Genomic DNA, 57671 nt, shown 5'->3' with positions numbered 1-57671 from the left:
TGACAGTGCCGCCGCGCTGATCGAGGATGGCCGCATCATTGCCGCCGCCCAGGAAGAACGCTTCACCCGCAAGAAACACGACGCGGGTTTTCCCCGGCTGGCCATCGAGTATTGCCTGGCCGAGGCCGGCTGCGGCTTGAACGACATCGACTTCGTCGTCTTCTACGACAAGCCGTTCCTGAAGTTCGAGCGCCTGCTCGAAACCTATATGTCGTTCGCGCCCCGGGGCTTTACCTCGTTCAAGACCGCCATTCCGGTGTGGCTGAAGGAAAAGCTGTTCCAGAAGGATCTGCTGGCCAAGGAATTCAAGAAATTCGCCAAGGATTTCGACTGGATGGGCAAGATGCTGTTCGCCGAACATCATTTGTCCCATGCCGCCTCGGCTTTTTTCCCGTCGCCGTTCCAAGATGCCGCCGTGCTCACCATGGACGGGGTGGGCGAGTGGACCACCACCTCCCTGGCCATGGGATCGGGCAATTCCCTGGAAATCCACAAGGAACTGCATTTCCCCCATTCCCTCGGCCTGCTTTATTCCGCCGTCACCTATTACACCGGTTTCAAGGTCAATTCCGGCGAATACAAGGTCATGGGACTGGCGCCCTATGGCGAGCCCAAATATGCCGAAACCATCCTCGAAAATGTCGTTGACGTGAAGGAAGACGGCTCGTTCCACCTGGACCAGAGCTACTTCGATTATTGTACCGGCCTGACCATGACCAACGACAAGTTCGCCGGCCTGTTCGGGCAGCCCGTGCGTCAGGCCGACAAGGACCCGCTGACCCAGTTCCACATGGACATGGCCGCCTCGATCCAGGCCGTGACCGAACACATCGTGCTGAAGCTGGCGCGCAGCATCCGCCGGGAAACCGGTGCTCGCAATCTGTGTCTGGCCGGCGGCGTGGCGCTCAATTGCGTCGCCAACGGCAAGATTTTGCGTGAAGGTATCTTCGACAACATCTGGATTCAGCCGGCGGCAGGCGATGCCGGCGGCGCCCTGGGGGCCGCCCTGGCCGGCTATCACATCCACAAGGGCCAGCCCCGCACCATTACCGGTCATGGCAAGGATGCCATGAAGGGCTCGTATTTGGGGCCGGTGTGGCAGCAAGACGACATCGAAACCCGGCTAAGGGCTGCTGGTGCCGTGTTCAGTGTGTTATCCGATGACGAATTGATCGAACAAACCGCCCAAGCCCTGGCCGACGAAAAGGCGGTGGGCTGGATGCAGGGCCGCATGGAATTCGGCCCGCGCGCCTTGGGGGGACGCTCCATCCTGGGCGACCCGCGCTCGCCGACCATGCAGAAGGTACTGAATCTGAAGGTCAAATACCGCGAAAGCTTCCGTCCGTTCGCTCCCTCGGTGCTGCGCGAGGACGTGGCCGAGTGGTTCGAGATCGACGGCGATTCCCCTTATATGCTGCTGGTCGCCCCGGTGGCGGAACAGCATCGCCGCCAGATGACGGCGGAAGAGAACGCCCTGTTCGGCATCGACAAGCTGAACGTGCCGCGTTCGACCCTGCCGGCCATCACCCATGTGGATTATTCCGCCCGCATCCAGACCGTGCACGCCGACACCAACCCGCGCTATCACGCGCTGATTTCGGCGTTCAAGGGCAAGACCGGCTGCCCGGTGGTGGTCAACACCAGCTTCAACGTGCGCGGCGAGCCCATCGTCTGCACCCCGGAAGATGCCTTCCGCTGCTTCATGGGCAGCGAGATCGAGGTGCTGACCGTGGGCAATTGCTTCCTCAAGAAGGAAGATCAGGATCCCAGCCTGAAGCTGGATTACAAGAACGCCTTCGAGCTGGATTGAAGCTATCCTCGTCGCAGAGCAACCGTCCCTATCCATGCCAGCGGCAATAATAGACTGAGGAATGGCAAAGCTTGACGCCCCATATCTGAGCCAAGGCCACTTTTAAACATAGCTAAGAACAGCGTCATCATGAATCCTGCCGCTGGAAAAGCAAGAGCCCGAACCAGCTGATCATTCGGGACGCTTGATCCTTTGGCTGGGATCAATCCAAAGATTACTCCCGCCACGATTGGCCAAAAGCACAGTGAAATAAAATTTGCAATTGTAACATTTAGCCAAAGAAAATTATACTTCCCCATTGTCTCCCAATAATAGCCAAGCCAAGCCTGAGCTCCAGAAATAATTCCCGTCTGCTCGGCAGCCAAGGCCATCCCCGCATGTTCCATTTGCATGCGCCCAAAAAAGGCGAACATCAGCATGATGGCTGCCGACGCGCCACCACACAGGGCTAATTGAATAAATGCCCCCCGGTAAGATCGGCGGTAAAGCCATGCCAGAAAAAAACAAATTCCGGCAACCATACCCAAATTGTCCATCATGACTTGGCCGAAAGCCGCGTATAGCGGACCAGCCCACCATTTGGAATCGTGCTTCGACAATAATGCTATCACCAGAAGGTGGACAAAGCCGACAGAAGCCCAATCGAAATTAAATATTTGATGAGGAAAAAGGTAATATGAAGGGGGCCAGTTAACAACATATCCGCCAATTTGGAAGACTATGTTTACTAAAACAGCTGGCCAGCCGCCCAATAGGGCAAGCATTGCTATAATATAAACTATTCTGTGTATGTAGCTCTTGAAGAGTAGACAACAAAGAAAATACACAGGTAGAATCAATAGAACTCTTGATCCGAAGTGAGCCATAAGGAAAATAGCAGTTTTATTATGTGACGCTGAGTCGACATAGGCCCATGGTGTTGGCACGGCAAACGGACCGGCATCGGCACCCAGGAAAAACAGCTGGGACAAGGCTACCAAGAGCAGATGAAGGCTGTGATGGAGCCAAGCCGTATTCCGATGACAGTCCAGGCAGGTATCGTCAAAATCTGAAACCCCTTGGGCCATCTGGACGACCACGTTGCTGGCATTGCCACGCGTCATGACCACCAGCAAGGCGCCGACCAAAAAGATCGTTAGGGGAATTGGTTTGATCCAGGATTGATTAGACACTTTCTCGCCCTAAAGTGGAAATACGGATCACATCCGCCAAAACACCAAGACCCACCAAAACACAAGCTAATGCCCCCGAAAAAAGCCATAATACAGAAAGCCATGGCATGGAAAGCGCGAGTGCAAATAATGACGGAATAAAAAAAGCGATGAAAAATCCGAGCGTCATTATCAAATAAAACTTAATTGGATTAAAAAATGTTATTCCCTGCAGGACAAGTTGCATCATACGTAAAGAATCTCTGAAGTGTCTTACTTTGCTTTTTCCTGTACGGATAGAATAATCAAGCGGAATATAGGATACAAAAAAGCGTTCTCCCAGAGCAAATACTGTCAAAGATGTCGTAAATGAGAACGTATTGCACAAGAATGGAAAGAAAGTCAGCGCCAGCTTTTTGGTAAACAAACGAAAGCCGCTGTTCGGATCCTCGATCCTAGCCCCAACCAGTAAATTAAGTGAGAAAATAAGAATACGGCGAAACATACGTTTGATCGGCTTGTCCAGACGCAAGACATTCCGCCGGGCAGCAACGACCATGTCGAAGCCCTGGTTCATCCGCTCAACCAAAAGGGGCAGAGCTTCAATGGCATAAGTCCCATCGGCATCGACAATGCCGATCCACTCATACTTGGCAATCTTGATCCCGCTCTTCAGGGCGCTACCATAACCGATATTGGTCGGATGGCTGATAAGGCGCAGATCGTCACCGCCGATGGCCTCGACTTTGTCCCGACTTTGATCGCGGGAACCATCATTAACAATGATGATTTCATATGGAATGCCCAACTGGATCAAAGCAGCACGCAACCTTTCGATGGTCGCCGCAATGCCGTTTTCTTCATTGTAGACTGGAACTATATAACTAAGGCCTTCATTCATGATCCGCCTGCACTGCATCAAGCGTCTTATCCATTATCGGGACCAGCGACGCATCCATTGGGAAAGAATGACCAAAGCGAAGGACTTATAGGTGATGTCCTCGTGCCGACCATCAAGCTGGAAACCTTGACGAAAAAGGTGCGGAAAGTCCAGCGTCGGCAATATCTCACACCCCAGCCCGGCTGTAGGGGCCCCAAATCCTTCTTTACGCCGTGACAATATATCCGCCGGCAGGCGGTCGGCCATGACATCCTTCAAAATCACTTTCTGCCGCGCTCCTTGCATTTTTGCGCAAGGGTCCAGACGGGCGCAGAACTCCACCAACCGGTGATCAAGGAAGGGTGAACGCACCTCCAGGCCATGGGCCATACTCATCCGGTCGGCCTTGACCAGGATGTCATCGGCCAGCCATGTCTTGATATCCACGTATAAGCACTGGTCGAGAAAATCCGCACCATCGACCGATTTAAAGTGTTGCTCGAACGTGGCCATGGGATCGTAATCGCCCAAGCTTTCCAATACCGGATCGGCAAGGATCAACGGCAAGGCGTCCGGTTCAAAGACTACCCGCCACCACGCATGCGCCCGTTGCCGGTTTTGTCCCCGTCCTGAAAGAAAGCGACGTAGTTTGTAGTCGAATGAAACCTTGCCATAACTGGGCCGCAACAGACGATCGGCAAGGCGGTGCAATCCCGCCTGGATCGGTGCCGGAATTCGCGCATACCAACGATACAAACGGTCCGCAGCATAGGTGGAATAGCCGGCGAGGATTTCATCGGCACCGTCGCCGGAAAGCGCCACCTTGACCTGACGCGATGCCGACTGGTTCAACAGCCAGGTGGGCATCAGCGAGGTGTCGGCGAAAAACTCATCGGTGGCATCCAGTCCGCGACCCACCGCTTCGGCATCAATCATGCCGCCGTCCAGGCACTGAAGCTCCAACCCCAGATGGTCGGCCACTTTCTGGGCATAGACACTTTCGTTGAAGCTTTGCTGGGGAAAGGAAACGCTGAAGGTTCGCGGCTTTTGTCCCCCCATCCGGGCAGCAGTGGCAGCGATGGCCGAAGAATCGACCCCGCCTGACAGAAAGCAACCTACCGACACATCCGCTTGCAGCCTGATGGCGACGGCATCGTCCAACAACTCGGCAAAACGCTGCCGTGCCGCCTGATCATAGGGAATACGCTCTGCCAGGATGTGGCGGTCGAGATGCCAATAGCAGCTCTGTTGGAACTCGCCGCTTCGCAGGTCGAATGCCGCCCAGTGGGCGGGTGGCAGGCGGGAAATTCCCGCCCAGGCACTCTTTTCCCCAAGGACATAACCGAAGCAAAGAAAATCGGCCATGGCGCGAACATCGAGGCACGCCCGGGTGTGGATATCCGGCAGGTGGAGCAAAGCCTTGGCTTCGGAAGCGAAGGCCAGGAACCGACCTTGCCGCCACAAATACAGCGGTTTCTTGCCTAAACGGTCGCGGGCCAGAAACAAGCGACCGCTGTCGGGTTCCCATAGGGCAAAGGCGAACATACCGACCAGCCGCTCCAGGCAGGATGGCCCCCAATGGTCCCAGGCAGCCAGTAACGTTTCGGTGTCGGATCGTGTTTTGAAGGTGAAGCCGGTCAGTTGCTGCCGCAGATCCAGGTGGTTGTAAATTTCACCATTGAAGACCACCACCCGCCCGGAAGGCGACACCATGGGCTGACGCCCACCATCGCCCAGATCAAGGATGGCCAAGCGCCGGTGCCCCAGGTTCATGGCTCCATCGGTCCAGGTTCCCTGGCCATCGGGCCCCCGGTGGGCGAGGCTGGCGGTCATTGTCTCCAGCCACTCGCCTGACCTGTCATCGTTCGGCCCGGTGAAACCGGCAATACCGCACATGGGTCAGCCGCCGCTGCCCGAGCGTGACAGCAAACGGGTCAACAGACGGTATCCCGTATACTCGACCAAGGCGAAGGTGATTCCATAACGAAGTCGGAACAAAGCGATCGGTCGATACAGAAAGTTTAGAATACGGGCAAACTTGAAAAAAGCGGTCTTCCCGCGGCTGACCTTCATCACCTTGTTGTCGATGAAATAGGACGAGATCAGCATCAAATTGAAAAACCGCTCCATTCCCGGCGGATACCAGTTGCTGTTGGCTTTAGCCTCGACCTCGATATTGGCCCATTCCGCCAAGCTTTCCGGCATACGATAGCCCCACTCCCGCGCCGCCACGTCATAAAGCTCGGTGCCCGGCAGCGGACGGAACTTGTTGGGTGGGAAGATGATGCAATTGGGATGATCCCTGACCAGTTGCAACATCAGGTCGCGAGTCAGCTTCAACTCATCCAAGGTTTCGGTCGGCACACCCATAAGGAAATTGTAGGCGGCGGTGATTTCCGGATGCCGGGCCAGCTTTTGATTGATTTCGACGATGTCTTCGGCGGTACAATCCTTGCGGATCAGTTTTAGAATCCGATCTGACCCACTTTCGGCCCCAATGTGTAGGATATCCGTGCCCGCTTCCGCCAGCATGGTCAGGAAATCATCGCTCATGCGTTTGATTTCGTTAATGCGCGCCCCGCGGAACCCTAGCCTTACAGGCAACTCACGCCGGCGGATTTCCTCGATGACCAACCGGACATGGTCAAGCTTGGGGAAGCTGTCATCATCGATGAAGTAGATGTAATTGGCCTGATAACGTTCGACCACGAACTGGATATGATCGACGACATCTTTCGCGTCGAGCGGCACCCACTTCTTACCCTCAATGGGAGCATATTGCGCCGGCGACGAGCAGAACGAGCATTTATACGGACAGCCCAAGGCCGAATACATGGAAAAAATTCGCCGATCCTGATCGACCTGACCATAAACGGAATAATCCTCGATCAGGTGATAGGGGACATCCTGCCAGGGAATGGACTCGAACTTCTTGTCCTCGGCCTGAGTTTGCCGGACTTCACCATCCTGGCGCCAGGACAGGCCGGGGACCAGATCCACGGGGAGATGACCATTCAGGGCTTGGGCTAATTTATGGAAACTGGACGAGGCGTAACCCGACACGACGTAATCACAACTGGGCTCTTCCAGGATACTGGCCGGATAAAAAGTGGCATGCGGCCCGCCCCACACCACCGGCACATTCGGCGCCAACGCCTTAACCTTGCGTCCGATGGCGATGGCGTTGGCGATGGGCCGTCCCGACATGACGCTGATTCCCACGCACAAAGTCGGCTGCTCACGCAGCAGGCGTGCCAGACGGATCGCCCAATCCTGGACCACGCGGGTATCGAGGATTTGAACGTCAAACCCAGCCTTGACCACCTCCGCGGCGGCATAAAGCAGGCTCAGCGGCATATGCCGGACATAGTTACCAGAAAAACCCTGTTCCGGATAAATCAGAATGATTCGCTGCCGATCCATCTTAACCTTATGAAAAATAAGATAATTAAAGCTCTTCCCAACTGTTGAATATGCTATCGGGGCCACCTGGGTCAAACTTAATCAGCATTCAGATAATACGCCCATAATCATCATCGATGCGGACGATATCGTCTTCCCCCACATATTCACCCGACTGCACCTCGATCATCCTGAGCGGCAGCTTGCCGGGATTTTCCAGACGGTGCACCGTCCCGGCGGGAATGAAGGTCGATTCGTTTTCCCGCAAGGTAAAAGTGCTGTCGCCACAGGTGACCAGGGCGGTGCCAGTGACCACCACCCAATGTTCCGAACGATGCCAGTGCTTTTGCAGGGATAATTTCGCCCCCGGATTGACCTGGATGTGCTTGACCCGATAGCGATGGCCGTCGTCGATGGTCTGAAACCAGCCCCAGGGCCGCCAAGTGCGGCTGCCTTGGCTGGCCTCGGACCGGCCCACCGCCTTCAGCCGCTCCACCACCTTCTTCACGTCCTGGTCATGGGCTTTGTCGGCCACCAACACGGCATCATCGGTGGCCACCACGATCAGGTCGCGCACGCCGATGGCGGCAACCAGTCGATCGTCGGCGCGCACATAGCAATTATCCACACCTTCGGCGATGACGTCGCCCAACAGCACGTTGCCATTGCCGTCGTGCGGGCTTTCCTGCCACAGCGCCGACCACGAGCCGATATCAGACCATCCCATGTCCACCGGCACCACGGCGGCACGGCTGGTGTTTTCCATCACCGCATAGTCGATGCTTTGGCCGCTGATGGCGGCAAAAGGTTCTTCCGCCAGACGGAAAAAGAACAGATCCGAGCCTCCCTGATCCAGGGCTGCGCGGCATTGCTCGACCATGGCCGGATGCTGGGCGACCAATTCCTCCAGATAGGTCTTGGCCTGAAACAGGAAGATGCCAGCATTCCACAGATAACTGCCCGAGGCGAGATAGGCTTCCGCCGTCGCCCGGTCGGGCTTTTCGACAAACTTTTCGACTGCGAAACCATCTCCGCACTTGATATAGCCATAGCCGGTATTGGCCTCGGTCGGCTGGATGCCGAAGGTCACCAACTGGCCGGCTTGGGCCAAGGGGATCGCCTGATCCACTGCCTGGTGGAAAGCGGCGACGTCACGCACCTGATGGTCGGACGGCATCACCAGCAGCAATGCCTCGGGCGCGGCCAGCAAGGCGGTGACCGCCACCGCCGGCGCCGTGTTGCGTCCCACCGGCTCGATGACGATGGCGCGTGGCTCCATCTCCAGCTCGCGTAATTGCTCGGCGACGATGAAACGATGTTCCTGGTTACACACCACCATGGGCCGCCCGCCCAGGCGTCCCGCCGTTTCCTGCAACAGGCTCTGGTCAGAGTTCAGCTTCAGCAATTGCTTGGGCCGCAGTTCCCGCGACAGCGGCCATAGCCGGGTACCGGCACCACCGGACAGAATGACGGGAATCAGGGTCTCTGGATATTGCTTCATCGGTCGTCCCGGATCATGCGGGCCAAGCCCGCCGGCAAGGAAAGTGGCGGCGTCCAGCCTAAGGCGCGCAAGGGGGTGTCGTCCACCAGCAACGAGCCCAACACCCGCTCAGCCAGAGCCCGGCGGCCCAGCACGCGGGCGGCTAAGGTCAGCAGAATCGGCGGCACCGGCAGCAGAAGCGGCGACCGCCCCATGGCCGCGGCCAGGGTCCGAATCAGTTGAGCGGTGGACAAATCGCCATCGTCTCGGACCAGAAACGTTCCCGCCGGACGATGATCGACCAAGAAAGCCACCGCATCGGCCAGATTATCGACGCCGACCATGGAACGCCGGTTGCGCATCAGCGCCAACGGCAAGGGTATTCCCTTGGCGATGGCCTTGATCAACACCGCCAGATTGCCCTTGGCCCCCGGCCCATGCACCAAGGGCGGGCGCAGGATGGTCAGGACCATGCCGTCCAGGGCGCGCAGACCCGCTTCCGCCTCGGCCTTGGCCATGCCGTAAGCATCTTGCGGATTGACCGCGTCTTCGGCCCGAAACGGGCGATCGGGCGGCGTGCTTTCGCCGTTGACCTTGATGGTGCTGATGAACAGGAAATGCCTGACCCCGGCCTGACGCGCCTGTTGGGCCAGATGCAGGGTGCCGTCACGGTTGACCCGACGGAACAAAGCCAACGGATCGGCGGATTTATCATCAAGAACATGGGCGCGGGCGGCGCTGTGGACCACCGCGTCGCAGCCGGACAAAACCACCGACCAATCGGTATCCGGTCCCAGATCGCCGATGGCCGGGGTGTCCACCCCGGCCCAGGGCCGAGGCGACCGCATGGGTGCCACCACCTGATGGCCCCGGCGCAACAATTCCGCCACCAGCCGCGCTCCGACGAAGCCGCTGGCCCCGGTGACCAGAATTTTCATGCCCCAGCCCCCCGCGACCACCATTGCAACAGCATCAGTAAAACCCCCACCGTCAAAACCGCCAGCCCGCCGCCGAGTGCGACCTGATTGCCGGTGGCCAGCACGGCGCAGCCGACCAAAGCGGCGTTGCCGAGGGCGATGGCCAGGGCCACCTGATCGTGGCGCTTACCGCCTTGCACCGCCCGTTGATAAAAATGCCGACGGTGCGGCTGCCAGATTTTCTCACCGGCCAGGGCGCGGCGGGTGATGGTGATGGTGGAATCGGCCAGATAATAAGCCGGCAGGATCAGGGCTGCGGCCAATTGGCCGTGAACCGCCAGCAGAATCAGCAACCCGCCCAGCACATACCCGAACGGCACCGAGCCGGAATCGCCCAAAAACAATTTGGCCGGATGCCAGTTGAACAGCAAGAAACCGGCGGCGACAGCGGCGACGGTCAAGCCGGGCGCCGCCACCGCCACCCCGCCGACCAGGGCGATACCGAGTCCCAGCGAAACCGTTTCGATCCCGGTAATGCCGTCGATGCCGTCCATAAAATTGTACAGATTGACGAACCACAGCCAACACAGCCCGGCCAGCAGGTGATCGGCCCAAGCCGGCAGCACGCCCTGGAACACCAGACTTTCCGCCGGCAACAGCAGCAAAAAGACGGCAACCACCACCGCCTGGGCGGCGAAGCGCGGCAAGGGCGGCAAACCCTTGCGATCGTCGACCCAGGATATGATCAGCAGCCCCACCGCGCCGACCGCGAGCAAGCGGAAATCGGGCAAGGCCAGCAAAGCCAGCACCATCACCGGCGTCGTCGCCAAACCGCCGCCGCGCGGCGTCGGCAAGCTGTGGCTGGAGCGCTCGTTGGGCAAATCCAGGATTTGCCGTTGGCGCAAATAGGTCAGCACCCGACGGGTGGCCAGCACCGTCAGGGCAAAGGCGGCCAGGGCCAAGCCACCCCCCATCTGCACCAAGAGGTCCATCAATCCCCCAAAACGATCCGCCGTCCTTCGCGCAAGGACTCGAGCACGGCAATGGTGGCCCGCGCCGTTTCTACCAACTCGGCCTCGTCCACCGGGGCTGGACCGCCGGCGGCGACGGCGGCGGCAAAGGCGGCCAGTTCGGCCCGATGGCCCTTATCCTGCCCCATCTTGGCCTTGCGCACGCTGGTGCGCCCATTCTCAGTGATCGATAGGGTGAGGAAATTGTCGATAGCGATGACTGTTCCACCTGCGAAACACTCGAAGCGTTCCTTGGAGAAGGCTGAGTCGCCTTGGGCGGTGTAGATAATGGTGGCCAGCGAACCATCCCGGAACGCCAGGGTCACGGTCAGATCGTCGCAGCCGCCCTGGCTGACCTGGGCGGCATCGGCCTGGACGCTGAGAATGGGCGATGCCGCCAGGGCGCGGGCCAGATCGATGAAATGGCAGACCTCACCCAGAATACGGCCACCGCCTTCTTCCGCCGCGTTGACCCAGCTTTCCGCCGGCAGCGCCCCGGCATTGACGCGCAGCACCAGCATTTTCGCCCCCTGGTGGCGGGCCAGCAGCGAGGCGGCCTCGACGATCATGGGGGCGAAACGACGGTTGAAGCCGACGGTGAAGAAGCCGGACGAGACCTCGCGCGCGGCGATCACCTGATTGACCTGGGCATGATCCAGCGCCAACGGTTTTTCCACGATCACCGACTTGCCCGCCGCCAGACAACGGGCGGTCAGCTCGGCGTGATTGGAGTGCCGCGTGGCCACCAGCACGGCGTTGATGGCCGGATCCTTGAGCACGTCGTCGATTTCGGTGGTGGCGCGGCCAAAGCCGAAAGCCTGGGCGGCATGGTCGGCGGTCTGACCGCGGGTGGTGCAGATGGTCTGGAAGGTGATGCCGGGCAGGCGCTTCAGTTCCGGCAGCAGCACCGTGCGGGCAAAGGCGCCGGCACCGATGACCCCCAGCACGCACGCCCCGGCGGCGGGACGCGCCTGATTGAATACCGGCGCCACGGCGGGTTTTGTTTCGTTATCGTATTTAAGCACCACGCCCATGCTGGGCTCGCGCCGGGTGGTGACCAGATCATAGGCGTCTTCCGCCTTGTCGAAGGCGAAGCGATGGGTGACGAGCGAGCCCACGTCCAAACGCCGGCGCAAGCTGGGGCTCATCAGCCGCACGCATTCACGCAAATTGTCGGATTCGGTCCAGCGCACCCAGCCCACCGGATATTTGACACCACGCCCCTCGAAATCCTCGTCATAGCGGCCCGGCCCATAGGACCGTGACACCATGATGCGCAATTCCTTCTTCATGAAGGCGGCATAGGGGAATTCGGTCCCGGTCTTGCCGACCATGACCAGGGCCGCGCGGTCCCGCGCCAATTCAGCCGCCAGTTCCAATGGTTCGGACGAATCGGTGGCGGCGGCGATCAGCACGCCATCACAGCCCACCCCGCCGGTCAGGGCCGCCACCGCTTCCGGCAGGCCAGCTTGACCCAAGACCCAGGTCAGCTCGGCGCCGTTGGCCTTGGCCAGGGCCAGACGCTGGGCATCAACGTCGATGGCGATGACCCGGGCACCGGACAAAGCCAGCAATTGCGCCGCCAACTGTCCGACCAGGCCGACGCCGAGGACCGCCACCACGTCGCCCAATTGCGGCGCCAGATTGCGTACACCGGCCATGGCGATGGCAGCCAGGGTGCCGAAACAGGCCTCGTCGTCGCTGACATCGTCGGGAATGGCGGCGACCAGATTGCGCGGCACCACGTTCAGCTCGGCATGGTTGGCCAGACCGGCCCCGGCCATGGCCACGCGCTGGCCGATGTGAAAGGCGCCTTCCAGACCGGCGCCGATGGCCACCACCCGACCGGCGGCGGAATAGCCCAGGGGCAGCGGCTCGTCGAGCCGGGCCATCACCGCCTTGAAGGTGGCCATCAACCCGTCGCGGCGGGCCTTGTCGAGCACCTTCTTGACCAGATCCGGGCGTTCCTTGGCCTTGCCGGCCAGCGACTTCTTGGCGAAGTCGATGACCATGCGCTCGGTCCCCGCCGAAATCAGCGAGGCCTCGGTGCGCACCAGCAATGTGCCGCCGCGCACCTTGGGCTCGGGCACCGGCTTCAGCGACAGCTTGCCCGTGCGGGCGCTTTGGATAACCTGTTTCATGACCGCCTTCGGAAAATCATCGGCTATATACTGTCAAGTGTCGGCAAACGGCAAAAGGAAAACCGGCGCGGCGAAGAGCCTTTTACCCAACCGGCCGGTCCTGTATGGTCGCACGAAAATTCAGTCGCAGAGCCGTTCAAGCATGCCTAAATCACTGAAAAACGTTCTATGCATCGTCGGTGCCCGACCAAATTACATGAAGATGGCGCCCATACACGCCGCCTTGGCCGCCAGTGGTCGTTTTCACCCGGCCCTGATTCACACCGGGCAACATTACGATACAGAAATGAACGACGCTTTTTTCCGCGAGCTCTGCATGCCCGCCCCCGACGTGAACCTGGAAGTGGGATCCGGCAGCCATGCGGTCCAGACCGCCGAAGTGATGCGCCGTTTCGAACCCATCGTCGATCAGACCGCCAATCCGGTGGTTCTGGTGGTTGGGGATGTCAACTCAACCCTGGCCTGCGCCCTGGTGGCGGTGAAAAAGGGCGTTCCCGTGCTGCATGTGGAAGCGGGGCTGCGCTCGGGCGACCGCACCATGCCGGAAGAAATCAACCGCATCCTTACCGACCAGATGTCGGACATGCTGTTCACCACTGAACGCGCAGCCCTCGACAACCTGACCGGCGAAGGCATCGCCGCCACCCGCGTCCATTTCGTCGGCAATGTCATGATCGACAGCTTGCGGGCCAATCTGCCCTGGGCGGTACCGCCGACGCAAACCCTGGCCGCCCATGGCTTCGCCCCGCCGCCGGCCTTCGCCGTCGCCACCTTGCACCGCCCCGCCAACGTCGATGAGCCCGACATCCTGCGCCGCCTGCTCGAAAGCCTGTGCATCATCGGCCAAACCCTGCCGGTGGTCCTGCCGTTGCATCCGCGCACCAAGGGCCGCATCCAGGCCGCCGGTTTTGACCACTTCCTTGACGGTCGCACCATCCTGCCCTTGGGGCCGGCCAGTTATCTAACCATGCTGGGACTGATGGCCCAAGCCCGGCTGGTATTGACCGATTCGGGCGGCATCCAGGAAGAAACCACCGCCTTGGGCGTGCCCTGCCTGACCCTGCGCGACAACACCGAGCGCCCCATCACCATCAGCGAGGGCACCAATACCCTGGTCGGTCGGGATTCCGACGCCATTCTGGCCGCCGCCCGGACTATCATGGAAACCGGCGGCAAGCGCGGGCGGGTGCCGGAATTCTGGGACGGTCACGCCGCTGGGCGCATCGTCACCGCCATGATCCAAGCATTATGAAAACGATCACCGCCATCGGCCTGACCGCCCCGGCCCTGTGCATGGTCGGATTGCTGGGGCCACTTCTTGCCCTGTTCGCCCCGCTCGGTATGGCGCCCTTGTTCATCCTGATCGCCTTGGCCGGCTTGCATGATTGCTGGCGCGGGCGCTTGTGGACACGCATCGATCCCCGCTTGGCGGCCATTTTCGCCGCCGCCGTGCTGTTCGGCGCCCTCTCGACACTATGGGCCATCGACAAGACGCAAACGTTGAAAACCAGCTTGGTGCTGGCCGGTGAATTCCTGGGTGGCCTTTGCCTGCTGGCGGCCACCTCAATTCTGTCGTCGCAATGGCGGATTCGGGCGCTGCGCGCCTTGGCTGCGGGCCTGTCGTTTTCCATCGCGGTCCTGCTGTTTGAACACCTGACCCCGGGCCTGTCCGCCCTGGCCGGCAGCGGCCCGATCACGGCACAACTCCATGACAGCCGCCTGTCGTCGCTGTCGCGCGGCATGACCTTGATGGCCCTGCTGCTGGTGCCGACAAGCCTGGCCCTGTGGCGCCAGCGCCTGCGTCCATGGGCGGTGCTGTTGTGGTTGGGTGGAGCAGTGGCCATTGCTGCCAGCCATTCCCTGGCCTCGAAACTGGTTCTGCCGGTTTCCACCATCCTTGCCCTGCTGTTTTGGTGGCGCCCGCGTCTGACCGCCGGCCTGTGCGCCATCGGTACCGCCGCGATAATCCTTGCCGCGTTTCCGCTGGCCTTACAGATCCCGCCGCCGCAACAAACCTATGACGGGGCCCGCTGGCTGTCGTCGTCATCGCACCACCGCTTGACCATTTGGCGGTTTTCCGCCCACAGAACCCTGGAAAAGCCGTTTTTCGGCTGGGCTTTGGATGCGTCACGGGTCATTCCCGGTGCCGATGACGAGGTTTTCTACGATATCATCGTCATCGGCAATCAACGGGCGCCCATTCCCGAAGCGCAATTGCCCCTCCACCCCCATTCCGCTCCGGTGCAAATCTGGCTGGAACTGGGTCTGGTCGGCGCCCTTCTCGCCGCTGCCGTCATGGGCCGGGTATTCTGGGCCGTGGGCAGACAATCGGGATGGATGGCCGCCCACACCGGTCCCGCCCTGGCCTCGGGCTTCATCATCGCCTGCGTCAGTTACGGCATTTGGCAGAGCTGGTGGCAAGGCACCCTATGGCTGAGCGTCGCGCTGATTGCCGTCCTTGGCCCTGTTTCCGCAAAGGTCAGCGTGCGGACAGCGCTAGCAGACGGCCAAGAATCTTCCCCGCCAACCGGCTGAACTCGCCCGGCACAATCATGCGGGCAGCGCGCACCACCCGGTCCACCGTAATCAAGGCCGGATTGGCGAGAAAGTCATGGTGATACCGCATCAGGGCGATCCACCCCAAGGCCATTCCGAGCCAATCGTTGGGCTTGCACCGCAATTGCGCGATCAAGGCGCGCAGCGCAGCACGGTACTGTGCCAGGGCAACAGATAGACCGCTGCCTCCAACTGGTCCTTGCGGTTGCGGGAAATCTTGGTGATGAACACCATGTTCTTCATCACCCGTTCGGCCAACACCTCATGGGTCAGATCGACCGGAGTGATTAAACCACGCTCCAGCGCCTGATTGCTCAGCGGATAATGAGGGAAATACTGCATCTGATTAGGTGTTGGGCGATCGTGTCCCAAGGATTGGTGTAACAGCGCGGTCGCCGTTTGATCTCCGGCGGGCTTGGCCGGGTTGATCAGGCCGCCGCGACGGGCGGCATGCTGGTCAGGGGATCATCACCCAAGGGGGCGACGGATTCCAGGGTCATGTAGCGGGACCGCTGTACGGCCCATTCGTCGTTCTGTTCCAGGAGGATGGCGCCGATCAGGCGGGTGATAGCTGCCTCGTTGGGGAAGATTCCGACGACCTCGGTGCGGCGCTTGATCTTGCCGTTGAGGCGCTCGATGGGGTTGGTCGAGTGCAGCTTGGCCCGATGCGTGGCCGGGAAGCCCATGTAGGCGAGGACATCGGTTTCGGCGTCGTCCATCAGTTCGGCCAGTTTCCGCGCCCTGGGGCGAAGCTGGTCTGCCACTTGGCGCCACTGGGCGCGGGCGGCTTGGGCAGTGTCTTGGGCGAAGGCGGTGCCGATGAAGGCGGAGACGACGCGACGGCCCTGCTTGCCGGCGTGGGCCAGGACGTTGCGCATGAAGTGGACGCGGCAGCGCTGCCAGGTGGCGTTCAGCACCTTGGCTATGGCGGCTTTCAGCCCCTCATGGGCGTCGGACACCACCAGCTTGACGCCGCGCAGGCCACGTCGCGCCAGCTTGCGTAGGAAGTCGGTCCAGAAGGTCTCGGCTTCCGACGGGCCGATGGCCATGCCCAGAACCTCGCGCCGCCCGGCGGTGTTGGCGCCCACCGCGATGGTGACCGCCACGCTGACGATGCGGCCGTCCTGGCGCACCTTGACGTAGGTGGCGTCGAGCCAGACATAGGGCCAATCGCCCTCGATGGGGCGTTCCAGGAAGGTGGCGATCTTGCCGTCGATCTCGGCGCAAAGCCGCGATACTTGGCTCTTGGAAATGCCCGTCATGCCCATGGCCTTAACCAGATCGTCCACCGAGCGGGTGGAGATGCCCTGGACATAGGCTTCCTGGATCACGGCGGTCAGTGCCTTCTCGGCCATCCGGCGCGGCTCCAGGAAGCACGGCAGGTAGCTGCCCTTGCGCAGGCGCGGGATGCGCAGCTCCACTGTCCCAGCCCGGGTCTCCCAGTCCCGCTCGCGGTAGCCATTGCGATGGACAAAGCGGTGATCGGGATTGCGCTCGCCATGGACGTGCCCGGGAAGAGTGGGGAGCGTGCATGCTAGAGCAATTTCCGATCAATCTGGATCATATCCGGCATGGATGGAGTATTTCAGGCATTCGACGGGAGAGTACTGGTCGATGGCCTCGGCGATAGCGTCCCAAAGTTCAGAGACTGTTCGGGCGGCGGCCCTGCGTAGGAGTGCCTTGAGTTTGTTTCGATGGGGTTGAAGTCTGGCGAGTAGGGCGGAAGGTATCGGACCTTGGCCCCGACAGCCTCGATAGCGCTGCGCACGCCGGAGACCTTGTGGGCGGGCAGATTATCGAGAATGACGATGTCTCCCGGCGATAGCGTCGGCACCAGCACCTGTTCGACATAGGCGACAAAGGCCGGGCCGGTCATCGGACCATCGAGCACCATTGGGGCCGTCATTCCAGACAAGCGCAATGCTCCCGTGAAGGTCGTTGTCTTCCAATGGCCGTGGGGTACGGCTGCACGGCAGCGTTCTCCGCGTCTGGATCGCACTCGTAACCGGGCCATCTTGGTCGTGGCGCCGGTTTCGTCGATGAAGACCAACCGCTCCAGGTCGAGGTCGGGCTGCTCCTCGAACCAAATCCAACGCCTTTCGGCGACGTCAGGCCGTTGCTGCTCGGCAGCGTGCGCGGTTTTTTTTGAGTGTGATCTGCCGTCGACCGAAGAATCGCCACAACGATGCGATGCCGACTGGGGCACCGCGCTCCCTCATGAGCGCCTGGAGTTCAGCCAAGGTGATGTCCGGTGTCACCTCGATCTCGGCCAGCAGGAAATCAGCATGGGCTTCAATGCGCGATGATCGCCGGTCGCCACCTTGAGGTTTGGCTTTGGCCTCGCCCTGGTCCCGCCACGCCTGCATCCAGCGGATCGCACTCGCCACGCTGACCCCAAATCGGGCGGCGGCCTGACGCCGTGATGCTCCGGCCTCAACTGCGGCGATGACCCGCTCCCTCAAATCGTCGGAAAGGCATTTCCCCATGTCGGCTGGCCTCCCGCTCCAGCAGACACGATGAATCACAAAAACGTCGCCGTGGGAATCCCCCACGATTCATTCAGGTCGGAATTTGCTCTAGTTTCAGCGGCAGGCCGGGCTGGGTGCGGTCGAGGGCCTGGATCTGGCTTTTCTTATCAATGGACACCACCACGGCGTGGCACGGCGGCTCCATGTAGAGGCCGACCACATCCTCGACTTTCTCGGAGAAGGCGGGGTCCTTGGATTTCTTGAAAGTGCGCAGCCTGTGCGGCTGGAGACGGTGGGCGTCCCAAATCCGTTGGACCGCCCGCAAGCTGATGCCAACGGCCTTGGCGACCGCGCGGCCCGTCCAATGAGTAATGCTGCCGGGTGGGTTGGAACACGGCAGCGCCAGGACCCTCGCTATCGTTTCCAAGGGCAAAGGGGGGCTTGCCCGGCTTGCGCGTCTTGTCCCGCAACATGCCATCCACCCCTTGCTCGGCATAGCGCATTTGCCAGCGCTACACCGCCGGGCGGCTGATGCCAATGTTGCGGGCCACCTCAATGACGGGCCGACGCTCGACCGAAAGTAGGACGATCCGCGCCCGTTGAACGTGCTTTTGCGGACTATTGAGATCCCCAATGACCTCGGCCAAACGCACTTGGTCCTCGGGGGAGACGATGATGCTGACGGTCTGTTCCATGACCACAGACTCGCACGGCGTAGGTCGCTTGTGAATCCTGTGTTTGCGTCAATGCAATAGGGCTACTGGTTAGCACGCGCCCGGTCCAGAGTGTTGACACCGATCAACCTTGATCGGCCCGGGGAAAAGGTCCATAAAACCTGCCATCCCTTTGACTGTGCGGGTTTTCGCCGTGACTGCCACCCCTGCCCCCATCGCCTTCATCGATCTGAAAACCCAGCGCCTGCGCATCGCCGACAAGGTGGAAGCGGCGCTTAAGAAGGTGCTGGAGCACGGCGCCTTCGTCATGGGGCCGGAAATCATCGCGTTGGAAAAGCAATTGGCGCAATGGGGCGGGGTCAAGCATGCCCTGGCCTGCGCCAGCGGCACCGACGCCCTGGTCCTGGCTTTGATGGCCAAAGGCATCGGCCCCGGCCACGCCGTCTTCGTGCCGTCCTTTACCTTCGTCGCCACCGCCGAGGCCGCCGTCCTGGTCGGCGCCGCCCCGGTCTTCGTCGATATCCTGCCGGACCTCTTGACCATGGACCCGGCCAGTCTGCAACGCTGCATCGATTCCTGTCCGTCGCATCTGGAGCCCAAGGCGGTGATGCCGGTGGATCTGTTCGGCCAGCCCGCCGATTATGTCGCCTTGGGGGCCATCGCCGCCAAACATGGGCTGACCATGATCGCCGACGCGGCGCAAAGCTTCGGCGCTGCCCTGCACGGCACGCCGGTGGGGGCTTTGGCGGAAATGACCACCACCAGCTTCTTCCCGGCCAAACCCTTGGGCTGCTATGGCGATGGCGGCGCGGTGTTGACCGATGACGACGAATTGATCGAAATCCTGCGCTCGATCCGCAACCATGGTCAGGGTCGTGATCGTTACGAACATGCCCGCATCGGCGTCAATGGCCGGCTCGACACCATGCAGGCGGCCATCTTGCTGGAAAAGTTGGCCATCTTCGCCGATGAGATCCAGGCCCGCGACCGCATCGCCAACCGCTACACCCAATTGCTGGCCGATGTGGTCGCTACCCCGGTGGTGATCGCCGGCGGCACCTCGGTGTGGGCGCAATACACCATGACCACCGCCAACCGCGATGCCGTCATCAAGGCGCTGAACGCCGACGGCGTACCCACCGGAATCTATTATCCGACCCCTTTGCACCTGCAAGGCCCCTATGCGGCCTTTCCGCGTGATCCCGCCGGCATGGCAGTGACCGAGGACAAGATGGGCCATGTGTTCAGCCTGCCCATGCACCCCTACATGGACGAGGCCACCCAGGATCGAATCGTCGCCGCCTTGCGTCAGGCGGTGGAGACCAGCCCATGAGCCGGACCGACGTCTTCGTCCACCCCAGCGCCGTGGTTCATGACGAGGCCGCCATCGGGGCGGGCACCCGCATTTGGGACTGGTCGAAGGTGCGCGAGAAATCAAGGATTGGCGCCGGCTGCAATATCGGTCAGTCCTGCTATATCGACATCGGCGCGGTAATCGGCGATCGCTGCAAGATCCAGAACGGCGTGTCGGTCTATCACGGCGTCACCATCGGCGATGACGTCTTCGTCGGCCCCAATGCGGTGTTCACCAACGATCTGGTGCCGCGCGCCTTCAATACCGAGTGGAAGATCACCGAGACCCGGGTCGGCAACGGCGCCTCCATCGGCGCCAACGCCACCATCCGCTGCGGCATCACCTTGGGTGATTACGCCATGGTCGCCGCCGGTGCGGTGGTGACCAAGGATGTCCCCACCCATGGCCTGGTCATGGGCAATCCGGCCAAGCTGGTGGATTACGTCAGCAGATCGGGCAAGCGCCTGGATTGGGATATGAGCCAATCTCCGCCGTCCGCTGACGCTTTGGCCGGATAGGGTCGTGGACCTGCTGTCCACCTTGCAGGTACTCTATCGACGGTTGACCGCCGAGATGCGGTCGAAATACGACCGTCGGGTGCCGCTGGGCGATCTGCTGACCGATCGCTGGGAGATCGCCCGTTCCTATGCCTTCGGTGCCGGATCGTCGTGCTATGACAGTGTGCTGATCCTGGGTGACGTGCGGGTGGGTGAAAACACCTGGATCGGCCCCAACTGCATCTTGGACGGCAGCGGCGGCCCGCTGATCATCGGCGATTGGTGTTCCATCAGCGCCGGCGTGCACATCTATACCCACGACACCGTGCGGCGCAGCACCAGCCTGGGCGTGGATCCCATCGACAAGGCCCCGGTCAGTATCGGCTCGGGCGTCTATATCGGCCCCAACAGCGTGGTGGCCAAGGGCGTCACCATCGGCGACAAGGCGGTGATCGGGGCCATGTCCCTGGTCAACCGCGACATTCCTGGCGGAACGCGGGCCTGGGGCACGCCGGCACGGGCTCAGCCCTGAGGCGGCTTGCCCGATTCAGGCAGACGACCAACGGCACTTTCCACCAGCCAGCGCGGACGGCGGCGCCCTTCGTCGTAGGTGCGCCACATATATTCACCCAGCACTCCCAGCATGACCATTTGCAAGCCGCTGAGAATCAGCAGCGCCACCATCAGCGACGGATAGCCGGGCACCGAGCGTTCCACCAGCGCCGCCACCAGCACGAACAAAGCGTACAGAAAGCCGATCAGCGCCACGCCGACGCCGATAGCCGACATGGCGCGGATGGGCAGATAGGAAAACGAAGTCATGGAATCGATGACCAGCTTAATCTTCTTCGACAGATTCCAGCCCGAAACGCCGTGCAAGCGGGCTTCCTTGACGTATTCGATGTGAGCCTGCCGAAACCCCATCCACTGCACCAGGGCGACGATGCTGACATTGCGTTCGCCGAACTGGGCAAAGGCGTCCACCGCCGCCCGATCCATCAGGAAGAAATCCGCGCCCATGGCCGGCGTATCCTTCAATCCGGCCACATGCCGCATCAACCAGTAATAAAGACGGGAAAACGCCAGGGTCGAAGCGGTCTCCCCCTCGCGTTTGGCCCGCACCGCCCAGACGATCTGGGCGCCTTGCCGCCAATGGTCCAAAAGGGCCGGAATGGTCTCGGGCGGGTCTTGGAGGTCGCCGGCCATGATCACCACGGCGTCGCCCAGCGATGCCGCCAAGCCACAGGAAATAGCGGCATGGCTGCCGAAATTGCGCGACAGTCGCATGCCGCGCACGCGCGGGTCACGCTCGGTCAGTTCGTGGGTGACGGCGAAAGTGTCATCGGGGGAATGATCATCGACGATCACCCATTCCCAATCCAGACCGGCACCGTCGCACACCGCCTTCAGGCGATCGTACATCACCGGCAGGTTGCGGGCCTCGCGGAAGGCGGGGGTGACGATGGATAATTTCATCGGTTCACAGCTTCCAATACGCTAGGGCTTGAGCCATGGCATCCAGCAAGCCATCCCCAACCTGTGCTTGATATTCGGAATTGACCTGGAATATGGAATCGACCGTACGGGTCTGACGCTCCAGGTAATTCAGCATAGGCTGTGGATAGCGGTCGCCATCTAGGGTGTAATGCAACGGATGCAACAGCAGTTGAACCGTCCGTTCCGCCCCTTGCGCAACGAATTCAAGCGGGTCCGAGCGAAATTGCATGCGAGAATCCGACAAATAACGGTCGGGGGCGAAAATGGCTGGATCATAGGCGTTGTTCCAGCCGTCCAGCAGCAGGAAATTGCCGTGTACCGACGGATTGTGCAGGCTAACCGAATTGACCGGCTGTCCGATGATGTCGGCCAGGATATCGCCTTCGGTCCGGGCATGGCGAGCCAGGGCCACGTCGTCGGCGTCGCCGTAGACCTGAGGGTCGAAATGGAGCGCCACCTCGAAGCCTTCATCGGCCATTTGCCGCAACATACGTCGGGCGGAAAGACAGTGGACGTTGTATGTTTCACCCGTGACCAGGAAAAAAAAGGTCGACCGAACCCCTACCTCTGAAATCACCCGTGAAAAGTCGTACGCAGCCTTAATTTCGAGGTCAACATCATGCCTGAGGATTACTCCCGGGTTGCCCTGCCAATCCCGTAATGGAATGACATTGGAAACTTCGGCAGCTACGCTTAAAAGATTTCTTACTCCTAATAGACTGAAGTAGTTCATTTAAATCAATCCTTCGCCACCATCTAAATATCCATTAGCTAAATCTACAATTAGCAGCACCATTATAATGTAAAGCTATTTTGATTTAATTCTTACCGAAGCCACTTTTATAATTGTGACGGCACAAATTAAGAAATTTATTGTCCCCCCCATGGTCAAGCTAATGTTCGATTCCTGATTAATTAACGGGAACATCACCGCCCCTGCTAATGCAATTTCGACAGGACTGCCCCCAGGGCGATTGAGCGTCGCATCTAATGTTCCCAGAAACGCCCCACAGAGCAACATAACTCCGACAATCCCATACCACCCGAAATTCGCGTAGGCCTCAACCAACCACGGTAAATTAACGGACATAGAAAGATCTGAAGAATCAATAAAACCATATGTTTTACCAAACCAGCTCCCAAGCACCTCTTTTGGCTTTTCCGGCCACAACAGACGTGGGATAGGGGATGTCACTACCTGCAACAACGTCTTACCCTGCCAATATGGTACGACACTCGGAGTTTTTTCTTTTACAACAGACAGAACGACCGCCTGATTCAGGCGCCTCGCTACATGCCTGAAAACACGCGCGAATTTATCATCTTCAAATTCTGTTTTCATATCTCCATTTTTCTGTACAATTTCTTTTGTTGTCATATCACGCCACGAAACGGCCAAAACCTCAATGCGTCGCTCAAGACTCGGCGAAGGCACTTCCCATGCCATAATGCTACGGTATGTAACAAAAAACGGATAAAAAACAGCTGTGAAAGCAGACAAGGTAGCGACAGAATAAATAAATAGGCGCCTATTTACCGTTGCGAAAATAAATAAAATAGACGCAGGCACAATCAAAACCATTACAGCAGCACCGATACTAATACCGGCATAAATTCTTAATGGTAATAGTATTCCAAATATTATTATAATATGGTATTTTGGTAGCCTTCCCTTAACGGCAAGCAAAAAAGACAGGCCAAAGCCAAAAAAACCTAAAGGTATCAGAAGCTTATCGAGCGCCCCCGCACCGTACTTGTTCGGTAGTAAAACCCAAGCCACATGAGCCAAGATGCAAACCCAAGCAAGCCAAGTTTGGCGGTTACATGAGAGATCTGCCACTAAATGTCGCGACCCTATCCAATGGCGAACATGCGACTGCACAAAAATAAAACCACTGAACAAACTCACAATCCCCACGAATATTAAGCTGACATTATCAGCATTAAACTCAAACACTTCAGGGGAACCAACATAGATTCTAATATCTGAACCATTATCCCAAATAAAATCAACCAGGAACGGCTGAATTGCAAAAGCAACTAAATAGAAAAACGCCATGCCGGCAAAAAATGGCAACCCCTGCGGCACGGGTGAAGTAAAATATTGTATTATCACCACTAAACAGATGACAACCGCCAGTGCCCCAACAAATGCCCCGGCAAGAGTCAATCGGTCAGGACGAAAAAACAAAAGGAAACCTACAAGACACAAGCCAACCAGAAGACTCCACCACCACAGCTTGACGCTATCAACACGGAGAGGCAGGGTCATTCCCCTCCCCCCAGGCCATCGATGGCCGCAAAACCCATGGCGAGCACGGCCTCTTCTGCGCTTCCGCCTATATGAGGAAGAGCGAGAAAATTGGGCAATTGCAACAATTCCATGTCCTCCGGAGGTTCGTTGTTGAAAACATCGAATGCAGCGCCCCCCAGTCGCCCCTCGGCTAGCATCGTCTTCAACACCGACTCGTCCACTAATCCGCCCCGCGCCGCATTGATCAATATAGCATTCGGCTTCATCCGAACCAATTGGCGGTGGCCCAGGATGTTGCTGGTCGATTCATCAAACGGTAAATGCAAGGTCACCACGTCGGATTCCGACAGCAAATGGTCCAATCCCACGGCAAGCACGGAATGAGCGGCATAGAAATCCGGAAAATCCAAGACGTCATGCGCCAGGATCTTGCAATCGAAGGCCCGCAGCAGCGTCACCAGATCCTTCCCAATGTGCCCACAGCCGACGATACCGACGGTTTTCCCGGTTAATTGACGGCCCATCAATTGTCGCCATTGCCCCGAGCGCACTTCCGCGTTGCCCTGTGGAATGTACCGCAATAAGGCGATTGCGCAGGAAATGACCAATTCCGATACGGACCGGCGGTTAACCCCCCCCACCCATCCAAGCCGCACATTGTGGCGCTGTAGGGCCAGCAGGTCGATCATGTCCAGACCGACACCGTACTTGCCCACCACCCTCAATTCCGGCAATGCCGCGAAAAACGCCTCGTCCAGACGCTCCAGCGCGGTGATTGCCCGATCATGACCACGGACGAAATCGATGAGTTCCTGCCCCGAAAGCGACAAACCGGCATCATTGAAGGTAATCTCCGCCTGTGGAAAGCGGCGAAGCAACTCCGCCCTGAGAATGGGATGACGGGAAAACGAACGCGAGCAGACGGCGATTCTGGTCATGGCATCAATTCAGCGACAACTAAGGGCAAATGACGGAAATGCGAGATCACCCGGTCAGCGCCGAGCATCTCGGCGTTGTCGGCATAACCGAAGGAAACCGCCACCACGGGCATGCCGAAATCACGGGCGGCGGCCACATCCGTTTCCGAATCACCGACAAGGATCGCCGGGCTCCCCGCGACACCCATACATTCCAGCGTTGCCTGCAAATGGCGACCGTCGGGTTTGCGAAAGGGCAGCGAATCGCCACCGGTATATCCGGCGATCAAACCGTCCAGGCCCAGCTCACGGATCACCAAGACGGCGATGGAGGACGGCTTGTTGGTGCAGATCCCCAAAACGTTTCCGTCCGCCACCAACCGCCGCATGCATTCCATTGCACCGGGATAGAGCACGGTCTCGACCACCGGAGCCGCCGCATAAGCGGCAAGGTAGTCCCTCAAGGCCTGTTCCATATCCCCACCGGCGGCGCCTGTCGCGGCGAAGGCGCGTTCCAGCATGACCTGCGCCCCCTCTCCGACCATCTGTCGCACCTCGTCGAGCGCCAGCGGACGACGAGCTCGCTGCGACAACATAGCGTTCAACGCCAGACGGACATCCGGCACGCTATCGATCAAGGTACCGTCCAGGTCGAACAAAACGGCCCGCTTCATGGTCTTTCTCTCAGATGTGTCAATACGTTGTCGGCTACCCAGGAATGTCCGGCCTCGGCGTAATGTCCTGCCTGTCGCAACGGAAACAAACCAATCGGATCGGGGTGTCTGGCGATTTCTGCCCGCAGATCGACGAAATCGATGCCCAAATCCTTGATAATAGTCGCCACCCGCTGATACTCGGAAAGCCCCGCTTGTGGATTTTGGATGGTGCTTTCCCATGCCGGCAAATAGACGATCGTCAGCCGACCGCCCCAACCAGACACTTGGTCCCGCGCCACCGTCAACACTTGGCCAAATAAAGCAAAATCCGGCGAGGCTATGGAGGTCGCAGTCAATCCCAGCCCAATCCTGGTTTCCGTCAACGACACGAAACGGAAGATTTGTTGGCTCAGGGGCAAGGCGCTGCCCGCAGCATAAGCGGTCTGACTAGCCGCGACCGACTTTTCGGCATAGTCACGCAATAGCGGAGCCAAATGCCCCGCCCGCGCCGTCAGGTTTTGCGCGGTCGAACCGACCAGGTAGCCGCGTAACAGCGGGCTACGTGACTCGACGTTCAAATCTGCCAAGTCGTTGCCTTCAAAGAAGAACCACAGCACCCGACGCGGCGCCAGGGGGCGAGCATATTCGATCAGAGTCGCCAAGGCCAGCAGGGGACCATTGCCACCGTTGCCCAGGTTGAGGGTGGCCGGATGCACTTGGCGGATACGGTCGGCAAAACTGGTGGACGTGGGAACGCACATGCCTTGGGTGAAGGAATCCCCCAGCAAGGCGATATCGACCGACGTCAGGGCCGCCACGTCGGAGGGATTGGGGAAACCGTTGCGGTCGGTGTCTTGCACCAACCACTGCCCCGCTTCGTTACACACCACCGCCCGGCTTTCCGGAACTCCGCCCAAGGGCAGAATTTCGCCGCCATCCAAGTTCAAGGGGGAACGAACGACCCCTTTCGCCCCTTGCGGGATCAGAAACAGCGAGGGGAAAACAGCCGGGAAGGCATCCTGCCCGGCCTTGCGCAGATCGCTCACCACCTCGCTTTTACTGCGCGCATCATAGGCCACTTGTGCGGCCTTGGCCCGCACGACCAACTCGTCCACGCCTTGTCGCCCTTTCTGCGCCAGCAGCCAAACCTCGAAAGCCCAAAGCGAACACCCAATCGATAGGCAGGTGATGGCCGCGGACAGGCGCATGGCGGTGGGCAGGCGCAGGCAAATCAATGCGAAAACCAGTACGCCGGCGGGTAGAACGACGAAAACCAGCCCCAATTTTGGTGTGGCCATCAAACGACCACCTTGCGCAACAACCAGGGCCAGGGCCGTCGCCGCGCCCAAGGCCATCAACAGGAAAACCCAACCGCCGAAACCGAATGACCGGCCCTTAGCCATTTTCAGACAGGCCCCAACGTTCTTTCCATTGCGGGTCAGCACAATAGATGCGGTAGACCAATTCCATGGTTTTCAGCGCGTCATCGGACGAACCGTTGAAAATGGGCGCCCCGTTCAACACGGCCTCGGCAAATTCGCCGACTTCTTCTTTCCACGACGAGTCCAAATTATAGCGTGTGACACGTTCCATCGGGTCACCGGCATCGTCTTCAGTTTTCCAAGAAACGGTGATGGTTTCCGCACCATAGCTTTTCGAACTGGTCAGGATGCCCCCGAGAACAATCGAGCCCCGCTCCAAAGACATTTCCAGGCGGAAGCGATGGCGCCATTCCGTAGCGGTGGAATGCATCAGGGCCACCACCCCTTGGTCCGAACGCATCAGAACATAGGCGTTATCTTCGACGTCGTGATGCCAGTGGTCATTACTAACGATGGCCTGAACCTGCGTGAACTCGCCGCCGAACAACCGCATCAAGTCCAGCATATGAATACCCTGGTCCAGCAAGATACCCCCCCCCGCCACCGCACGCTTGGTCCGCCAATGCGACGGTGAGCGGAAATCGATGATCTTCGACTTTCCGTACACGGCGCGCATGTTGATCAAGCGTCCCAATTCGTTCGACCGCAGCAACGCCAGAGCATCGCGGATCGATTCATGGTAACGGTGGTTGAAACCATATTTCAGCTTCAGCTGTGGATGCGCCTTTTCCACTTCGATGACCCGGCGGATGTCGGCCACATCCCGTCCCGGCGGCTTTTCGCAAAAGACATGCAGGCCGCGTTGCAAGCCGGCGATGGTGGCGGCGGCCGCGACATCGTTGGTCAAGCAGACGAACAACACGTCAAGCGTCTCAGACGCCAGCATGGACTCAACCTCGGTGTACGCCGTCAAGCCGTCAACCCGGGTGTCGCCATCGGCAAAGTTGCGGTCGCAGGCGGCGACCGTGATTAGACCGGGGTGGGAATCGATGACGGCGCGACGGCGGCGACCGACCACTCCATAGCCGGCAATGCCCACGCGCAATTTGCCACTCGTCGTCATCCTGGAAGCTCCATATAAGCGCGCGTGGTCGGATCCATCCGCAACAAGGCCTCGCCCCGTCCAATATCCCCCGGCACATCGACGCCCAAAAGGCGGGATTGCGTCATCACCAACTGGATGGGATAGCCATGCTCTAGCGTGCGCAGCATATCCACTTGCTCCGCCTTCTCCAAGGGCGTTCGCTCCAGCCGACCAAACGCTTTCAGGAACGAATAGGAAAAGGCGATCACGCCGGTTTGCTGGTACATGGGCACCGCGCCCTTGGCACGGGACCGTGACGGAATGGGCGTGCGTGAGAAGAACAACGCCCGTCCGTGCAGGTCGGCGCAGACCTTGACCACGTTCGGATCGTCATAGTCGGCGGCGTCGGATATGACGCAGGCTAGGTTGACCACCGGCACCTTGGTCCGTTTATAAGCCTCGGCCATCTCTTCAAGCATGGCGGGAGTCACCATGACTTCGTCTCCTTGGACCATCAGCACCAGATCATCTTCGGCCAAGCCCAGGTCCATGTTGTCGATACATTCCACCGTCCGATCGACACAACCGGGATGGGTGTCGGCGGTCATCACCGCCTTACCGCCTTTGGCCCGGACGGCAGCGGCGATGTCCTCATCGCAGGTGGCGACGACGATGTCGTCGAAACACCGAGCCAAACGGCATCGTTCCCAAACATGCAAAACCAGGGAAAGCCCCAGCAGAGGCGCCAGGGGCTTGTTGGGAAAACGGCTCGAGGCCATGCGGGCGGGAATGACGCAGATTGTTTTCATTGTTGTCTCCGGATCAGCCCGACGCCTTGACGAAACTGCCGCCAAGGCATGGCGCAACGCCAAAGCATCCGTACCATAGGCGATGAAACGATTGCCTTCGGCGATTCGCGCCTCGAGTTCCGAGGCGACCGGCGCGACTTGGTGGATTCCCAAAGCCTTGCCGTGACGCTCGCAGGCGCATTTTACCGTAGCCACCGCTTCCAGAAAATCGGCGGTCTGAAAATCACCCGCCGCCCCCAGACTGGCTGACAAATCGTAGGGCCCGAGGAACAAGGCATCGACCTCGGGCAGGGCCGCGATGGCGGCAGCGGCGCACACGCCTTTTTTGGTTTCTATTTGCGCCACCATGATCGGGGAAAATCTGGTCAGATAGGATTCGAACTCGGCCCCCCACAGGTTGCATCGTCCCAGGCCCACCCCACGGCGACCGTTGGGGGGATAAAGCAAATGCTGAGCGAAATCCGCGAAATCGTCCGCATCCTCGACCACCGGCACTATGACCCCTTGGGCGCCGCCATCCAATAAACGCCGCGCCAGGAATGGATCGGACGACGGCAAGCGGGCGAAGGGCACCACCCCCCACCGCTCGGCGGCACGAAACGCACCGAATGCTTCGTTCACCCCGGCCGAGCCGTGCTCCATGTCCACCGCCAGCCAATCGAAGCCTTGCGCAGCCATAATTTCAGCCACTTCGGCGGAAGAAGTGGTCAGCCACGCGCCGATCGCCACCTGCCCGGCCCTAAGCCGGGTTTTCAAAGTTTCACTGCTCATTGGCGCGGCCTTCCATCATGTCAGCCCACAAGGTTTCATCGACAGGAGCAAAAAACAGATTGCGGTCCAGTGGTGGCGGCGAAGACAAAGTCCCTAAAACTTCCGCCAAATCGTTCGGACCCGTCACCGGAACGGATAAACCGACGGGGAGAATATCAAGCGATATTCGTCCGGAAGGCCGAAAGCGAAGTGTCGGCAAACCCATCAACACCGCCTCAAGTCCAACAGTGGTCGCGGCATAAACTACCGCCCTAACCGCCGAACAAGCGGTCAGGGGGCGATGGACGCGGCTTATCCCGGCGCTTTCCTGAAATTGGAATGGCGTCATCGGGTGATCCTTGACCCAGAAACGAAACCCGCTTTTGACCGCCCGACGCGCCGCTTCCAACATGTCGGCGGCCGTCGCCAAATCGAACGGCAGGGCCAGGAACACTGGTTGGGCGGGATCATATTCCACTTTTGCCGAGGCGGCGAAGCGGTGGGCGCCGGCAACCCGTGTACGCGCCGAAGGAACCCCCCATTGCATCAGTTGCGTTCTCGTCGTCGTTCCGGTGCACAGCATCATGTCCGGCAGGCCGTCTTCCCCATCCGGGTTGGATGCTGGCGCGTAGTTCAGCATCTGCCGGCCGACGACAGAATGCTGATAACCAACAGTTTTCACTCCATGAACACGGGCGACTCTTACCAGATCGCGTTCCCAGGCGTGGTTTTCCCAGGGCCAGGCCACGACGTTTGGCCGCAGGTCGGCCATGAACCTCCGCTGGCAGATTTGCTGCCAGCGGATGGCAGCGGCCTGAGCCGACCCCCCTTCCATCGCTGCCGCCCGCCGGACCAACCAGCCCTGGGGTCCATGACGATGACGGCGAGAGGGGCGCCACCGGACAAACGGTAGACCGAACGCCGACCAGATCGATCCCCAAGACGAGAGCGCGACCGTCCGTTCCGAGATCAGCCGTTCGGTCACCTCCGCCCGTCCGTCCACATGCAGCACCCGGCGCAGCCCCGGCAGCTTGCTCATCAGATCACCGAAATAGGCATCCTGGCCAGCACCGTTGCTGGAAGGGTGCGCATAGGTCAACACCCAACTTCCCCCTGGAGCCGGGCTAGGCCGCGCTTGCCTGAGATAGCGAACCACCATTCGCACCGTAAAACGCATGCGGGCCAGATATCCACGGATGGCGAGACGCAGGACCTGAGGTAGTAAAGGCGGCGCCGTACCAGCCACGACACCGGGAAACCTCCGGAAATGGCGGAACAGCCAGGGGTCATCGCAGACGACAAGGACGGTGCCGGTCTGGTCAGACCACTTTTTCAGCAACGCTCCCCACCCCAGCATGGCGCCGAAATCCGATGCGTTGGCGACGCAGGCCGGTGTGTGGGCCAAGTCGGCGCTTGGGTCCAAGGCCAAATCATAGCCAATCTTCAACCAGTGCTGGGCTTGGCTATCGAAAGAATCCTCCAACGCTGCCGAAAGATCCATGGCCGGCCCATCCGGGGTGGCCCGCAAACCACCGATGCCGACCCAATTCTGGTACTCGACCGGACTTGGCAGGTCATTGCTGCGGTGAAGCAAGACGCCCATCTCAGCGTTCCTTACGCGCCAAAATCCACATATGCGACGACAACCCCGCCTGGCTCAGGAAGCTTTGGAACATCGCCTTTTGCTCTGCCCCGCCATGACGCAGCAAGCGGGACAGGAATGGATCTGAAATCAGATTCGTATCGGCCTGAAACGCCTTATCGACGATTTCCACGTCAAGTTTTCCCGGCGTGACGAAGGCTAGCTCGGTCAAACCGCTGCGCGCGAGCAAACGACTGACGCCATGACGACTGAGGAAATTCACGTGATGAGGCGGCGCCACCGCCTTGGCATTCAAGCCCAGGCTGACGATGTCGAAGCCCGAGCCACTTAAGCCGGTCGCCAGGATCAGCCCCCCCGGACACACCAGTGCTGCCATTTCGCGCAGAAACTGGGCCGGATCGGGAACGTGTTCGATGACTTCAAAACTGGTGGCCAGATTAAAGCCTCCTTTCCAGCCTTCGGCCTGAGCCGCCTGGGCGGAAAACCCTTGGAAAGTCGAGAAACCGAGGGCCCGGCACGCCTTTGAGGCGGCCTCTCCCGGCTCCACCGCACAGCATTCCATCGCCGAGCCGATGGCGGCGAATTCCTGAAGGAACACCCCGTTTCCCGCCCCCACATCGATCATACGCGCCGGCGGCATAGCGTGCTGGCAAACAAGGTCGTGAACCGCCCGGGCGCGGGGCCTGAAGATATTCAGGGCCCGCGCCTCGGCAACCGCCGGCATGAACACGCTGGCCCAATATTCCGCAGACGGCGAACCGCCGTACAAGGCAGTCAATCCCGCCTCATCCAGACAATCGATGGCGTACAAGGTATCACACTGGGGGCAACGAGCTAGGCGAAAGCCATTTTTTTTTCCCTGCGGCAAGCATTCCCCTTCTCCGCAGCCGGGGCAAGGGCGTTGCTGCAAACGCCCGCCTTGCGCCAGTATCCGCTCCGCATCTGCGGCGGAAAGACGCAGATACTCGTTCAGCAAGGCCTCAGGGCGAATATCCTCTTCCCGCATTTAACGCTCGTTCTGTAACAGGGCCAGATGTTTGAGTACGGGATGGATCACATAGTAGACGCTCCCAGACCCTTCCTCGGGAACGGGAGTGGGCAAGGCCCCTGTTCTCCGTACGTGCTGCAGAACGTCAACCATGACATTCGCCCTGATCGTGCCATCGTAGACATGATCCACATCCAGGCCCGGCGGCGGCGGCGGAAAACGCTTGCGCAGCAACGTCGGTCCGCCATCAATTCGCGGATCCAGCAACAAGGCGGAAGCGGCGCAATCTCCACGCTCGATCCAGCTGTAATAAAGGGTGGTGCTGCCCCGATGGTCAGGCAGCCAGCCGGAATGGACGTGCAGAAACGGCCCCAAGGCCAAGACCTCGGCCTTGATCAACTGGCCGCCATAGCCGCTGTAGATCACCAAATCGGGGGCATGGGCTTGAATCCGGGCCATCAGCTCCGGGCTATTGACCGATTCGGCATCGCAATGTTCTGCCGGCCAGCCGGCTAGCGCCACGGTTTCGCACAATGTAATCCGTGGATCGACCAGACTGGCACCAATTTGCGCCTCGGCATCGGCGGAAACAGGGAGGTCAAGCCCGACATCGCGCCCCGCATCACCGAAATACAACACTGCATCCGGGTTAATGCCCCCGCACGCCATGGCTTGCGCATAGGCCCGGGAACGACTGGTATAGGCAGCAAGGAATAAGACGCGCATCACCCGACTCCCAGCCGCGCGGACAAGGCGTTCACATGCTCACGTTCGCGCAGGGCCAAAAGCGCCACTCGGGCGCGCTGTTCCATGTTCAAATCCGCCAGCACCGCAGACAACGTATCTATCACCTTCAGCAAGGCGTTGAGCAAGGGCAATTGCCCAAGCATAGCGTAGGCGGCTTCAAAAACCTCGGCCAAGCGTACGTAAAGGGCCAGATCACGAAAAGACGTCGGATCTACGGCACGAAAGTGCTGGTCGTAGGCCTGATGGATCCGCTTGGTTACCTCGAATTTCTTCACCAATTCGTCCAGCCAGGGACGAGCGGCCTCGACCGCCGGGGCGGCCATCACCGCCTCTAGCAAATCCCCAGTATCGACCGCCATCGGATGTGAAGGCAAGGTGACGGGCCGGGGAGCCGGCGGATGGGCGGCGGGCGCCACCAGAACCAGGGCGCGGACCGCCTGCCAGTCCGATAGGAACGCCCTTCCCCCATATACGGAATAAAAATACGTGTTGCGCTGATCGAGTAATGCACCCGAAGCATAAGGATAGCTCATTTCAGCACCCCCGCGCCTTCCAATATGCGGCGGGCCAAGTTCTCTGGGGCCGCAGCACCCGGCGTGTTGTCCACCACTAGATCAGCCGTCTCGGGCTCCGGAAACGGAATATCGATACCGACCACATGGGTCATCTCGCCACGCGCCGCCTTGCCGTACAGGCCCTTCTCGTCGCGCGCCTGCAAGGCCGGCAACGGAACCTTGAGATAGACTTCAAAATACTGGGAAAACCGCATGCGGTTCTCGGCCCGCATTTCGGGGAAGATGGACAGGATGCAGACCACCGCGTTGATCCCCTGACCGTCCAGCCAATGGCATAACGCGGTGATGCGTTCGGCGTTGTCCCGGCGGCCCTCGACGGTATGCGAGCCGGGGCGCTGATCGTGCTTGTACAGCGCGCGGATCTCGTCGCCGTCCACCAGCACGGTATTGGGCGCGCTCCGCTTCCACTGCCGCACCACCTCGCGTCCCACCGTCGTTTTACCGGCGCCAGACAGACCGACCAGCCATATGATCATGGTGCCATCTCCTTTGCGAAAGCTGGAAACGCCCGGGCGAGGCGGGCGCGACCGAATTGTGGGATCTCGGCCAGCCGGCCCGCCACAGCGCGCTCCAGCACGGGCAAGGCGTCGTGATCGGGCCGGTACAGGTTGACCTGCTCCAATGGATCCGCGTCCAGGTCGTACAATTCGTTGCCCATGGGACCGAACCTGTCATCGGGGTCCATGGCTTCTTTCCAGATCAGTTTCATGCGGCGGTCCCGCGCCGCCATGTAGACCGGACGGTGGTCAAACAGGCAATTGCCGCCGTAGAAGGTCTCCATCACCATGGTCTGACGTATCGCCACTTCGGACGACGTGACCACGGCCCCCTCCCAGCCGGGAATGGCGGGAGCACCGGCCAAATGGGCTAGGGTGGGGGCCAAGTCCAGCAGGCTGGTCAAGCCATCGACACGCATCCCCTGCGAGCCAGGCCGGATAAAGATCAGCGGCACCCAGGTATTGTGGTGGTGCAGGCGGAAATAATGGCTGTAATTGCCGTGCTCGCCCAATTCCTCGCCATGGTCGCCACAGATGACGACGATGGTGTTCTCAGGCTCATCCAACGCCGCGACGATACGACCGATCTGCTCGTCGACATAGCGCAACGCGGCGTCATACATGGCGCTCCATGACGGCAACAGGTCTGGACGGCGGGGGCGTTTGGTAACCGCAGCCGAGATGTCGATCTCGTCGCCATAACCCAACGGCCGCAGATAATCGCGTGCCGACTTGTACCACCGGCTGCCGCGCCCGGGTGCATAGGGCAGATGCGTGTCGAGGAAGTGAGTGCAGATCAGGAACGGCTTCGAGCGATCACGATCGCGCATGAGCCGGATAACACGATCGGCCAGGGCGGCGCCATCGACGAAGGGCTTAAGCCGGTTCGCGCGCAGGATGGCGGCGCGCTTGTCCACCACCCCGACCAGTGCGTTACCAGCGCGAAAAGCCGCCTCCTCGGCCAGCCGCGACCATTTGCGGCAATAGCGCCACTCCTCAGCTAGCCAGCCATGAGCTTCCGGCATGGTGGCGAAATGCTTCCGCATATAGGCCCGGGGATCGCCGGCAAACGCAGCCCGATGGCGATGCACCACGGACTGCACCTTATGGAAGTCGAAGCCGTCGCGAACCAGGCGGGTATCGCCAAAATCTTGGTGATCGGCCTCGCCCTGGCTCTTGCGGGCGACGCAATATGCGTCCAACTGGACAAACAGATCATCCATTACCGGCGTGACCAGCGCCAGCATCTCGTCCTCGCTCAACGCGCCGGCAGCGCGGCTCATCACCGAGCTTTTCATGCGGTTGAAGGCCATTCCCATGAGATTGACCGGCGAGAACAGATGGACTTCGGAATCGACGCCGTCACCATAGCCGAAAAAGCGTGTGATCCATTTGAACGAACTGAGCAGTGTTACATGCCAGCCGGCATCGTGGCAGGCGCGCAGCACGGTGGCCGGTCGGCCCAGCGTGCCGTTGTCGTAGCCGCCGTAGGAAAGCGGCCGAGTCGAGGTCATGATGGTGGGAAAGGACGCCTGGGTGAAAGCGGCCAGTGAGGAGTTGCGGTCGCACACGATGGACTGGGTGGCCAAACGGTCCAGGTTGGGCGTGGTCGACCGCGAATATCCATGCAGGCTCATCCTGTCGCAGCGAAGCGCGTCAATGGTCAGCAACAGGATATTCGGCACCCGACTCATCAGCGTGCGGCGGGGTCAAACTGCCCACGAATGGAGCCGTCGGCGAACTTGGCCCGCGCCGTCTCGTAATCGGTGACGGTGTCGATTTCCAGCCATCCGTGATCGATGAACACGGCGTGGGGCGGATGCCCAGTCAACACCATTTCCATCAAAAGGTCGGTCATGTAGGCCTTTTCCATGGGACGCTTGTCCATCCACGACCGATGACAAGACCCCATCGCCGCCCGTGTCTGGCGCAGGATATTTACGCCTTCACCGCGAAAACGCATTAAGCCGATATATTGCGCCTCGATCTGGTCGAAACTTTGCGGCTTGTTGCCGATTTCAACAATGCGCCCCTGTGGGTCCAGGCGCAGAGTCTCGGCATCGTCCAATGGATTGTCGAAACGGCTTTCCCAGTAGGTGCGCCAACCGCGATCAACGATGACCGAGACGTCGTGCGGGCTGTCGCACAACGCTTGGATCACGTTGGGCTGATAAATGATGTCAGCATAGGCGACGATGGTGTCCGGACCGATCAAATGACCAGCGCAGAACAGGGTCTCCACCATGTTGGTGACATCCCACGCGGGGTTCAGCACTGTCGGCAAGCACAGCTGATCGAACGCCTCGGCGCGGTAGCCCACAACCATGGTGATGTCTTCGATGCCAGCCGCCCGCAAGGTGCTCACCTGGCGTTCGATCAGGCTCATTCCACCCAATTCGACCATGGATTTCGGACGATCATCGGTATAGGGCCGCAAGCGGCTACCACTGCCGGCGGCAAGAATGACGGCGTTTGTAGTCACGGTAAATCCTTGGCTGCTAGGCGCTGTAGAAGTTCTCGATCCTGAAGCCGGATGATTGGTCTTTCAGGGTGCCACATCACCGCCAGCAAGGCAATTCCGGGAAAGGTAAAGGCTTCTACATGTCCTTCGGGATCACAGGCCACCGACCGCAATCCCCGTCCCAGTCCATGGGGTGGGATGGCCCAATTATGATAGGAATTGACCTGGGGCTCGGCCCCCAACAAGTCTTGCCACTCGGGCACGACACGCACCGAATGCCGACTGGCGACATGTCCTTTAACACGTTCAAGGGTTCCGCCGAAATGACGGTTGACCAGTTGAAGACCTCGACAGACCGCCAAGACCGACAATCCGGTGGACAAAGCATGCTCCAGTAAGGCTTGTTCTGTGCGATCACGCGATTCGTCGCTGCCCAAATCCTCGCCCCCGGTCAATATCAACAGGTCAGCCACCAGCGCCGTGACCCAGCCGGCAGGATTAGCCAAGGTGTTGGGAACAAGTAGCGGCAACATCCCCCAGCCGTCCAACAAGGATGTCCAGTCCTGCGCCAAACTGTCACGCGGCTCGGCATAACCTTGAGGATGGGTGACCCGTGTGGTTAGGGCGATACGCAACATGCCCCCCCTAATGATTTTGCAGGTTGCTCAGTTGCGTAAAACGTCCACCCAGACGCTTCAGATCCTCGAACGTACCGCTTTCGACGATCCGCCCACCTTCCATGACGTAAACCATCTGGGCGTGGGCCACCGTGTTAAGACGATGGGCGATGATAACCATGGTGAGATCACTTGCCAATTCATCCAACGCCTGCTTGATCGCCGCCTCCGCCTCGGCGTCAAGGGCGCTGGTCGCCTCGTCCAACAACAGCAGATCAGGTCGACCGGCAAGCGCCCTGGCCAAAGAAACCCGTTGTTTTTGTCCGCCCGACAGGCGTGTCCCAGCCTCACCGAGCACAGTTTCAAGACCGTCTGGCAAGTCCTTGATCACAGAGTCGAGATGAGCTTTGGCGATGGCCCATTGCAAATCCTGTTCAGTGATAGCCGACCGGCCGAACGTCAGGTTGTTGCGCAAAGTGTCGTGAAGGATGACTACATCCTGGGTGACATAACCGATTCGCCGTCGCCACGAGTGACCGTCCATTCGTGCGAGATCGTTGCCGTCGACGATCACCTGTCCTGCATTCGGGGAACGGATGCCCGCGATCAAGTCGATTAATGTGCTTTTGCCTCCGCCCGAGCCGCCGACGACGGCGACGGTGGAATTGCGTGGGACGGTAACGTTGATGTTGATCAGAGCCGGGTGTTCGCTTCCGTCATAGGTGAAACCCACGCCGCGCAGGTCAATGCCGCGACCGATGCCGGCCACCGGCGGCATGACGCCGGTGGCCGGCTCGGCGAAAGCGTCGGCTTGGGCGATCGCTTGGTCCACGACCGCAAGCGCATTGCGGTAGCCAGCATAACCTTGCAGATGTTGCTGCACCTGCGTCAGCAGCGGCGCGATTCGCGACAGAAGCAGGATGAAAGTCAGAAGAACCGCTGCTGGGATATAAAAAGCGCCGGTGGCCAATGCAATCAAAATGCCCGCCATGGCGACCGGTGCAGAGCGAACCACAAAATTGGTCAGCGCCATTGTGTACTCGCCGCGCACGTTTGCATCTCGAGTGGCCGCGTTCAGGCCTGCAATGCGCTGGATCACTTCCATTTCAGCGCCGGTTACCCGTATCAACTTGGCGCCGCGCAGAAAGTCTATCACATGGAAGCTGTAGCTGCGGGTTTCTGCGTCAGTTTCTCGCCCTATTCTTGCGGATCGCCGCATCAGCGGCATGATGGCCAGCCCCACCAAGGCTCCCAACCCGATTACAGCGATCAGCAATTGCCAGTCCAGTACAGCTGAAAGGGAGAGCAAGATAATCGCTTGTGCAGTTGCCGCAGCTGCTTGCAACTGATAGGTCAATGCATATCCTGCTCGTGCGCACTCACCAAGCAATCGGTTGATCACTTCGCCGCCGGCCTGGGCGGACAGGTATTTCCACTGAGAGTGGAATAGACTGCCGATGATCTGGTCCCGCAGTGTCTCGACGCTGTGGTGTTTTACATTGATGATCAGGCGATCGCGAAGCAGCACGACTAAGTAGGCGACGATGATTGTTGCCGCCATCCCCAGCCCTAAGATTATCGGATTGGACGACAGGCCGAGGACTTTGAGAAACTCAGACGATAATATCGCTTCGTTGCCGGCTGCAGTGCCGTTTATTGTTTTGAGCAGAGGAAGGAACAGCGCCAAGCCGACGCTTTCGAGCAGTCCGGCCACGACCGCGACAAAGATGATGCTGGCTTTTCGGGGTATGCGTGAAAAAGTAGAAAAAAATCCGTAAGAGCGCTCAGGCATGACTTGTGTTCCGTGCGATTGCCTGGATCAGATGATGTTCTTCACCATGCCATTCAATCGGGGTCGGAGCGGCTGTGTAATGCAGAAGATCGAATCCGGCCTCGGCCAATAGAGAGCGGTAGTTATGTACGTGCATGGTTCCGTAAAGCGGCAGCGGTCGTTCGCTCGGAATGGTGTCCACATTCACCGGTCGAGGGTAACGGTTGATGCATGCGGGCTCGCATAGCACAACATGGCGGGCTACGCGAGCCAACGCTTTAAGGTAGCTTCTTAATTCACCGGGCGTCAGCAATACCGCCACCCGGTTAAACAGCGCCACATCGAACATTTTCTCGTCCGTTCGTTCAATCCAGTCGAGCGGATAACCGGAAACGAATCGGGTGTTGGGGCGGGCGATGGCGGCGCAACGATCGGCAAGATCGGGAACGAAGTCTAGATTGATCCAAAAGCTGTCGGAATTTTTCGCCGCTTCCGCGCACTCGATCAGCGGGAAACCGCATCCGATGTTGAGCACTCTGCCGGTCAAACGGGCGGTGTCGAGAACATGGCGTACCAGTGGGATGGCTTGGTATTCGCAGGTGTTGAGTCGCTGGTCGACCGACCGTTCCTCTAGATCGGTTTTCACTCGTTCAAAGAAGTTTATCGAGTAGAGGGTGATGTCGGCCACTTGCTGCGGCGTCAAACGGTCGGAATCGGGGCGCGGAACATAAGCGTGTACCCTATCCCAATGGCGCCATGACCATCCGGCGGCCAACATGGCGTTTTTTATGGCGGCCTTGACGCACAGCGAAATCGACTTGGTCAGCACTAGGGGATTGGCAACGTGGGGCTGTAAGCTCATCGCTTGATCTCTTTGTCTTGCGTCGATCCCACCAAAGTCGAGGGTTGGCCATCGGGAATGTTATGGTTGCGCCGCCAGATTTGCTCGTATTCATTGATGCGGTCGTGGTTCAAGGCAACCATTATGTCGCGCAAACCAACCAATTCGACGGCGTTGAAGTTTTTACTGATGACCGCCGTAATCTGGCTGGCGTCGCCTAAGGCCATGATGAACCGTTCGAGAACGCCGCCGTATTGGTTTTCGATATCCGAACGGAACACAGTGAACCATTCCGATCCCGGATAGGGCGTGGCGAAATGCGGCTTGACGATAATACCCAAATCGTCCCACGACTGCATGTTGGCGCGGAGGGATTCGAAATCGTCGTTGGGGAAGCCGATGATCAAATTCGGCACCGGACGGATACCGGCTTCCAACGTCCAGAAGAAGGAGCGTTTGTTGTTCGCCGGGGTGGCACCTTTGCCGATGGTCTTCAGCACGTGCGGGGCGAAGGATTCGTAACCGTAAACCAGATGCGAGCAACCCGCTTCGCGCATGATCTTGAGGATTTCCGGGTTGCACAGCGTGGCGTGGCTGGTGCCGCTCCAGAAGACGCCATCCCAGGTACCGTCCTCGCGCATTACCGGGGCGAGGCCGTTCTCGTGCCACAGGCGGCAAATCTCACGCAGCCAAGTGCCCTTGGAGTAGCGGTCCATGGTCATCAGGTTTTCATCAAGGAAGACGACGAAGTTGACCTTATACTTGTCGTACATGTGCTTGATCATACGCACAATGTACTCGGGACTGTGGTATCGGATCGTTCTGGTGTAATTGCCCGGCGTGTCGAACACCACCTCTACCTCGCCATCCTCGCCGGTTTCGTAGCGCATGTCGCCGGCGATGCCGAGGTGATAGCAATAGCGGCAGATCAAAGAGCAGCCGTAGCTGGCATTGATGTCCAGACGGCGGGTCGCCAGCATGCCTTCTTCCGAATAGAGGGTCTGGCTGTTGGGGAAATAGACCTCCTCCAGCGGGAACAGATCCCACGCCGGATAGGGCAAGGAATCGAGATTATGAATGAGCCCCCGCTGGGGCGTGAACACCAAGCCGCCGTCCTTGCGCAAGATCAGGCCGTTAATGGCCGAGAAGTCGCGCACGCCGGTGTCGATGGCGCCCAGCAGCTCGGGCCAAGTGACGAAGGCCTCGCCGATGACGCCCACATCCACGTCGGGCAGCCAGGTCATCATCTCACGCGGGAGCGAGGTCAGCACACCGCCGCCAAGCACGATCACCCCGCCGGGGCAGAACTCGCGCGCCAGCGGCACGATCTGCTTTATCGAGTTGTACGACGTGGTGATGCCGCCCAGCGCGATGACATCCCAGTCATCGGCCTTGAACACCTGTTCCAGCACGGTCGGGCCTCGACGCCAAGCGTTTTCATCGTAGACCTGAACCTGATGGCCCTGATCTATGGCAATGGCCGCTAGCAGAGCGATCCCGTATGGAACGTGACGGGGCTCGTCCTCTTCACGGACGCGGGGATTGATGAATAGAACCTTGGCCATGGTGCTACCTGTTTATCTGGTTAGCCGTGCCGGCGAAGGAAGTCTGCCAGCGGGATGCTGTCGATATGGTCGGCAAACAGGCACCCGCCCTCGGTGCAGTTGTAGGTCTTGCAATCCGGATCCTGGGTCATCTCGATGAAGCACTCACGATACCACAGATAAGCCGGATCCGTGTAGAACCACTCGCTCACATGCGGATTGAAGAAGCGCGGATAAAGTTTGTCAAGGTTTTCCTTGCCGACGAGGTCAACAGCTTCATGATAGTACTGGGTATTGTAGTAAGGCGTATCGCCGTAATATCCCAGATCCATTCCCGTAACCGCCACATGCTTCTTGCCGAGAACTGCATTGGCCATCATCCAGCAGGCCGAGCCCACATTGCCGCCTGCGTTGACCGCCGGCAAACCGTTGAGATCGTAGAACGTCCGAGTAACACTGTCCGGCAGGTCGGGATCATCCATCATGGGATTCCACCAATAGACTTGCATGCCGGTCTGCAGGACGCGATCAACCACGGCCTTGGACGCCGAGGTGCACAAGGCGATACGAATTTTCGGCCCATGTTCGTCGAGCATGCGCAACACTTGCACGTTGGAACTCACCTGATCGGCGAAGAATTCGTCCATATCCTGGCGTGCGTAATAGTCATCGGCTTCGATCTTCTCGCGGGTGAGTTCGGGATCGCCGAACCAGCGGACCACGCGGGTCGCATGGGGATCCAGGGTCACACACAGATCAGGGACGATGCCGTTGCGCAGACAATAGGCGATGGCGCTTTCAGTCACCACCAGTGCGCCCTTGTAGCTGGATTCCCTGATGGTGGCCAGGGGATCACGACGCTTGATGCTGGGGCCGGCGGCGATAACGATGGCGCTGTCGCCCTCGCCCACCACTTGGTGGCGCAAATCAGCCAATGAACGTCCCTGTGACAGCAATTTGCTGTTGCGGTGAACGTTCTCAACAATCGAGGGCCCAACGCGATCCCAGGTGATTTGATCCATACGCCGGACCAATTTATACGCCAGTTCACCGTTCTGGGTGGCTTCCATCATCGTCCGAAATCCGATCTTACTTATCGCCGTTATTGTCCCACATAACCTTTTTCTTGGAGACGAAGGCAATGCTTCCGCCCAGACGCTTCAGCGCCTCGCGCTCGAAGCGCTCCTCCAGGGATTCAGTCTTGTCTTCTTCCACAACCTTGTTCTTCGGTGTGAAGTTTCCCCTGAGAAATTCCATGGTCATCCTCCCTTGCGGCCAATGAAGAAGAACTCGTAAGCAGGCAGCACTCCGCCCTTGACCAGACGCGCATCGGCATCACGCAGATAGAGGGCCAATTTGGCATTGGTCGCCTCGTCGAAACGCAAGCCGCCGATGACCTCGTGGAAGAAGGCGTAGGTATCTTCCTCGTGAACCACCTGAAAGCGACTGAGCATGACCCTCATTTCTTTGTAGCCGGCTTCGTTATCGTTTGGCGACTGGGTCTTGTCACCACTCTCATCGACGAATTCAACCTCTTTCTTGATCTCGTGAAAGAGCTCTGCTCTCTGTTCCGGGGTCTCGGGAATCGGCAGCGTTTCGTGATAACCGCCACCTAAGGACAGCAGCAACCGGATCAGGTAATGCAGCTCGATCATCGGTTCAGAGATACGGTCACGGGTGGGCTCGTGGACCAACACCACCCCTCCGGGCTTCAGCAGTTCTTCCACTCTTTGGCCAACACCGCCCTGGTCGGGAAAGTGATGCAGCGCCCCCATGAACAACACGGCGTCGAATGAACCGGCCACCAATTCAGCGGTGGTCTGGAAGTCGTCCACCAAATAGCGCAACGGGCCCCGTTCCGCCTTCCAGGGGTCTTCCTCTGCGTACTTGCGAGCTACGGCCACCGCTCCGGTGGAAACATCAATGCCAGTGACATCGTGACCGGCGCGCGCCAATTCCAACGCCAAATAACCTGGGCCGCTGCCAACTTCCAAGATGCGCAAGGGCTGTCCAGGCTCTGACCGGGCATGCTCCCGTAATGCCTTGTCGAAGCGGGAGAACAATTGGCCAAAGTCCAAATCGACATAGGCCTTTCGACGCCAGGGATTGGCGTAAAAATAATCACAATCCTGAACCCGACGAAGATCAGGGATGTGACCATTTGCGATGCGTTCAGCGATTTGGCGATCGAATGCTTCAGCCTCGCCGTGAATGTCAGACATGAAAAAACAGCTCCGAAGAGACAAAAGATCAAGATAACCAGTTTTGTAGCTTCCAATCAAGTCCCGCCCGATCAGGCCGAGCGCCAACAGCACCTTCACGCTCCACACTATCGCAACGGAACCAGAAGTGGCGGGCGTCGTAATAAAGCAACAACCTGGGAATGCTCAAGTACTTGTCCTTGCCATACATGCGTTCGCCGGTGCCCAGCATGTCCCCAATCTTCTGGCCGTCGAACCACAAACGGTAGGTCGTCTGATAACAAAAATCCTCAAGGGTCTTATCACTGCGATCCTGGTACCAAGCCTGGATATCGTAATCGCTGTGAAGCAGACGCTCCACACCTTCGAAATTCTGCCCGGCAAACACCGGCCCCACGTCGCGGACCAAAGACGCCCAACGGCGCGACGCTTCCAGGCCGGCGCGCTGGGCGTCTGTCAGCCGATCTCCCGCGACGTCGAACAGGCAATCATACGCAAACATCAGCGCTTCCTTGGCGCGGTCGATAACCACCATGGCCCGGAATCGCCGCAACAAGTTGTCACCCAACTCACCGGTCAGCAACTTGGCGTAGCTCTCCTCCGTGTCAAAAAACTCCTTGATCAATTCCGGCGCATCGAACAATTCGATCCGCGTCTGGCGGATGAATTCGTCGTAGATATCCGAGATCGGCGACTTGCCGTCCCGGATCAGCTCCCACGCCCGCATGATGAACTCGAAAGGCGACAGGCCGAGTTCTCGCACATGCTTCTCGATTACGTCGTATTGCGGATCGCGGAACAAGATGGTGGCGTAAGAAAAGCCCCGGCAATCCAGGTAATCCTGGAACGAGAAAGTGCTCGTGGCGATACACACTTCCTCGACCTCGAAGCAGCGTTCACCGGCATAGGTACCGATACTGCGGGAAACCAAGCGCCACTTAGTCTGCATTTCGTACAAACTACGTTGCTCTTTGGACGCAAGCGGCGTGCCCTTGAGCATCACCAAGGTAAGCGGGACAATCAGATCAACGCCAGCCTCAAGGTAAATCTTCATGCCGTCTAAAAAGGATTGCTTGGTTTCCTTAGGCATGGGGATGATGTAGTCAGCAGCGGTTTCCATCCGGCGCTTTTTGACCTCGCCCAACACTTCGTGCCACTTCTCGCCCCCCAGGTTCTTACGCTTGATGATCTCCAGTGTTTCCTGGTTGAACGACTGGGTCGAGCTGTAGAGCTGGAACTTGTTGTCCAGCATGTCCGAGACCGAAAGAATGCGTTCATGCTGTGACTTGCCGCTGGTGACGTCGAAAGCGTTGGGCCAGTGATAGATCTCGCGCAGTTCACGCAAGATCGTCGCCACCTCCACATCTTCCTTGTACTGCCCGAAATTAGAATCGGTAATCGCCAGCACCAGATGGGGATGATCCTTGACCTTCTCGGCGATGAGGTGCAACTCCTCGCGCACCCGTCCCATGCTGAAGCGACCAACCTTGGAATACCAAGATTGCGAAGCGTCGCAGAAGGCGCACTGATAGGGACAGCCGCGCGCCAGCTGGACCATGGGCGCATGTTCGCCGTCAAAGAAGTGATCCATCAACCCCATCAAATAGGGGGACGGAATTACGTCCATGTCCATCAGACGATCCGGGCGCGGTCCATGAACCAACTCGCCGCTTTGCGGGTGGATCGACATGCTGCCCAGTTGCGGATTGGACATCAAATGCTCAAGCGAGACACCCTCGGCAAGACGCTCCATCAATGCGGCGAAAGGCACTTCCCCTTCACCGTAGACGTGAATGTCGATGGACGCGTGCTTGAGCAAAAACTCACGGCAGCTTTCGAAATCTTCGGGTATCGGGAACTCGGGGCCGCCAGTGACGCAGATAATATTCGGATTAATTCGCTTGGCGTGACGCATGGTCAGATAATTAAGCTCGGCATTCCAGCAGTAATGCGACAATGCGAGCACATCAACCGACTCGTTCCTGATGACAGTCAGCAACTCATCCGGATCTTCATGCAACGTGACCTTAACCCGATCACCAAGCTTGGATAAGAGATACGAAGCGATGAAACCGATCGCCACTGGCATGAAGCTAGAGTGGCGGCCCGAGGTGGTATGCTTCATGCTGCTGAGCACGATTCGCAGAGGGCGCGCAACGACGGCGTTCATAATATCCAACTCCATTAATCGAATATAAGGTGCCCACTACAACGGCGATCGAGACAGCGCCTGCCAAAACCGCTCTGCCGGGCTCTGGCCGCACTCTGAGTCACAATATAGGTCTAAAACGACAGCAGGGTCGAGAAATTCGTTATTTGTCACCGCCTCGCCCAGGCGCGAAATATCCGACTGAACATTAAGGCCATCGAAATAGGTCGAATCCAAGGTGGACGGCTTCAGGAAATAGGCGACCATGGGTGTCCCCGACGCCAGGACTTCCAGCATCGCCCCGGACACCATGGGCCCGACGACCAGATCCGCCTCGCGCACATAATCCTCGAAACGGCCATGCTTTCTGATTTCAACCTTCAACTCGAAACGCCGTGCGATTTCTTCGTAATATTCCTCGCGCCACATACTGGGATGCATTTTAAAGATAACGCGTTTGTATCCCAGTTGATTTAATTGGCGTACACCTTCAACGAAGAATTCGTATTGGGACAAGTAAAGTCCTCGGACGTCGGAAAACGCCGGCACCAACTGAAGCAACAAGGCGACATCACGACCGCCCCCTGACTTCTTCATGGCGGTGTACTTAGCCAACACGGGATTACCAACTCGCACCGAGGAACAGGCGGCGCCAATCCGTTCCAGCCACATGTCGTTGAACTTGCCCCAGGACAGGCAGCGTTCGACCAACGCTTCCTGACGCGATTCGCAGCCTAGGTTATCGAAGCGGATATTCTGCGGAGCCAAGGGTGAATGCCAAATATAATCGGCGGGAATCCCCTGCGCCTTCCCTAATTCAAGAAAAATCGACAATGGCGGGCTTTTGACACCATCGACAACGATTCGACTAGGGCGATAGCGCCGCAAGAACGCTTGAACACTTTTGACCTGGCGGGCCAACGGCAACAGGTTGTCGAGTGTCAGCACACTGGCGCGCATGAAACGACGCATCGCTTCTTCAAGACCTTCAGCCGGTTCGCTCCAGTGCGCTTCGTAGACTTTCACCATGGCCGCAATCTGTTCCCTCTCCTGCTGCGTCAGACCAACGCTCGGATAGGGACAGGGCAAGATGTTCGCGCTCCAAAAGCGGCGCAGCAAATTAAGGGTTTTAGGCAGGGTCGGTGCCAGCACCATGGGCTGGCAATCATCGGCGGGATCGGACTGTAGGAACGAGCGCACCATGTTCCAATTAGCGATGACCAACGGACGGTTGACCCGTGGACGCAAACGGCGCTGAACCGCCACCATGACCGTCATGGCATAGCCATGGAGCGCCAGACCACATTGCTTGGCCAACTTGTGCCAACCGGTAGGCGGCGCACCTAGCGTCGATGGCGCGGCGGCCAGGGCCGGGTCACCCGGCAGCACCGGATCCAGTTGGTCATCGAAGTGCACCCCCATGTCGCGAGCGACGGTGGCGACGATCAGATGACGCAAATCCGGCGACACCAAATAGCGATCGACCCAGTAATCATAAAGGGTCACCTCACGACAGCTGAATTCCGACAACAGCTTGCGCAGGGCCAAGTCCATACGGTAATAGGCTGAGACGATATATTGCGCCGTGCTGCAAAACTGGCGCCCCAGCGACACCCCGTGAAACAGCGTGTGATCCACGCCGTCCAGCCACACCCAATCATTGGCCCTCAGCATGATGTCCATATCGAGCGGATCGGGGGCGTGGTTGTCGATCAGCGCAGTTTCAAAATGGACGCAGTGCCAGCCGTCCGTCACCGCCGATTGCCATAACAGCCAATCGCAGATGACGACCAAGGTGTCGGCATCCTCCTTGTTCAAAAGCGCCAAATGACGCGGCGAACTCACCAGCGCCAGTCGGTTGTATCGGCTGTTTAACGTGGCGGGTCGGTCCGTCAGGGAGTGCGGCTTCATGATTTCATGCGACCTCCGGCAGACCAAACCGGGCCTCGTAGATCCGACTGCCTGCGACGATCGCGTCGAAACACGCGGCGGAAACGCCGTCCTTGATTTCCTTGAGTTTCGCCTGCTGCTCGGCAACATCAAGGCAGCGGGGAACGCGTTCACGCGCGTAGATGGTGCGCATCTCTGCCGGAATTTCGGTTCCCAAGAAATCCGCCAACTTGCCCAATTCCTCTTCCGGATTCACCGCCATGTGCTCGAAGCACAAGGTGTAGACGTGGCTACTGGCGTCGGCGCCCAGCCGCTTCATGGCATCGTCGTATGTTTTCTCGGCAGCGAGCACGCCCATAACAGAGCGTTCCAACGGTGAAGCGACAGCGTATTCATCGACCTTGTCCATAGCCCACCACGGCACCGGAGCTTTATCGGTGGCCACGGTCGGTGTGAACGCCAAGGGGTCTGTGCCATAACGCTGCCCCCAGCCGCGCCGGTACCAGGACATCACTGTATCAACCGGATGACGCAGTGGATTGATAACGATCAATCCGGGATGCGCCTCAAGAAACACTTCGATGTTGGGGAGCGTATCATGGGTAACGAAACAGGGGATGTAGCCTTCTTTCCGGTATTTCTCGACGGCACGCCGACCATCTGGCTCGACGCTGCGCTGAAGTAATGACGTGAGGTTGAGCGACTTATAGATGCTGTACTGATCGGTCGACCGTGTGTTGAGGTGGCGACCAACCATGCGCTCGTAGCTGAAATAATTCAGCGCCATACGGATCGACGCTGCGGCAGTGCTGGAATCGACGAATCCCATTCGCCACAACAGGCCCCAGTTCTCGATCTCTACGGCAATGTTGACGTACTCAACATGCTTCAAGTTGGACACTAAAGGCGTGACCAACATCTTGCCCGTCCGAGTCAATCCATCGACGAATACGCACTTTTCCGTCAGCGTCTCGACCATCTGAAGTTTAAACTGGGACATTGAGAGAGAGTCCTTAGATCGAAAGAAAGTTCCTCAGGATACCGAGGCCATATTCGCCACTCTTTTCAGGATGGAACTGCATGCCCCATCCCGCATCGGACTGAATAGCGGCGCAGACGCGGTGACCACCATAGACACAATCGGCAACACGGGCCGCCTGCTCGGGAACCGCCATAAATGAATGAACGAAATACACATCCGACGCGCGGTTGCTTGGTTGCAGGAGATCCGGTAGCGCAGTGCTCCCCTCGCTGGGAATCAACCGGTTCCAGCCAATCTGCGGGATCTTCAGCCGCCGTCCCAAGGTATCCACATTCAGCACCGGGACAACCCGGCCTTTGAACAAACCAAGACCTTGGCATAAACCGAACTCCTCGCTTTCCTCAAGCAAGAGCTGCATGCCCAGGCAAATGCCTAAATACGGACGACCCGATACCCCGAAAGATCGGATCGCATCGACAAGTCCCTTGGCCCGCAATCGCCGCATCGCCTCGTGAAAGGCTCCCACTCCGGGAATGATCAAACGCTCGGCACGAGCAATCGTCGTTGGATCCGCGCTGATAATCGGCTCAGCACCACACTGACGTAGCGCGCTGGCAACGCTGAAAATGTTTCCACTTTCATAATCGACAATGGTGACCTTGGCCGTCATCGACTAGACCCGGCGCGCCACGGCAAATTGGCGGAAATACCCATCACTTCCCGACGGGGTTTCATATTCCTCCACCAATTCCATGTTCTCCCGTAGCCAATCGAGCACAGAAGTCCGCGCCAAGTAATGGGAATAAGCCTCGCTGCCTTCGGTCTTGGTGTACGAGGTGGATTCGTAGAATACCACGCCCCCGGGCTTCAACATCGCCTCGACCTTGCCGAAATAATCCCGGGCGGCGGTGCGCTCATGCCCGTCAGCGGTGTAGAAGGCCGCGAGAGAAAAAACGACGTCGTATTGTAGCGGGGCGATAAAATCCTCAAAGGAACAGGTGAAAAAATCAACCTTGCCTGACACACCCAACGCCTGGGCGGTGGCGCGGCCGATATCGTTCAGATAGCCGTTCCATTCGACACCGTGGGCCGAGCCGCCGGTCATGGCGAATTCGGTCACGAAGAAACCAAAGTTGGAACCGATGTCCAACACCACTTTGTCAGCGCCGAGAAAACGGGTAAGGCCGTATTCGGTAATCCGCTTCTCCACCGACCATCGAATGCCAGGAAATTGAATCCGTTCATACGATTGATAGGGCCGCTTCTTGTTATAGCTCTCTGGAACTTCAGAGATTTCTTTTTCCAAGATAGCGGCAATGGTCTGATGAAGATCGGAAAAATCCGTAGTCATCGAGTCTGACTTTCTTACATGAATTCACGAATAACGAGGCCGACCGCACGTGCATGCGACCGCACGTCAGATAACGTGACCTCGTTGTAATGCAGAACCCGAGCCATTGCTACCGCATCTGCTCCAGCCTCGGCGGCTTCGACCATGTCTGTTGACCGCCCCATTCCACCGCTGGCGATCACCGGAACGGACACGGCTTGCGTAACGGCGCGCACCAAGTCCAGATCGAAGCCCGTCCCGGTACCTTCCCGGTCAACCGACGTCAGTAAAATCTCGCCGGCGCCGAGTTCTGTCCCCCGCCTGACCCAGTCGATCACATCCAACCCGGTCCGTTCCCGTCCCTGATCGCAATACGCTTCCCATTGGTTTCCAGTGCGTTTGGCCTGAACGGACAAAACCATGCATTGAGCCCCAAAACGGTTGGCGATTTCCGAAATCAAATCCGGGCGACGGATCGCCTCGGTGTTGACCGCCACCTTGTCGGCCCCTGATTGCAGCAACCCCTTGGCGTCCTCGACCGATCGAATGCCGCCGCCGACAGTGATCGGGATAAAAACGTTTTTAGCGGTTTCACGCACGAGGTCGGTGATGGTATTGCGCTGGTAAAGGCTGGCAACGGCATCAATGTAAACGATCTCGTCGATCCCATCATGGTAATAGCGTTCGGAAAATAATCGAGGATGCCCCAGCTTGCGCAAGCCTTCCAAATGGACGCCCTTGATTAGATAGGGCGCCTTGACATCAAGCCGTGCGATCAAACGAAAGGACATCGAGGTATTAACCTCCCTGCCAGACGGTGTTACGCAAACTCCACGCGCCATCTTGATACCGCCACAGATGGGGCGAGCGGTATTGATCACTCAATCTCATGAAATATTCGCGGTCCAAGATCGGCCGTTCGAACATCATGTGCGCTTCCGGAAACTCTTTTTCGGTGATGCTGAGATAGCGGAAGATCTCGTCGGCGAAACGCTCAGGCCATTCGCCGTCATAACGCCGCACCAGCGCCACGGCCTCGTTCCGGTCGATGTCGCCGGAACGAACCTCTTGGGCGGCATCGTAGGTGGCGCGACCGATGCCGAACTTGATGAACGTGGTGTAGTAGTGAAAATCGTCGATACGATCATCAATGCTGTTGTACTTGCTGTAGGTGCCGGGCGTGCGCTCGGGCGACGGTTGGAACCCACCGTGCTCGACTGAGTAGTAATAGCAGCTTTGCGGGTGCCATTTCAGATAATAGCCCAGGTAGTGAACCTCGACACCGACCTTGCCCAGCTTTTCCGGATTAGCCGGCAGATACGCATCCAGATCATTCTGCTTCAGGCCGAATTTTTCCTTCAAATCGGCAACCGACACACCCCCCAGGAAGATATCGCTTTCGGCGTTGGCGGTGAAATACGTCCAATCGCGTTTGGCCTTTTCGGCGTCGCCGCGCGGATTGCCGTATTCGGCTTCGCTTTCGCCATAGATCACCAAGGGAATGTCGTAGAGCGCCGCCATTTTAGGGGCCAAGTTCTTCTGCCCCAAAATAAAAGCTTGGAAGGGATGGAACAACACGTCCACGGCCAACCGGGTCAACAAACGGTGAACCCGGGCGTTGGGGGTGAACAGATTGTTGTCGAAACCGGCGTGAATCCAGCGCTGAAAATTGTCCCAGCCCCACGGCGTATAGGTATGCGGGGCCCAGGTCACGGTCAGCGGCGTCATGCCATATTTGTACTTGAGCACGTGAGCGGCATAGAAGCTGTCCTTGCCCCCGGAACCCGGGACAAGGCAATCGTAATGGCCGTCATTGCGACGATAGCGGTCACACAATTCGCGCAATTCACGGTCGCGTTCGGACCAGTCGATCGTCAGCGCCTTTTGTTCCGATAAACGGCAGGCGTCACAGATTCCATCCGCGTCGAAATGGATAGTGGCTTTGTGGCTGTCGGCGGTGTTGCGGAACTCCACCGAAGAATTGGGCCGCTGATTCGAGATCACGCATCGCTTGCAGAACTGAACCGTCGCCGGCAGCCCGTAACGTGCCATACCGCTGCCTGCACCCTCGAAAGGACGAGTATCAATGGAGGACGGGTAAATGATTTTTTGCATGGCTACTTTTGACTCCCCGTCACCAAGCGGTCCACCCGCCATCGACCACAACCATCTGGCCGGTCATGTAGCTGGACGCGTCGGAGGCAAGATAAACCACAGCGCCCACCATTTCGTCCACATTCGCCATGCGTCCCAACGGCACGCGTGCGCCATAATTGTCCTGAAAGACCTCGTTTTGGCCGCTCTCGATCCCACCGGGAACCAAAGTGTTGACGCGGATGCCCTTGGGCCCCCACCACGTGGCGAGATAACGGGTCAAACCGCAAACTGCGGCTTTTGAAGCCGAATAAGCCGGCGGGGTGCTGATCCGGAAGCCCATGTATTGCGAACCGTCGTAAATGCGGAAATCGGGGCCGACGACACCATAGGTGGACGAAACCTGAATAATCGAACCGCCGGTGCCCTGGCTGAGCATCTGCTTGCCCACAGCCTGAGCCACCAGAAACACACCGTCCAGATTGACGCTCATGATGTCGCGCCAGACATCGAAGCTGAAATCTTCAAAGGGAACGAAGAAATCCTGGGGATTTTTGCTCTTGGTGGCTGCGTTATTGTGAAGAACATGGATTCCACCCAGTTCCGCCACTACCCGCTTCACCATGGCGTCCACCTGATCCTTTTGCGACACGTCGCAGCAGACGCCGATGGCCCGCACACCGTATTCCGCGCACAGGGCTTTTGCCTGGGTCTCGCAAAGCTCCGGGTCAAGATCGACGACGGCCACGTCGGCACCGAACGCCGCCAAGCCCCGGATGATGCGGACGCCTTGAATACCGGTACCGCCGGTGACTACCGCCACCTTACCGGCCAGCGAAAACAGATCGCGATTCAACTGCTTTCCGGTGCTCATTGCTGCTTTTCCTTGGCCATCATCAGTTGGACGAATTCGAAATCGATCAGGTTGTCGATATCCCACGACCGTTCTTCGGGCATCACGAACAATTGGCTGTCTTCATAAAAGACCTTGGGGTCAACCATGAAGCGATCCCGGCGCCAGACATATACGGCAGCGTTCATGTCGAACACTTGCGGACCGTCCTGACGGCGGAACGGCGGATTTGCCAAGGGCTTGACCAAACGAACGAAACCGCCCTCGTCCCATTCCATCTGGTTGAAATAGGGAGACTTGCGGGCCGGAGCCCCCGTCAACACCGATTGGCACCCGGTCTTGTCGAACAAAGCGACGGCGCCGACCACATCGTCATCACCGCGCAGCGGTGAGGTCGGGTCCAGATCGACGATCGCGCCGATATGGATGCTCAACGCGGCCTCAACGGCTTCAACCGCGTGCTGGATGGGCGGCAATTTAGAAGCCGTATCCGTGGCCATGGAATCCGGGCGGCGAATGGCGAAATCGACCCCGTATTCTCTGGCGACCGCCAGGATTTCCTCTGAATCCGACGACACCGCGATGCCGACGAACAAATGGCGTAAACGCTTGGCTTGCTCGATGGTATGGGCGATTAACGGCTTGCCCTCAAGCAAGCGGATGTTCTTGCTGGGCAGGCCCTTCGAACCGCCGCGGGCACAGATGGTGCAAAGACGCTTCATCTTGAGATCCATTCTCCGGTCTTGGCTGCCTGTTCAGCAGCAGCGATCAGCTCCATGACATTCTCACCCTCGGCCAAAGTGCAGACACTTGTGGGAGAAGTGGCCAGTGAATCTGCGTGCAGGGCGGCAAAAGTGGAATTGCGATCCACCGCAATCGTCTCGACGACGCCGTCAACGTCAAGCGTTCCGGCGACCAAATCGGCGCGAACGCTGCCGCTATCGGTCAGAACGACGATTTCCCGGTGCACTTGGCTGTCGAGAAAATTCAACGCGATGGTCAGCACCGGGGTGCGCTCTGTTTCAAGAAGCAAGGTGAAGATGTCATCGGCCTGTAGTTCCAGGTGACTGAAATGACCGCCGATCGCAGTAACCCGGCGCCATCGGCCAAACAGCCACATCACGAAGTCCAACTCATGACTCAACTCGCGCAGAACACCGCCGCCTTGGTCGCGATGGGCGGAATAGCCCTGGCGATAATCTTGTTGCGACCGCCATTGCGGCAGGTACTGCCCCACATAGGAATGCACTGCCAGGACGTTGCGGTCGGCAACCACACGGCGCAACGCGGCGATCACCGGATGGAAGCGCAGATTGTAGCCCACCACCACCCGCGCGAAATTGTTCGCCGGAAGCGGCTTTGGCACGTCGTAGAGCGGCTTCTCGACGATGACCACGCCGTCATAGCCGGCGGCGGCGAGAGCCGCCAGATCGGAAGCGTGCTCGATCGTGCGGCTTGCCACCACCACCAGTCCCGGACGCCACACCGCCAGGGCTTCAGCGACCGAGGCAAAGCGGTCTGGCCACGCCACCGTGCGGCGACTGACCACTGCGACGTGATGACCGGCAGCACTCAGGACTTCGGCGTGGCGTGCCCCGATGGAACCAAAACCGATGACAACGGCCTTCATCGCGCAAACACCTCTGCAAATTCCAGGTTGGCCCGCTTAAGGTCGTCATGGCGGCCAATATCCAACCAATATTCACGCACAGGGAAAGCCGCGACGGCATTGCCGCCTTCGATAGCCTTGGCGTAAAGCTCGGTCATGTCGTAGAAGCCCGTATCGGGCATCAAGTTCAGCAAATGCGGGTTGATCACGTATATCCCGGCATTGACGAAGAAGCGCTGAAGCGGCTTTTCTTCGATCCGGATGATCCGATGGGCATCCATCTCGACCACACCAAACGGCACTTGGAAATTGTACTCGCGGACACACATCGTGGCCGCAGATTTGTGTTCGCGATGGTAATCAAGCAAGTGACTAAAATTCACGCTGGTCAGCAAGTCACCGTTCATGACGATCAACGGGGCCGTGGGTCGATCGGGCAACAATCGCAGGGCGCCAGCGGTTCCCATGCGCTCGTCTTCCTCGATGTAGATGATTTGGCAGCCAAGACGAGAACCGTCACCAAAATGCTGTTTGATCAGCTCGCCCTTATAATTCAGGGAGACAAAGAAACGACGGAAACCATGGTCGATAAAACATTGGATGATGGTTTCCAAAAGCGGCTTGCCGCCGACCGGGATCAACGGCTTGGGAACGTCGTCGGTAAGCGGACGCAACCGGGTTCCCAATCCGCCCGCCATTAGCACTACCCAGTTATCCTTCCCGCCAGCGTCTTCTTCGTCGTTAAGCGCGGCGATGTCCAGCACGATGCCATCACCGTCAAGCAAAGGCATATAGCGGATGCTGGCGCTGCGCATGCGAGTGATTACTTCGTCACGCGCCACTGAAATCGACGCCGTGATGGGAGTATGGTTCATGACGTGCTCCGCCGGAGCAGACAGATCAAGACCACGCAGCAATGCTCGGCGGACATCGCCATCGGTAATCGAACCGAGCAGACGACGCTGTTCGTCCACCACGAAGACGATCTTCTGCTGTGTGGAATCAAGGGCTGCGATAACCGAGCGCGCCTCGGCATCGGGTCCAACCAGATTTCGAACCCAATTCCTCACGGACGCATAGCCTCCTTCCGGGGCGATACAGGACCGGCATAGGTAAAACGGTGACCATGCAGATCAACGTAGGCGCCGGGGGCGTTGGGGAAGGTCACCGCCCGAATACGGCGCTTGACCTCATCCGCCGGCATTTCAAGAGTAATCTCACAAAGCAGGTCCAACTCGGATCGCTTGAACGGTTTACGTGTCCACTTGTCCGGTTGCTCCGGCAACGGCTGCCCGACCGCCAAACGGTCCATGACCTCGTAGAACAAATCCAACAACGCCGCATAGCAGCGTTGGGTCACGGCATAAACCGTATCGATTGGCAGGACGGGGAAACGACGCACCCCGACAATGGCGCCGGTATCCACCTTTTCCAGCATGTGGTGACACGTGACACCATATTCTTCGACCTCATGATAAAGGGCGAAGTTGGTGCAGCCGCTCCCCGGATATTCCGGTGGACCCGGATGGAAGTTGATGGACGCCTGTTTCGCACGGGCCAGCAAGTGTCCCGGTACGATGTAAGGCGACAAATATGACACGATGTAATCACCCTGCCACGTGTCGAAAACCGCAGGCCGCGGATCGCCCCGCCGAGCCAGAACGAATGTCGTCTCGGGAAAGTGCAGCCGCATGTACTCCACTGCCCGATCGCAAAAAAAGTCGTCACGCTTGCCTATAAACAGGATCGATGCCATGAAAGCTTCACCACTCCACGATCAGGTCATCAGCATCATAGTCGCACTTTGCCGGACGTCCTAGCAGGCCCCAATAATGCATGGGCGAGATGCCGCTTCCGGGACGTTTGACATCCAGGTTTTCCGCCGAGAACAATTCCCCCGCCTTGATAGCGCAGGCCGCCACCAAGCTTTTCCGAGCGATCTCCATATTCTTAATCTCGGCCTCTTGAGCACATTTGACCCCGTCACCCATGGCCCACTCGACGGCGCGAATGCCCTCGACCATGGCCTTGAGTTCCAAGGGTTCCAACGAGGCCTTGTGGTCAGGACCGGGCAAGGTCCGGTCCATGGTGAAATGCTTTTCGATGATTGCCGCACCCAATGACGCACCGGCAATCGGTATGGCGATGCCAACCGTGTGATCCGACAGGCCGACACGCAGGCCAAAGGCCGCGCGCATGGTTTCCATGGCTTTTAGGTTTACCGAATCGAATGGTGCCGGATATTCGGTGGTGCAGTGCAGCAAGGTTACCCGTTGCCGCAGCCGAACCCGGCCCTCGGTGACTTGCCACGCCTGAGCCAACCGCGCCGCGTCGGGCGTCCGGGTGGGTTCGAGCATGCCGAAGGTCAGCACCTGCAAAGCAGCCTCCACCTCGCCCAGCGCGCTCATGCCGGTGGACAAGATGATATCGCGGCCGGTACGGGCGGCATCCAACAACAACGGTCCGTTGGTCACCTCGCCCGAGGGAATCTTGATCAGGTCAAGTCCCACCTCACCAGCCAAATAGGCCAAGCTTTGCCGATCGAACGGAGTCGATAAGAAGCGAATGCCACGCTGACGGCAATAAGCGATCAACTCATCATGCATGGCGGGCGTCAATTCCAGCCGGCGCAGCATGGCATGCTGCGATTCCGCCGAATCGGTGGTGACGTTTTGGTAGTCGGCCTTCGGCGCCCGTTGGGTCGCCATACGGTCGGCCTTGAAGGTCTGGAACTTGACCACGTCGGCGCCGGCGGCGACAGCGGCATCGACAAGGGCGTGGGCCAAAGCGATATCGCCATTATGGTTGACGCCGGCTTCGGCAATGATGAGGCACGCCATGCTTAAGCCCTTGTGATCAAAAGGTCGTGAAACCGTTTCTTCTGCAACCCGTCCAATGGATGGGTCAGCAGAACCTGGGAGATGCGTTCCGATGCATCCCCGCCATCATAGGGTGAGACCATGGTGCGCATTCCGTCACGGAAGGTTGGATCAAGGGCTTGGGCCAGCGCCGAAGCCACAGCATCGGCGGTTTCATCGCAATCGATAACCGAGGCGGCACGCGGGCGACCGTCTTGCCGCGCCCCCATGTTGACAGTGGGTACGCCGACCGACGGCGCCTCGATGATGCCGCTGGACGAATTGCCCACCACCACCGAGGATTGGTACATGGTGGACAGATAGAGCAACGAGCCCAACGACGGACGAGCCGCCACCCGACCCGGATGCGCCGCCGCGAATTGTTCGACCACGCTGGCGATCGCCCGATTGCCGGGATCCGCATTCACGCCG

At 58.9% G+C, this 57671-nt stretch carries 51 protein-coding genes and 3 pseudogenes (2 of these 54 running past the window's edge); 6 read left to right on the top strand and 48 right to left on the bottom strand.

The genetic code is table 11. The features are described from left to right. Window positions 1–1810: the 3' portion of a carbamoyltransferase family protein gene (locus tag MGMSRV2_RS17030; RefSeq protein WP_024081611.1), read on the top strand. The gene continues 32 nt to the left of window position 1, outside the view; 1810 of the gene's 1842 nt are visible here — the last part of the coding sequence; its start codon lies off the left edge, out of view; the stop codon is at window positions 1808–1810. Window positions 1811–1812: 2 nt separating this feature from the next. On the opposite strand, the gene MGMSRV2_RS17025 is transcribed toward MGMSRV2_RS17030, so the two are convergent. Genes MGMSRV2_RS17025 through MGMSRV2_RS16990 form a run of 8 tightly spaced genes read right to left on the bottom strand, consistent with a single transcriptional unit; the run spans window position 1813 to window position 12791 of the window. Beyond that, complete coding sequence (locus MGMSRV2_RS17025; RefSeq protein WP_024081609.1) at window positions 1813–2982, bottom strand: hypothetical protein; 1170 nt, start codon at window positions 2980–2982, stop codon at window positions 1813–1815. Then, complete coding sequence (locus MGMSRV2_RS17020) at window positions 2975–3862, bottom strand: glycosyltransferase family 2 protein (RefSeq protein WP_024081608.1); 888 nt, start codon at window positions 3860–3862, stop codon at window positions 2975–2977. The genes MGMSRV2_RS17025 and MGMSRV2_RS17020 overlap by 8 nt, the downstream gene beginning before the upstream one ends. Before the next feature lie 33 nt (window positions 3863–3895). Further along, entirely contained in the window at window positions 3896–5737 is a 1842-nt protein-coding gene (gene asnB / locus MGMSRV2_RS17015; protein WP_024081607.1) for an asparagine synthase (glutamine-hydrolyzing), read from the bottom strand. A gap of 3 nt (window positions 5738–5740) precedes the next feature. Beyond that, window positions 5741–7330 carry a B12-binding domain-containing radical SAM protein gene (locus MGMSRV2_RS17010; protein WP_242410782.1) on the bottom strand — a complete coding sequence of 530 codons (1590 nt, stop codon included), beginning with the start codon at window positions 7328–7330 and terminating at the stop codon, window positions 5741–5743. Between the two features lie 22 nt (window positions 7331–7352). Continuing rightward, entirely contained in the window at window positions 7353–8744 is a 1392-nt protein-coding gene (locus tag MGMSRV2_RS17005; protein ID WP_024081605.1) for a mannose-1-phosphate guanylyltransferase/mannose-6-phosphate isomerase, read from the bottom strand. Beyond that, window positions 8741–9661 carry an NAD-dependent epimerase/dehydratase family protein gene (locus tag MGMSRV2_RS17000; RefSeq protein WP_041634754.1) on the bottom strand — a complete coding sequence of 307 codons (921 nt, stop codon included), beginning with the start codon at window positions 9659–9661 and terminating at the stop codon, window positions 8741–8743. Before MGMSRV2_RS17000 ends, MGMSRV2_RS17005 begins: the two co-directional genes overlap by 4 nt. Beyond that, window positions 9658–10632, bottom strand: coding sequence for an MraY family glycosyltransferase (locus MGMSRV2_RS16995; protein WP_024081603.1), 975 nt, complete (start codon window positions 10630–10632; stop codon window positions 9658–9660). Before MGMSRV2_RS16995 ends, MGMSRV2_RS17000 begins: the two co-directional genes overlap by 4 nt. Continuing rightward, window positions 10632–12791, bottom strand: coding sequence for a bi-domain-containing oxidoreductase (locus MGMSRV2_RS16990; RefSeq protein WP_024081602.1), 2160 nt, complete (start codon window positions 12789–12791; stop codon window positions 10632–10634). Before MGMSRV2_RS16990 ends, MGMSRV2_RS16995 begins: the two co-directional genes overlap by 1 nt. Before the next feature lie 142 nt (window positions 12792–12933). Here MGMSRV2_RS16990 and wecB point away from each other — a divergent pair, with 142 nt between their 5' ends. Together wecB and MGMSRV2_RS16980 are read left to right on the top strand one after the other, a co-directional pair. Beyond that, window positions 12934–14043 carry a non-hydrolyzing UDP-N-acetylglucosamine 2-epimerase gene (gene wecB, locus MGMSRV2_RS16985; protein WP_024081601.1) on the top strand — a complete coding sequence of 370 codons (1110 nt, stop codon included), beginning with the start codon at window positions 12934–12936 and terminating at the stop codon, window positions 14041–14043. Next, on the top strand, window positions 14040–15326 hold the full coding sequence (locus MGMSRV2_RS16980) for an O-antigen ligase family protein (protein ID WP_024081600.1): 1287 nt from the start codon (window positions 14040–14042) through the stop codon (window positions 15324–15326). The genes wecB and MGMSRV2_RS16980 overlap by 4 nt, the downstream gene beginning before the upstream one ends. Before the next feature lie 153 nt (window positions 15327–15479). Here the strand turns inward: MGMSRV2_RS16980 and MGMSRV2_RS16975 are convergent, their stop codons facing one another. The 4 genes and pseudogenes from MGMSRV2_RS16975 to MGMSRV2_RS16960 form a co-directional block, all read right to left on the bottom strand. Then, window positions 15480–15689: a hypothetical protein gene (locus MGMSRV2_RS16975; protein ID WP_024081598.1), complete on the bottom strand. Its 210-nt coding sequence runs from the start codon at window positions 15687–15689 to the stop codon at window positions 15480–15482. 86 nt (window positions 15690–15775) lie between these two features. Beyond that, a pseudogene (locus tag MGMSRV2_RS16970) lies at window positions 15776–16858 on the bottom strand (IS256 family transposase); the annotation flags it as partial. A 39-nt stretch (window positions 16859–16897) separates the two neighbouring features. Next, window positions 16898–17833: pseudogene (locus MGMSRV2_RS16965) on the bottom strand (IS630 family transposase). 94 nt (window positions 17834–17927) lie between these two features. Beyond that, window positions 17928–18510 (bottom strand): annotated as a pseudogene (locus MGMSRV2_RS16960) (IS630 family transposase); the annotation flags it as partial. Window positions 18511–18682: 172 nt separating this feature from the next. Here MGMSRV2_RS16960 and MGMSRV2_RS16955 point away from each other — a divergent pair. The 3 genes from MGMSRV2_RS16955 to MGMSRV2_RS16945 are packed head-to-tail and all read left to right on the top strand — an operon-like array spanning window position 18683 to window position 20872. After that, a complete protein-coding gene (locus tag MGMSRV2_RS16955) occupies window positions 18683–19822 on the top strand; it encodes a DegT/DnrJ/EryC1/StrS family aminotransferase (protein ID WP_024081592.1) in 1140 nt (379 codons plus the stop codon). After that, the gene (locus MGMSRV2_RS16950; RefSeq protein WP_024081591.1) at window positions 19819–20361 is read left to right on the top strand and encodes an acyltransferase; all 543 of its coding nucleotides are present in this window, start codon (window positions 19819–19821) and stop codon (window positions 20359–20361) included. Before MGMSRV2_RS16955 ends, MGMSRV2_RS16950 begins: the two co-directional genes overlap by 4 nt. A gap of 4 nt (window positions 20362–20365) precedes the next feature. Then, a complete protein-coding gene (locus MGMSRV2_RS16945) occupies window positions 20366–20872 on the top strand; it encodes an acyltransferase (protein ID WP_024081590.1) in 507 nt (168 codons plus the stop codon). Here MGMSRV2_RS16945 and MGMSRV2_RS16940 read toward each other — a convergent pair. The 36 genes from MGMSRV2_RS16940 to neuC form a co-directional block, all read right to left on the bottom strand. Then, complete coding sequence (locus MGMSRV2_RS16940) at window positions 20863–21816, bottom strand: glycosyltransferase family 2 protein (RefSeq protein ID WP_024081589.1); 954 nt, start codon at window positions 21814–21816, stop codon at window positions 20863–20865. The genes MGMSRV2_RS16945 and MGMSRV2_RS16940 overlap by 10 nt on opposite strands. A 4-nt stretch (window positions 21817–21820) precedes the next feature. Next, window positions 21821–22570 carry a polysaccharide deacetylase family protein gene (locus tag MGMSRV2_RS16935; RefSeq protein ID WP_024081588.1) on the bottom strand — a complete coding sequence of 250 codons (750 nt, stop codon included), beginning with the start codon at window positions 22568–22570 and terminating at the stop codon, window positions 21821–21823. A 75-nt stretch (window positions 22571–22645) separates the two neighbouring features. Then, window positions 22646–24109, bottom strand: coding sequence for a hypothetical protein (locus MGMSRV2_RS21205; RefSeq protein ID WP_144084330.1), 1464 nt, complete (start codon window positions 24107–24109; stop codon window positions 22646–22648). Continuing rightward, window positions 24106–25029 carry a phosphoglycerate dehydrogenase gene (locus MGMSRV2_RS16930; RefSeq protein WP_024081584.1) on the bottom strand — a complete coding sequence of 308 codons (924 nt, stop codon included), beginning with the start codon at window positions 25027–25029 and terminating at the stop codon, window positions 24106–24108. The genes MGMSRV2_RS21205 and MGMSRV2_RS16930 overlap by 4 nt, the downstream gene beginning before the upstream one ends. Then, window positions 25026–25682, bottom strand: coding sequence for an HAD family hydrolase (locus MGMSRV2_RS16925; RefSeq protein WP_024081583.1), 657 nt, complete (start codon window positions 25680–25682; stop codon window positions 25026–25028). The genes MGMSRV2_RS16930 and MGMSRV2_RS16925 overlap by 4 nt, the downstream gene beginning before the upstream one ends. Continuing rightward, the gene (locus tag MGMSRV2_RS21510) at window positions 25679–27067 is read right to left on the bottom strand and encodes a hypothetical protein (RefSeq protein WP_041633720.1); all 1389 of its coding nucleotides are present in this window, start codon (window positions 27065–27067) and stop codon (window positions 25679–25681) included. The genes MGMSRV2_RS16925 and MGMSRV2_RS21510 overlap by 4 nt, the downstream gene beginning before the upstream one ends. Further along, on the bottom strand, window positions 27060–28085 hold the full coding sequence (locus tag MGMSRV2_RS16915) for a Gfo/Idh/MocA family protein (protein ID WP_242410698.1): 1026 nt from the start codon (window positions 28083–28085) through the stop codon (window positions 27060–27062). Before MGMSRV2_RS16915 ends, MGMSRV2_RS21510 begins: the two co-directional genes overlap by 8 nt. A 20-nt stretch (window positions 28086–28105) precedes the next feature. Further along, entirely contained in the window at window positions 28106–29650 is a 1545-nt protein-coding gene (kdsB, locus tag MGMSRV2_RS16910; RefSeq protein WP_024081580.1) for a 3-deoxy-manno-octulosonate cytidylyltransferase, read from the bottom strand. Then, a complete protein-coding gene (locus MGMSRV2_RS16905) occupies window positions 29640–31232 on the bottom strand; it encodes a hypothetical protein (protein WP_024081579.1) in 1593 nt (530 codons plus the stop codon). Before MGMSRV2_RS16905 ends, kdsB begins: the two co-directional genes overlap by 11 nt. A 1-nt stretch (window position 31233) precedes the next feature. Continuing rightward, complete coding sequence (locus tag MGMSRV2_RS16900; protein WP_024081578.1) at window positions 31234–32238, bottom strand: class I SAM-dependent methyltransferase; 1005 nt, start codon at window positions 32236–32238, stop codon at window positions 31234–31236. Next, entirely contained in the window at window positions 32239–32946 is a 708-nt protein-coding gene (locus MGMSRV2_RS16895; RefSeq protein ID WP_024081577.1) for a formyltransferase family protein, read from the bottom strand. Continuing rightward, on the bottom strand, window positions 32946–33500 hold the full coding sequence (locus tag MGMSRV2_RS16890) for a hypothetical protein (RefSeq protein WP_024081576.1): 555 nt from the start codon (window positions 33498–33500) through the stop codon (window positions 32946–32948). Before MGMSRV2_RS16890 ends, MGMSRV2_RS16895 begins: the two co-directional genes overlap by 1 nt. Continuing rightward, window positions 33497–34018, bottom strand: a complete 522-nt coding sequence (locus MGMSRV2_RS16885; protein ID WP_024081575.1) for an adenylyl-sulfate kinase — start codon at window positions 34016–34018, stop codon at window positions 33497–33499. The genes MGMSRV2_RS16890 and MGMSRV2_RS16885 overlap by 4 nt, the downstream gene beginning before the upstream one ends. Beyond that, complete coding sequence (locus MGMSRV2_RS16880) at window positions 34015–35724, bottom strand: sulfatase-like hydrolase/transferase (protein ID WP_158497783.1); 1710 nt, start codon at window positions 35722–35724, stop codon at window positions 34015–34017. The genes MGMSRV2_RS16885 and MGMSRV2_RS16880 overlap by 4 nt, the downstream gene beginning before the upstream one ends. Before the next feature lie 8 nt (window positions 35725–35732). Next, window positions 35733–36521: a phosphocholine cytidylyltransferase family protein gene (locus MGMSRV2_RS16875; protein ID WP_024081573.1), complete on the bottom strand. Its 789-nt coding sequence runs from the start codon at window positions 36519–36521 to the stop codon at window positions 35733–35735. Next, window positions 36518–37138, bottom strand: a complete 621-nt coding sequence (locus tag MGMSRV2_RS16870; protein ID WP_024081572.1) for a gamma-glutamyl-gamma-aminobutyrate hydrolase family protein — start codon at window positions 37136–37138, stop codon at window positions 36518–36520. The genes MGMSRV2_RS16875 and MGMSRV2_RS16870 overlap by 4 nt, the downstream gene beginning before the upstream one ends. Window positions 37139–37145: 7 nt before the next feature. Further along, window positions 37146–38909 carry an ABC transporter ATP-binding protein gene (locus MGMSRV2_RS16865; RefSeq protein ID WP_024081571.1) on the bottom strand — a complete coding sequence of 588 codons (1764 nt, stop codon included), beginning with the start codon at window positions 38907–38909 and terminating at the stop codon, window positions 37146–37148. Beyond that, window positions 38902–39750: a class I SAM-dependent methyltransferase gene (locus MGMSRV2_RS16860; RefSeq protein WP_024081570.1), complete on the bottom strand. Its 849-nt coding sequence runs from the start codon at window positions 39748–39750 to the stop codon at window positions 38902–38904. Before MGMSRV2_RS16860 ends, MGMSRV2_RS16865 begins: the two co-directional genes overlap by 8 nt. Then, the gene (locus tag MGMSRV2_RS16855) at window positions 39747–41294 is read right to left on the bottom strand and encodes a B12-binding domain-containing radical SAM protein (RefSeq protein WP_024081569.1); all 1548 of its coding nucleotides are present in this window, start codon (window positions 41292–41294) and stop codon (window positions 39747–39749) included. The genes MGMSRV2_RS16860 and MGMSRV2_RS16855 overlap by 4 nt, the downstream gene beginning before the upstream one ends. A gap of 20 nt (window positions 41295–41314) precedes the next feature. Continuing rightward, on the bottom strand, window positions 41315–42346 hold the full coding sequence (locus MGMSRV2_RS16850) for a 6-hydroxymethylpterin diphosphokinase MptE-like protein (protein ID WP_024081568.1): 1032 nt from the start codon (window positions 42344–42346) through the stop codon (window positions 41315–41317). 16 nt (window positions 42347–42362) lie between these two features. Beyond that, window positions 42363–42530, bottom strand: coding sequence for a hypothetical protein (locus MGMSRV2_RS21505; protein WP_158497782.1), 168 nt, complete (start codon window positions 42528–42530; stop codon window positions 42363–42365). A 2-nt stretch (window positions 42531–42532) separates the two neighbouring features. Next, window positions 42533–43588 (bottom strand): class I SAM-dependent methyltransferase, encoded by a 1056-nt coding sequence (locus MGMSRV2_RS16845; protein WP_144084328.1) that lies wholly within the window; start codon window positions 43586–43588, stop codon window positions 42533–42535. Next, window positions 43524–45644, bottom strand: a complete 2121-nt coding sequence (locus MGMSRV2_RS16840) for a B12-binding domain-containing radical SAM protein (protein ID WP_144084327.1) — start codon at window positions 45642–45644, stop codon at window positions 43524–43526. The genes MGMSRV2_RS16845 and MGMSRV2_RS16840 overlap by 65 nt, the downstream gene beginning before the upstream one ends. Window positions 45645–45680: 36 nt before the next feature. Further along, a complete protein-coding gene (locus MGMSRV2_RS16835) occupies window positions 45681–47534 on the bottom strand; it encodes a hypothetical protein (RefSeq protein ID WP_024081564.1) in 1854 nt (617 codons plus the stop codon). 4 nt (window positions 47535–47538) lie between these two features. Next, a complete protein-coding gene (locus MGMSRV2_RS16830; protein WP_158497781.1) occupies window positions 47539–48492 on the bottom strand; it encodes a sulfotransferase domain-containing protein in 954 nt (317 codons plus the stop codon). Window positions 48493–48526: 34 nt separating this feature from the next. After that, window positions 48527–49165: an imidazole glycerol phosphate synthase subunit HisH gene (hisH, locus tag MGMSRV2_RS16825; protein WP_024081562.1), complete on the bottom strand. Its 639-nt coding sequence runs from the start codon at window positions 49163–49165 to the stop codon at window positions 48527–48529. 3 nt (window positions 49166–49168) lie between these two features. Continuing rightward, complete coding sequence (locus MGMSRV2_RS16820; protein ID WP_024081561.1) at window positions 49169–49846, bottom strand: class I SAM-dependent methyltransferase; 678 nt, start codon at window positions 49844–49846, stop codon at window positions 49169–49171. Between the two features lie 14 nt (window positions 49847–49860). Continuing rightward, window positions 49861–50616: an imidazole glycerol phosphate synthase subunit HisF gene (hisF, locus tag MGMSRV2_RS16815; RefSeq protein WP_024081560.1), complete on the bottom strand. Its 756-nt coding sequence runs from the start codon at window positions 50614–50616 to the stop codon at window positions 49861–49863. A gap of 7 nt (window positions 50617–50623) precedes the next feature. Beyond that, window positions 50624–51940 carry an N-acetyl sugar amidotransferase gene (locus tag MGMSRV2_RS16810; protein ID WP_041633712.1) on the bottom strand — a complete coding sequence of 439 codons (1317 nt, stop codon included), beginning with the start codon at window positions 51938–51940 and terminating at the stop codon, window positions 50624–50626. Between the two features lie 19 nt (window positions 51941–51959). Further along, the gene (locus tag MGMSRV2_RS16805) at window positions 51960–52859 is read right to left on the bottom strand and encodes an SDR family oxidoreductase (protein WP_197538540.1); all 900 of its coding nucleotides are present in this window, start codon (window positions 52857–52859) and stop codon (window positions 51960–51962) included. After that, the gene (locus tag MGMSRV2_RS16800; protein ID WP_024081557.1) at window positions 52790–53494 is read right to left on the bottom strand and encodes an acylneuraminate cytidylyltransferase family protein; all 705 of its coding nucleotides are present in this window, start codon (window positions 53492–53494) and stop codon (window positions 52790–52792) included. Before MGMSRV2_RS16800 ends, MGMSRV2_RS16805 begins: the two co-directional genes overlap by 70 nt. Continuing rightward, window positions 53491–54402, bottom strand: a complete 912-nt coding sequence (locus tag MGMSRV2_RS16795) for a Gfo/Idh/MocA family protein (protein ID WP_024081556.1) — start codon at window positions 54400–54402, stop codon at window positions 53491–53493. The genes MGMSRV2_RS16800 and MGMSRV2_RS16795 overlap by 4 nt, the downstream gene beginning before the upstream one ends. Then, complete coding sequence (locus MGMSRV2_RS16790) at window positions 54399–55451, bottom strand: nucleotidyltransferase family protein (protein ID WP_024081555.1); 1053 nt, start codon at window positions 55449–55451, stop codon at window positions 54399–54401. The genes MGMSRV2_RS16795 and MGMSRV2_RS16790 overlap by 4 nt, the downstream gene beginning before the upstream one ends. Then, entirely contained in the window at window positions 55448–56137 is a 690-nt protein-coding gene (locus tag MGMSRV2_RS16785) for a formyltransferase family protein (protein WP_024081554.1), read from the bottom strand. Before MGMSRV2_RS16785 ends, MGMSRV2_RS16790 begins: the two co-directional genes overlap by 4 nt. A gap of 7 nt (window positions 56138–56144) precedes the next feature. After that, complete coding sequence (gene neuB, locus MGMSRV2_RS16780; RefSeq protein ID WP_024081553.1) at window positions 56145–57221, bottom strand: N-acetylneuraminate synthase; 1077 nt, start codon at window positions 57219–57221, stop codon at window positions 56145–56147. Window positions 57222–57223: 2 nt separating this feature from the next. After that, on the bottom strand, window positions 57224–57671 hold the 3' end of the coding sequence (neuC, locus tag MGMSRV2_RS16775) for a UDP-N-acetylglucosamine 2-epimerase (protein ID WP_024081552.1). The gene runs 734 nt beyond the window's last position; 448 of the gene's 1182 nt are visible here — the last part of the coding sequence; its start codon lies off the right edge, out of view — the gene reads right to left on this strand; its stop codon occupies window positions 57224–57226.

Source organism: Magnetospirillum gryphiswaldense MSR-1 v2, from assembly GCF_000513295.1.
GTDB lineage: Bacteria > Pseudomonadota > Alphaproteobacteria > Rhodospirillales > Magnetospirillaceae > Magnetospirillum > Magnetospirillum gryphiswaldense.
This window is presented reverse-complemented; position numbering and strand designations above follow the sequence as displayed.

What these genes read in the sequence shown, in the direction of transcription:
- MGMSRV2_RS17020 (WP_024081608.1), bottom strand. Translation starts at nt 3,862, where the DNA reads ATGAATGAAGGCCTTAGTTATATAGTTCCAGTCTACAATGAAGAAAAC.
- asnB (WP_024081607.1), bottom strand. Translation starts at nt 5,737, where the DNA reads ATGTGCGGTATTGCCGGTTTCACCGGGCCGAACGATGACAGGTCAGGC.
- MGMSRV2_RS17005 (WP_024081605.1), bottom strand. Translation starts at nt 8,744, where the DNA reads ATGAAGCAATATCCAGAGACCCTGATTCCCGTCATTCTGTCCGGTGGT.
- MGMSRV2_RS17000 (WP_041634754.1), bottom strand. Translation starts at nt 9,661, where the DNA reads ATGAAAATTCTGGTCACCGGGGCCAGCGGCTTCGTCGGAGCGCGGCTG.
- MGMSRV2_RS16995 (WP_024081603.1), bottom strand. Translation starts at nt 10,632, where the DNA reads ATGGACCTCTTGGTGCAGATGGGGGGTGGCTTGGCCCTGGCCGCCTTT.
- MGMSRV2_RS16990 (WP_024081602.1), bottom strand. Translation starts at nt 12,791, where the DNA reads ATGAAACAGGTTATCCAAAGCGCCCGCACGGGCAAGCTGTCGCTGAAG.
- wecB (WP_024081601.1), top strand. Translation starts at nt 12,934, where the DNA reads ATGCCTAAATCACTGAAAAACGTTCTATGCATCGTCGGTGCCCGACCA.
- MGMSRV2_RS16980 (WP_024081600.1), top strand. Translation starts at nt 14,040, where the DNA reads ATGAAAACGATCACCGCCATCGGCCTGACCGCCCCGGCCCTGTGCATG.
- MGMSRV2_RS16975 (WP_024081598.1), bottom strand. Translation starts at nt 15,689, where the DNA reads ATGCAGTATTTCCCTCATTATCCGCTGAGCAATCAGGCGCTGGAGCGT.
- MGMSRV2_RS16950 (WP_024081591.1), top strand. Translation starts at nt 19,819, where the DNA reads ATGAGCCGGACCGACGTCTTCGTCCACCCCAGCGCCGTGGTTCATGAC.
- MGMSRV2_RS16940 (WP_024081589.1), bottom strand. Translation starts at nt 21,816, where the DNA reads ATGAAATTATCCATCGTCACCCCCGCCTTCCGCGAGGCCCGCAACCTG.
- MGMSRV2_RS16935 (WP_024081588.1), bottom strand. Translation starts at nt 22,570, where the DNA reads ATGAACTACTTCAGTCTATTAGGAGTAAGAAATCTTTTAAGCGTAGCT.
- MGMSRV2_RS21205 (WP_144084330.1), bottom strand. Translation starts at nt 24,109, where the DNA reads ATGACCCTGCCTCTCCGTGTTGATAGCGTCAAGCTGTGGTGGTGGAGT.
- MGMSRV2_RS16930 (WP_024081584.1), bottom strand. Translation starts at nt 25,029, where the DNA reads ATGACCAGAATCGCCGTCTGCTCGCGTTCGTTTTCCCGTCATCCCATT.
- MGMSRV2_RS16925 (WP_024081583.1), bottom strand. Translation starts at nt 25,682, where the DNA reads ATGAAGCGGGCCGTTTTGTTCGACCTGGACGGTACCTTGATCGATAGC.
- MGMSRV2_RS21510 (WP_041633720.1), bottom strand. Translation starts at nt 27,067, where the DNA reads ATGGCTAAGGGCCGGTCATTCGGTTTCGGCGGTTGGGTTTTCCTGTTG.
- kdsB (WP_024081580.1), bottom strand. Translation starts at nt 29,650, where the DNA reads ATGAGCAGTGAAACTTTGAAAACCCGGCTTAGGGCCGGGCAGGTGGCG.
- MGMSRV2_RS16905 (WP_024081579.1), bottom strand. Translation starts at nt 31,232, where the DNA reads ATGGGCGTCTTGCTTCACCGCAGCAATGACCTGCCAAGTCCGGTCGAG.
- MGMSRV2_RS16900 (WP_024081578.1), bottom strand. Translation starts at nt 32,238, where the DNA reads ATGCGGGAAGAGGATATTCGCCCTGAGGCCTTGCTGAACGAGTATCTG.
- MGMSRV2_RS16895 (WP_024081577.1), bottom strand. Translation starts at nt 32,946, where the DNA reads ATGCGCGTCTTATTCCTTGCTGCCTATACCAGTCGTTCCCGGGCCTAT.
- MGMSRV2_RS16890 (WP_024081576.1), bottom strand. Translation starts at nt 33,500, where the DNA reads ATGAGCTATCCTTATGCTTCGGGTGCATTACTCGATCAGCGCAACACG.
- MGMSRV2_RS16885 (WP_024081575.1), bottom strand. Translation starts at nt 34,018, where the DNA reads ATGATCATATGGCTGGTCGGTCTGTCTGGCGCCGGTAAAACGACGGTG.
- MGMSRV2_RS16870 (WP_024081572.1), bottom strand. Translation starts at nt 37,138, where the DNA reads ATGTTGCGTATCGCCCTAACCACACGGGTCACCCATCCTCAAGGTTAT.
- MGMSRV2_RS16865 (WP_024081571.1), bottom strand. Translation starts at nt 38,909, where the DNA reads ATGCCTGAGCGCTCTTACGGATTTTTTTCTACTTTTTCACGCATACCC.
- MGMSRV2_RS16860 (WP_024081570.1), bottom strand. Translation starts at nt 39,750, where the DNA reads ATGAGCTTACAGCCCCACGTTGCCAATCCCCTAGTGCTGACCAAGTCG.
- MGMSRV2_RS16855 (WP_024081569.1), bottom strand. Translation starts at nt 41,294, where the DNA reads ATGGCCAAGGTTCTATTCATCAATCCCCGCGTCCGTGAAGAGGACGAG.
- MGMSRV2_RS16850 (WP_024081568.1), bottom strand. Translation starts at nt 42,346, where the DNA reads ATGATGGAAGCCACCCAGAACGGTGAACTGGCGTATAAATTGGTCCGG.
- MGMSRV2_RS21505 (WP_158497782.1), bottom strand. Translation starts at nt 42,530, where the DNA reads ATGGAATTTCTCAGGGGAAACTTCACACCGAAGAACAAGGTTGTGGAA.
- MGMSRV2_RS16840 (WP_144084327.1), bottom strand. Translation starts at nt 45,644, where the DNA reads ATGAACGCCGTCGTTGCGCGCCCTCTGCGAATCGTGCTCAGCAGCATG.
- MGMSRV2_RS16835 (WP_024081564.1), bottom strand. Translation starts at nt 47,534, where the DNA reads ATGAAGCCGCACTCCCTGACGGACCGACCCGCCACGTTAAACAGCCGA.
- MGMSRV2_RS16830 (WP_158497781.1), bottom strand. Translation starts at nt 48,492, where the DNA reads ATGGTCGAGACGCTGACGGAAAAGTGCGTATTCGTCGATGGATTGACT.
- hisH (WP_024081562.1), bottom strand. Translation starts at nt 49,165, where the DNA reads ATGACGGCCAAGGTCACCATTGTCGATTATGAAAGTGGAAACATTTTC.
- MGMSRV2_RS16820 (WP_024081561.1), bottom strand. Translation starts at nt 49,846, where the DNA reads ATGACTACGGATTTTTCCGATCTTCATCAGACCATTGCCGCTATCTTG.
- hisF (WP_024081560.1), bottom strand. Translation starts at nt 50,616, where the DNA reads ATGTCCTTTCGTTTGATCGCACGGCTTGATGTCAAGGCGCCCTATCTA.
- MGMSRV2_RS16810 (WP_041633712.1), bottom strand. Translation starts at nt 51,940, where the DNA reads ATGCAAAAAATCATTTACCCGTCCTCCATTGATACTCGTCCTTTCGAG.
- MGMSRV2_RS16800 (WP_024081557.1), bottom strand. Translation starts at nt 53,494, where the DNA reads ATGAAGCGTCTTTGCACCATCTGTGCCCGCGGCGGTTCGAAGGGCCTG.
- MGMSRV2_RS16795 (WP_024081556.1), bottom strand. Translation starts at nt 54,402, where the DNA reads ATGAAGGCCGTTGTCATCGGTTTTGGTTCCATCGGGGCACGCCACGCC.
- MGMSRV2_RS16785 (WP_024081554.1), bottom strand. Translation starts at nt 56,137, where the DNA reads ATGGCATCGATCCTGTTTATAGGCAAGCGTGACGACTTTTTTTGCGAT.
- neuB (WP_024081553.1), bottom strand. Translation starts at nt 57,221, where the DNA reads ATGGCGTGCCTCATCATTGCCGAAGCCGGCGTCAACCATAATGGCGAT.